The organism is Methylotenera sp., from assembly GCF_036401095.1.
GTDB lineage: Bacteria > Pseudomonadota > Gammaproteobacteria > Burkholderiales > Methylophilaceae > Methylotenera.
The window spans coordinates 57672-115342 of the sequence record NZ_DASWWA010000007.1; the positions used below are offsets into that span (position 1 = coordinate 57672).

General features: G+C 45.0%; 53 protein-coding genes and 1 tRNA gene (2 of these 54 cut by a window edge). 44 read left to right on the plus strand and 10 right to left on the minus strand.

Annotated features, from left to right (window positions below; genetic code table 11):
- The 11 genes from mutS to VGD82_RS06100 form a co-directional block, all read left to right on the plus strand.
- Positions 1-2024, plus strand: the 3' portion of a protein-coding gene (mutS, locus tag VGD82_RS06050; protein WP_331019543.1) for a DNA mismatch repair protein MutS. 604 nt of this gene lie to the left of the window's left edge; only the last 2024 of its 2628 coding nucleotides appear in the window; its start codon lies off the left edge, out of view; it ends in the stop codon at positions 2022-2024.
- 282 nt (positions 2025-2306) lie between these two features.
- The gene (locus VGD82_RS06055; protein WP_331019544.1) at positions 2307-2870 is read left to right on the plus strand and encodes an ANTAR domain-containing response regulator; all 564 of its coding nucleotides are present in this window, start codon (positions 2307-2309) and stop codon (positions 2868-2870) included.
- Between the two features lie 245 nt (positions 2871-3115).
- Positions 3116-4420, plus strand: a complete 1305-nt coding sequence (locus tag VGD82_RS06060) for a CmpA/NrtA family ABC transporter substrate-binding protein (protein WP_331019545.1) — start codon at positions 3116-3118, stop codon at positions 4418-4420.
- A gap of 44 nt (positions 4421-4464) precedes the next feature.
- Entirely contained in the window at positions 4465-5307 is an 843-nt protein-coding gene (gene ntrB / locus VGD82_RS06065; RefSeq protein ID WP_331019546.1) for a nitrate ABC transporter permease, read from the plus strand.
- 30 nt (positions 5308-5337) lie between these two features.
- Positions 5338-6141, plus strand: coding sequence for an ABC transporter ATP-binding protein (locus VGD82_RS06070; protein ID WP_331019547.1), 804 nt, complete (start codon positions 5338-5340; stop codon positions 6139-6141).
- Positions 6142-6195: 54 nt separating this feature from the next.
- Complete coding sequence (locus tag VGD82_RS06075; protein WP_331019548.1) at positions 6196-7653, plus strand: alginate export family protein; 1458 nt, start codon at positions 6196-6198, stop codon at positions 7651-7653.
- Positions 7654-7890: 237 nt separating this feature from the next.
- Positions 7891-10320, plus strand: a complete 2430-nt coding sequence (gene nirB / locus VGD82_RS06080) for a nitrite reductase large subunit NirB (RefSeq protein WP_331019549.1) — start codon at positions 7891-7893, stop codon at positions 10318-10320.
- 30 nt (positions 10321-10350) lie between these two features.
- Positions 10351-11556, plus strand: a complete 1206-nt coding sequence (locus VGD82_RS06085; protein WP_331019550.1) for a nitrate/nitrite transporter — start codon at positions 10351-10353, stop codon at positions 11554-11556.
- A 55-nt stretch (positions 11557-11611) separates the two neighbouring features.
- Positions 11612-13306 (plus strand): bifunctional protein-serine/threonine kinase/phosphatase, encoded by a 1695-nt coding sequence (locus VGD82_RS06090; protein ID WP_331019551.1) that lies wholly within the window; start codon positions 11612-11614, stop codon positions 13304-13306.
- A gap of 28 nt (positions 13307-13334) precedes the next feature.
- Positions 13335-13649 (plus strand): nitrite reductase small subunit NirD, encoded by a 315-nt coding sequence (gene nirD / locus VGD82_RS06095; protein ID WP_015832588.1) that lies wholly within the window; start codon positions 13335-13337, stop codon positions 13647-13649.
- Positions 13650-13654: 5 nt separating this feature from the next.
- Positions 13655-16372, plus strand: a complete 2718-nt coding sequence (locus tag VGD82_RS06100; protein WP_331019552.1) for a molybdopterin-dependent oxidoreductase — start codon at positions 13655-13657, stop codon at positions 16370-16372.
- A gap of 150 nt (positions 16373-16522) precedes the next feature.
- On the opposite strand, the gene VGD82_RS06105 is transcribed toward VGD82_RS06100, so the two are convergent.
- The 6 genes from VGD82_RS06105 to nadB form a co-directional block, all read right to left on the minus strand.
- The gene (locus VGD82_RS06105; protein WP_331019553.1) at positions 16523-17137 is read right to left on the minus strand and encodes a DUF4202 domain-containing protein; all 615 of its coding nucleotides are present in this window, start codon (positions 17135-17137) and stop codon (positions 16523-16525) included.
- 166 nt (positions 17138-17303) lie between these two features.
- Positions 17304-17807 carry a hypothetical protein gene (locus VGD82_RS06110; RefSeq protein WP_331019554.1) on the minus strand — a complete coding sequence of 168 codons (504 nt, stop codon included), beginning with the start codon at positions 17805-17807 and terminating at the stop codon, positions 17304-17306.
- 34 nt (positions 17808-17841) lie between these two features.
- Positions 17842-18321 (minus strand): peptidylprolyl isomerase, encoded by a 480-nt coding sequence (locus VGD82_RS06115; protein WP_331019555.1) that lies wholly within the window; start codon positions 18319-18321, stop codon positions 17842-17844.
- Positions 18322-18412: 91 nt separating this feature from the next.
- Complete coding sequence (locus VGD82_RS06120) at positions 18413-18874, minus strand: YaiI/YqxD family protein (RefSeq protein WP_331019556.1); 462 nt, start codon at positions 18872-18874, stop codon at positions 18413-18415.
- A gap of 16 nt (positions 18875-18890) precedes the next feature.
- Positions 18891-20396, minus strand: coding sequence for a DEAD/DEAH box helicase (locus VGD82_RS06125; protein ID WP_331019557.1), 1506 nt, complete (start codon positions 20394-20396; stop codon positions 18891-18893).
- 268 nt (positions 20397-20664) lie between these two features.
- Positions 20665-22302, minus strand: coding sequence for an L-aspartate oxidase (gene nadB, locus VGD82_RS06130; RefSeq protein WP_331019558.1), 1638 nt, complete (start codon positions 22300-22302; stop codon positions 20665-20667).
- A 302-nt stretch (positions 22303-22604) separates the two neighbouring features.
- Between nadB and rpoE the strand changes: the two genes are divergently transcribed.
- From rpoE to VGD82_RS06225, 19 genes are all read left to right on the plus strand, one after another.
- A complete protein-coding gene (gene rpoE, locus VGD82_RS06135; RefSeq protein ID WP_414684462.1) occupies positions 22605-23222 on the plus strand; it encodes an RNA polymerase sigma factor RpoE in 618 nt (205 codons plus the stop codon).
- Between the two features lie 55 nt (positions 23223-23277).
- Positions 23278-23766 (plus strand): sigma-E factor negative regulatory protein, encoded by a 489-nt coding sequence (locus tag VGD82_RS06140; protein WP_331019560.1) that lies wholly within the window; start codon positions 23278-23280, stop codon positions 23764-23766.
- Positions 23767-23786: 20 nt separating this feature from the next.
- Positions 23787-24758 (plus strand): MucB/RseB C-terminal domain-containing protein, encoded by a 972-nt coding sequence (locus tag VGD82_RS06145; protein WP_331019561.1) that lies wholly within the window; start codon positions 23787-23789, stop codon positions 24756-24758.
- 26 nt (positions 24759-24784) lie between these two features.
- A complete protein-coding gene (locus VGD82_RS06150) occupies positions 24785-25252 on the plus strand; it encodes a SoxR reducing system RseC family protein (protein ID WP_331019562.1) in 468 nt (155 codons plus the stop codon).
- Between the two features lie 69 nt (positions 25253-25321).
- A complete protein-coding gene (locus tag VGD82_RS06155; RefSeq protein WP_331019563.1) occupies positions 25322-26731 on the plus strand; it encodes a DegQ family serine endoprotease in 1410 nt (469 codons plus the stop codon).
- Positions 26732-26918: 187 nt separating this feature from the next.
- Positions 26919-28712, plus strand: coding sequence for a translation elongation factor 4 (lepA, locus tag VGD82_RS06160; RefSeq protein WP_331019564.1), 1794 nt, complete (start codon positions 26919-26921; stop codon positions 28710-28712).
- A gap of 18 nt (positions 28713-28730) precedes the next feature.
- Positions 28731-29510 carry a signal peptidase I gene (gene lepB / locus VGD82_RS06165; protein WP_331019565.1) on the plus strand — a complete coding sequence of 260 codons (780 nt, stop codon included), beginning with the start codon at positions 28731-28733 and terminating at the stop codon, positions 29508-29510.
- Positions 29511-29565: 55 nt separating this feature from the next.
- Complete coding sequence (locus VGD82_RS06170) at positions 29566-29955, plus strand: DUF4845 domain-containing protein (protein ID WP_331019566.1); 390 nt, start codon at positions 29566-29568, stop codon at positions 29953-29955.
- A 45-nt stretch (positions 29956-30000) separates the two neighbouring features.
- Complete coding sequence (gene rnc, locus VGD82_RS06175; RefSeq protein ID WP_331019567.1) at positions 30001-30693, plus strand: ribonuclease III; 693 nt, start codon at positions 30001-30003, stop codon at positions 30691-30693.
- Positions 30690-31619, plus strand: a complete 930-nt coding sequence (gene era, locus VGD82_RS06180; RefSeq protein WP_331019568.1) for a GTPase Era — start codon at positions 30690-30692, stop codon at positions 31617-31619. The genes rnc and era overlap by 4 nt, the downstream gene beginning before the upstream one ends.
- A gap of 117 nt (positions 31620-31736) precedes the next feature.
- Complete coding sequence (recO, locus tag VGD82_RS06185) at positions 31737-32471, plus strand: DNA repair protein RecO (protein ID WP_331019569.1); 735 nt, start codon at positions 31737-31739, stop codon at positions 32469-32471.
- A 75-nt stretch (positions 32472-32546) separates the two neighbouring features.
- Positions 32547-33275, plus strand: a complete 729-nt coding sequence (gene pdxJ / locus VGD82_RS06190) for a pyridoxine 5'-phosphate synthase (protein WP_331019570.1) — start codon at positions 32547-32549, stop codon at positions 33273-33275.
- Positions 33276-33303: 28 nt separating this feature from the next.
- A complete protein-coding gene (gene acpS, locus VGD82_RS06195; RefSeq protein WP_331019571.1) occupies positions 33304-33684 on the plus strand; it encodes a holo-ACP synthase in 381 nt (126 codons plus the stop codon).
- Positions 33681-34487, plus strand: a complete 807-nt coding sequence (locus VGD82_RS06200; RefSeq protein ID WP_331019572.1) for a tRNA threonylcarbamoyladenosine dehydratase — start codon at positions 33681-33683, stop codon at positions 34485-34487. The genes acpS and VGD82_RS06200 overlap by 4 nt, the downstream gene beginning before the upstream one ends.
- Before the next feature lie 115 nt (positions 34488-34602).
- Positions 34603-35385 (plus strand): triose-phosphate isomerase, encoded by a 783-nt coding sequence (tpiA, locus tag VGD82_RS06205; protein WP_331019573.1) that lies wholly within the window; start codon positions 34603-34605, stop codon positions 35383-35385.
- A gap of 194 nt (positions 35386-35579) precedes the next feature.
- A complete protein-coding gene (ppk1, locus tag VGD82_RS06210; protein ID WP_331019574.1) occupies positions 35580-37655 on the plus strand; it encodes a polyphosphate kinase 1 in 2076 nt (691 codons plus the stop codon).
- A 20-nt stretch (positions 37656-37675) separates the two neighbouring features.
- Positions 37676-38149, plus strand: coding sequence for a SixA phosphatase family protein (locus VGD82_RS06215; protein ID WP_331019575.1), 474 nt, complete (start codon positions 37676-37678; stop codon positions 38147-38149).
- Positions 38150-38353: 204 nt separating this feature from the next.
- Positions 38354-38752: a PA2779 family protein gene (locus VGD82_RS06220; RefSeq protein WP_331019576.1), complete on the plus strand. Its 399-nt coding sequence runs from the start codon at positions 38354-38356 to the stop codon at positions 38750-38752.
- A 44-nt stretch (positions 38753-38796) separates the two neighbouring features.
- Positions 38797-39744, plus strand: a complete 948-nt coding sequence (locus tag VGD82_RS06225; RefSeq protein ID WP_331019577.1) for a PA2778 family cysteine peptidase — start codon at positions 38797-38799, stop codon at positions 39742-39744.
- A 116-nt stretch (positions 39745-39860) separates the two neighbouring features.
- Here the strand turns inward: VGD82_RS06225 and VGD82_RS06230 are convergent, their stop codons facing one another.
- Positions 39861-40355, minus strand: coding sequence for a hypothetical protein (locus VGD82_RS06230; RefSeq protein WP_331019578.1), 495 nt, complete (start codon positions 40353-40355; stop codon positions 39861-39863).
- Positions 40356-40432: 77 nt separating this feature from the next.
- Complete coding sequence (locus VGD82_RS06235; protein ID WP_331019579.1) at positions 40433-41956, minus strand: Ppx/GppA phosphatase family protein; 1524 nt, start codon at positions 41954-41956, stop codon at positions 40433-40435.
- A 196-nt stretch (positions 41957-42152) separates the two neighbouring features.
- On the opposite strand from VGD82_RS06235, the gene htpG reads away from it, so the two are divergent.
- The 3 genes from htpG to VGD82_RS06250 all read left to right on the plus strand — a co-directional run bounded on the left by htpG (position 42153) and on the right by VGD82_RS06250 (position 47548).
- Positions 42153-44054 carry a molecular chaperone HtpG gene (gene htpG / locus VGD82_RS06240; RefSeq protein WP_331019580.1) on the plus strand — a complete coding sequence of 634 codons (1902 nt, stop codon included), beginning with the start codon at positions 42153-42155 and terminating at the stop codon, positions 44052-44054.
- Positions 44055-44215: 161 nt separating this feature from the next.
- Positions 44216-46735 carry a glycogen/starch/alpha-glucan phosphorylase gene (locus VGD82_RS06245; RefSeq protein WP_331019581.1) on the plus strand — a complete coding sequence of 840 codons (2520 nt, stop codon included), beginning with the start codon at positions 44216-44218 and terminating at the stop codon, positions 46733-46735.
- A 129-nt stretch (positions 46736-46864) separates the two neighbouring features.
- The gene (locus VGD82_RS06250) at positions 46865-47548 is read left to right on the plus strand and encodes a DUF4197 domain-containing protein (RefSeq protein ID WP_331019582.1); all 684 of its coding nucleotides are present in this window, start codon (positions 46865-46867) and stop codon (positions 47546-47548) included.
- A 158-nt stretch (positions 47549-47706) separates the two neighbouring features.
- Here VGD82_RS06250 and msrA read toward each other — a convergent pair whose 3' ends face one another.
- Positions 47707-48246 (minus strand): peptide-methionine (S)-S-oxide reductase MsrA, encoded by a 540-nt coding sequence (gene msrA / locus VGD82_RS06255; RefSeq protein ID WP_331019583.1) that lies wholly within the window; start codon positions 48244-48246, stop codon positions 47707-47709.
- Between the two features lie 134 nt (positions 48247-48380).
- Here msrA and VGD82_RS06260 point away from each other — a divergent pair, with 134 nt between their 5' ends.
- The 5 genes from VGD82_RS06260 to VGD82_RS06280 all read left to right on the plus strand — a co-directional run bounded on the left by VGD82_RS06260 (position 48381) and on the right by VGD82_RS06280 (position 54145).
- On the plus strand, positions 48381-49610 hold the full coding sequence (locus tag VGD82_RS06260; protein WP_331019584.1) for a DNA polymerase thumb domain-containing protein: 1230 nt from the start codon (positions 48381-48383) through the stop codon (positions 49608-49610).
- 171 nt (positions 49611-49781) lie between these two features.
- Positions 49782-50465 (plus strand): glycine zipper 2TM domain-containing protein, encoded by a 684-nt coding sequence (locus VGD82_RS06265; protein ID WP_331019585.1) that lies wholly within the window; start codon positions 49782-49784, stop codon positions 50463-50465.
- A gap of 86 nt (positions 50466-50551) precedes the next feature.
- Positions 50552-51586: a hypothetical protein gene (locus tag VGD82_RS06270; RefSeq protein ID WP_331019586.1), complete on the plus strand. Its 1035-nt coding sequence runs from the start codon at positions 50552-50554 to the stop codon at positions 51584-51586.
- The gene (gene recJ, locus VGD82_RS06275; RefSeq protein WP_331019587.1) at positions 51583-53283 is read left to right on the plus strand and encodes a single-stranded-DNA-specific exonuclease RecJ; all 1701 of its coding nucleotides are present in this window, start codon (positions 51583-51585) and stop codon (positions 53281-53283) included. The genes VGD82_RS06270 and recJ overlap by 4 nt, the downstream gene beginning before the upstream one ends.
- A 7-nt stretch (positions 53284-53290) precedes the next feature.
- On the plus strand, positions 53291-54145 hold the full coding sequence (locus VGD82_RS06280) for an NAD(P)H-hydrate dehydratase (RefSeq protein ID WP_331019588.1): 855 nt from the start codon (positions 53291-53293) through the stop codon (positions 54143-54145).
- A gap of 83 nt (positions 54146-54228) precedes the next feature.
- On the opposite strand, the gene pagP is transcribed toward VGD82_RS06280, so the two are convergent.
- Positions 54229-54777 (minus strand): lipid IV(A) palmitoyltransferase PagP, encoded by a 549-nt coding sequence (gene pagP, locus VGD82_RS06285; RefSeq protein ID WP_331019589.1) that lies wholly within the window; start codon positions 54775-54777, stop codon positions 54229-54231.
- A 171-nt stretch (positions 54778-54948) separates the two neighbouring features.
- Between pagP and tpiA (VGD82_RS06290) the strand changes: the two genes are divergently transcribed.
- The 6 genes from tpiA (VGD82_RS06290) to VGD82_RS06315 form a co-directional block, all read left to right on the plus strand.
- Positions 54949-55701: a triose-phosphate isomerase gene (gene tpiA, locus VGD82_RS06290; RefSeq protein WP_331019590.1), complete on the plus strand. Its 753-nt coding sequence runs from the start codon at positions 54949-54951 to the stop codon at positions 55699-55701.
- A 72-nt stretch (positions 55702-55773) separates the two neighbouring features.
- Positions 55774-56115: a preprotein translocase subunit SecG gene (gene secG / locus VGD82_RS06295; protein ID WP_331019591.1), complete on the plus strand. Its 342-nt coding sequence runs from the start codon at positions 55774-55776 to the stop codon at positions 56113-56115.
- Positions 56116-56134: 19 nt separating this feature from the next.
- A tRNA-Leu gene (locus VGD82_RS06300) sits at positions 56135-56219 on the plus strand.
- Positions 56220-56346: 127 nt separating this feature from the next.
- The gene (locus tag VGD82_RS06305; RefSeq protein WP_331019592.1) at positions 56347-56703 is read left to right on the plus strand and encodes an NADH-quinone oxidoreductase subunit A; all 357 of its coding nucleotides are present in this window, start codon (positions 56347-56349) and stop codon (positions 56701-56703) included.
- A 7-nt stretch (positions 56704-56710) separates the two neighbouring features.
- Complete coding sequence (locus tag VGD82_RS06310) at positions 56711-57187, plus strand: NuoB/complex I 20 kDa subunit family protein (protein WP_015832544.1); 477 nt, start codon at positions 56711-56713, stop codon at positions 57185-57187.
- Between the two features lie 32 nt (positions 57188-57219).
- On the plus strand, positions 57220-57671 hold the 5' portion of the coding sequence (locus tag VGD82_RS06315; protein WP_331019593.1) for an NADH-quinone oxidoreductase subunit C. The gene runs 145 nt beyond the window's last position; the window shows 452 of its 597 coding nt (coding positions 1-452); it begins with the start codon at positions 57220-57222; the stop codon falls past the right edge of the window.

Genomic DNA, 57671 nt, shown 5'->3' on the forward strand with positions numbered 1-57671 from the left:
AAGTGGCTAAGCGGCGCTTGAGCCCGTGGCAGTTTGATTTTGATAGCGCGTTTGCCACCCTCACCAAGCAGTTTAATACTTATGACCTGCATGGTTTTGGTTGTGCCGATATGCATCCTGCAATTTGTGCGGCGGGTGCACTGCTGGATTACGTGAAGCATACGCAACGCACTACTTTGCCCCATATTAATGCATTAAGTGTAGAAACCACCAGCGCCTATTTGCAGCTTGATGCTGCAACCAGACGTAATCTGGAAATTGACATGACCTTGCGCGGTGAGGCTAGCCCCACCTTGTATTCTTTATTAAATACTACGCAAACGGCAATGGGTGCGCGTCTATTGCGCCATTGGTTACACCATCCTTTGCAAGACCGTAACTTGGTGATAAAGCGACATGAAGCGATTGCTGATCTCACACAAACTAACCAGTTTTTGAGCTTGCGTCAGACCTTAAAGTCAGTTGCTGACATTGAACGTATCACCGCACGCGTTGCACTTAAAACGGCGCGTCCTAGAGATTTATCTGGTTTAGCCGTGAGTTTGCAACAGTTGCCGTTGCTGCAAGCGCAGCTTGAGCCGCAGGTAGCCGGCTTGCTGCAAACCTTAGCGCTTAATTTAATGCCGCCAGCCGAAGTGCTAAGCTTATTAATCACCGCCATTAAAGCGGAGCCTAGTGTGGTGCTACGTGAGGGCGGAGTGATTGCCGATGGTTATGATGCAGAGCTAGATGAACTGCGGGCGATACAAACCAACCATGGCGAGTTCTTGCTAAGTTTTGAAGCTGCAGAAAAAGAGCGTACCGGCATTGCTAACCTGAAGGTGGAATATAACAGTGTGCATGGTTTCTACATTGAGATGAGTCGCACGCAGGCGGAATCCGCGCCTGCGGAATACAGGCGCCGCCAAACGCTCAAAAATGTAGAGCGCTTTATCACGCCTGAACTGAAAGCGTTTGAAGATAAAGTGTTGAGCGCCAATGATCGTGCATTAGCGCGTGAAAAAATGCTGTATGAACAGGTGTTAGCACAACTCGGGCAATATATCTCTGCCTTACAGACCAATGCAGGCGCTGTTGCCGCCTTGGATGTGCTGTGTTGCTTTACCGAGCGTGCCATTAGCTTAAACTATGTAGCGCCTATGTTCACTACTGAGGCGGGGTTGGAGGTGGTGAATGGACGCCATCCTGTCGTTGAGCAGATTTCCTTGCAGGCATCCGGCCAGCCGTTTATCGCCAATGATGTGTCACTTAACCCTTACCGCCAACTACTATTGATTACCGGTCCCAATATGGGCGGTAAATCTACTTTTATGCGGCAGACCGCGTTGATAGTATTACTGGCATATTGCGGTTGCTATGTGCCGGCGACGAGTGTGAAGATAGGCGAGATTGACCGCATCATGACGCGTATTGGTGCATCTGATGACTTGGCGGGCGGACGCTCCACGTTTATGGTAGAGATGACGGAAACCGCCAATATCCTGCATAACGCTACCGATAAAAGCCTAGTGTTGCTGGACGAAATCGGGCGCGGCACTTCCACCTTTGATGGTTTGAGTTTGGCTTGGGCGGTTGCTAAGCAATTGTTAGAGAAAAACCGCGCCTATACTTTATTTGCTACGCATTATTTTGAGCTGACACGTATTGTGGATGAGTTTAAATATGCGGCGAATGTGCATTTAGATGCAGTTGAGCATGGCAACACGATTGTATTCATGCATAAGGTAGAAGAGGGCGCTGCCAACCAAAGCTATGGCCTACAAGTTGCACAGTTAGCAGGCATTCCTAAGCCCGTTATTAGTGCGGCAAAACGTAAGCTCGCCCAGTTAGAGCTCAATCAAGTGGCAAATCAAGATGCATCTGCTGTGCCGCAGGTTGATATGTTTATGGTAAATGAGCAGGCTGCCGATGCACCATTGCACCCGGTATTAGCGGAATTAGAGTCACTGCAAGTTGACGACCTCACGCCTAAGCAAGCGCTAGACGTGCTGTACCGTTTAAAAGAAGCCGCTAACCAAGCTTAAACGTAGGTTTATTTTCCCGCACCTGTTCTCCTGCCGCTTAGCGAGCTAAATGTGCGCATGCCTACGATGGCATTGCTAGTAATCAATAGTGCTTCATCTTGGCACAAGCGCGTGCATACGCACTTTATTTGTGCGAACTCCTAATTTTTAAGTTGTTTCCTTAAGCGCATAAATCAGCAGATTCCATAAGAAACAAGCATTTATGCTGGATTTTAATAGTTGGCACAGCTATTGCTTATACTAGCTCAACTGATAGAGTCTTAAGCCGCTATGTTAAAAGTAATGATAGTTGATAATAATTTGGAGCGCGTTAAGCCACTTAAGCAATCTTTGATTGATAGTGGTTACGATGTAATCGCACATCTAAGAGATACCATCAACTTGAATGACGCATGTAGCAAGCTTCAACCGGATGTGGTGGTGATTGATACGGATTCACCGAGTCGCGACACATTGGAGCATATCTGTGTGATGACGATGAATGATCCTCGCCCTGTGATGATGTTTACCCACGATGGGAATAAAGAGCAGATTAAATTGGCAACGCAGGCAGGTGTGTGTGCTTATGTAGTGGGTACTTTACCCAATGAGCGTTTGCAACCGGTAATAGATGCGGCGGTGGCCAGGTTTGAAGAATTTAAGAATTTACGTGTTGCCTTGCAAGAGGCGAACACCAAGCTAAGCGAACGTAAAGTGATTGAGCGTGCAAAAGGTTTAATCATGAAACAGCGCAACGTGGATGAAAACGAGGCTTATAGCATGTTAAGAAAGATGGCGATGGAAAAGCACACGCGCATCGGGTCTTTAGCAACGCAAATAGTAGAAGCGGCAGAGTTGCTGCTTTAACCGAATAGGAAATTAGAACTAAGCATTAAGCATTAAGTAGTACTCGCGTATAAAAGCCCAATGATGGGCAGTCTACGTAAGTGCTCTAGCAGTAAATACGAGCCAATGGAGGCTCAGATCAAGTAATACAAGACAAAGGCGTCTTGATAAGCAATCAACTCTTTATTGATGAGTTGGTTCAACTTATCAGACGCCTTTTTTTTATAAATTTTTTAGATTGTTTGGATTATTTTAGGAGAGCTAAGATGGGCAATGACAATACAAGCAACAAAGCAGATAAATTAGGTCAGCAAGCAAATGTGGTGGTTGATCCAGCACGCCGTGATTTTTTTAAAATGAGTGCAGTTGGCGCATTAGGGGCAGCAGCAATGATGGGTTTAGTACCAAATGGCATCCGTACACAAGCATACGCAGCAGGTTCTGACGCACCAGAAATCAAAGAAGTAAAAATCGGCTTTATACCTCTTACCGATTGCGCACCGATTATCGTAGCTGCGGAAATGGGCTTTGATAAGAAATACGGTATCAAGATTACCCCTTCAAAAGAGGCATCTTGGGCTGCTGTGCGCGATAAAGTAGCTAACGGCGAGTTGCATGCAGCACACATTCTATACGGCCTGGTGTATGGCGTTCAGCTTGGTATTGGCGGTCAGCAAAAAGACATGACAGTGCTGATGGGCTTAAACCATAACGGTCAAGGTATTACGCTTTCTAACCAGCTTAAAGACAAAGGTGTGAAAGATGGTAAGAGCTTAAAACGTTTGCTAGATAACGAAAACCGTGACTATACCTTTGCACAGACTTTCCCTACCGGTACCCACGCGATGTGGCTTAACTACTGGCTGGCTGCAAATGGCATACATCCGGTAAAAGACGTTAAAAATATCGTAGTGCCACCACCGCAAATGGTTGCCAATATGCGTATTGGTAATATGGATGGTTACTGTGTGGGTGAGCCATGGAACGCTAGGGCGATTTTCGACAAAGTAGGCTTTACCGTTGCAACTACACAAGATATCTGGGTAGATCACCCTGAGAAAGTATTGGGCGCTACAGCAGAGTTTGTAGAGAAAAACCCAAATACAGCACGCGCCATCATGATGGCGATTCTAGAAGCTTGCCGTTATATCGATGCAACAGAGAACCGTGCAAAAGTAGCTAAATTGATTTCAGGTAAGGCATACGTGAATGCACCAGAGCAAGTGATTGCTGGCCGCTTCGTAGGTGACTACGACAATGGCAACGGTAAAGTATGGAAAGACCCTAACTACATGAAGTTCTTTGATGACGGCAAAGTGAACTACCCATTCTTGTCTGACGGTATGTGGTTCTTAACGCAGCATAAACGTTGGGGCTTGCTCAAGTCAGATCCTGACTACTTAGCGGTTGCTACCAAAGTTAACCAAACCAAACTTTATACTGAAGCTGCATCGCAATTGGGTATTAGCGTACCAAAAAGCACAATGCGCAGCAGTAAGTTAATGGATGGCGTAGTGTGGGATGGCTCTAATCCAGCTGCTTATGCTGCATCATTTAAGATTAAAGCGTAAGCCATAAACACAGCATCAATAGAGTTGCGCCTTAAGGAATTGAAATGACAAATACTGTAAATAAATTAATGCCTATTGCTAAATGTTTCACTTTCGGCAGTTCAAGTAGTTTAAATGTTCAGGCATATCGCTTTTTTAGATGGATATTGCCACCTATCTTTGGTTTGTTCTTGTTGGCTGTAATTTGGGCCATGATTGCCGAGCACACTCCAGAGTTGCCTGGGCCAATGAAAACATGGGCTTCTGCCGTCGAGTTGTTTAGTGATCCGTTTTATGACCATGGCATCAATGATAAAGGGGTGGGTTGGAATATCCTGGCATCATTACAACGCGTAGGTCTAGGGTTTGGCTTAGCTGCAATCATCGGCATACCACTGGGTTTTATCATCGGTCGTTTTGAGTTTGTTGCAAGAATGACCGCACCAGTGATCAGTTTGCTGCGTCCAGTTTCACCACTGGCATGGTTGCCGATTGGCTTGCTGGTGTTTAAAGCAGCCAATCCTGCGGCGATATGGGTAATCTTTATTTCTGCAGTATGGCCTATGATTATCAATACGGCGGTTGGCGTAAATAAAGTGCCACAAGACTATATGAACGTTGCCAAAGTGTTGAACTTAAGTGAGTGGAAAATTGTAACCAAAATACTGTTCCCGTTTGTGTTGCCTTACATGATGACTGGTGTGCGCTTATCTATCGGCGTGGCATGGTTGGTTATTGTGGCAGCTGAAATGTTGACGGGCGGTGTTGGTATCGGTTTCTGGGTGTGGGATGAGTGGAACAATTTAAATGTGGAACATATCATCATCGCAATTTTTGTCGTAGGTATTGTTGGTTTGCTGCTTGAGTATGCACTCACACAAATCGCCAAAAGATTTAGTTACGAGTAACGCACTTAAATATATCCTTTAGGAACGATCATGGAAAAAGCAAACACCGATAAATACGTACAGTTAGAGCATGTGAATATGACTTTTAGCACTAAAAAAGGCACATTCAATGCACTTAAGGGTATTAATCTAAACATTAAAGAAGGCGAATTCATTTCAATTATTGGCCACTCTGGCTGTGGTAAATCTACGGTTTTAAATTTAATCGCAGGTCTGCTACAACCGTCAGATGGTTTGATATTCTGCGCTGGTCGTGAAATTGCAGGACCAGGCCCTGAGCGTGCGGTTGTGTTTCAAAATCACTCATTATTGCCTTGGCTCACCTGTTTTGAGAACGTGTACCTTGCAGTAGAGCGTGTATTTGAAAATGAAACTAAAGCACAGCTTGAGGCACGCACTCATGCCGCGATTGAGCTGGTTGGTCTGACGCATTCTAGCGACAAGCGACCTAATGAAATTTCTGGTGGTATGAAGCAGCGCGTTGGTATTGCTCGTGCCTTAGCCATGGAGCCAAAGGTACTGTTGTTGGACGAGCCGTTTGGCGCACTGGATGCATTGACCCGTGCTAACTTACAAGATGAACTGATGAAAATCATGGCGAAATCAGGCTGCACTGCAGTGATGGTAACGCATGACGTAGATGAAGCTGTGCTGTTATCAGACCGCGTGGTGATGATGACTAATGGTCCAAGTGCTACTATTGGTGAAATTTTAGAGGTTAACTTGCCACGTCCGAGAGCGCGTTTGGCATTGGCAGAAGACAAAGAATATAACCATCTGCGTAGCGAAGTATTACGATTTTTGTATGAGCGTCATGCTAAGAAATCAGCATAAAACTAGTATTCAAACACTCAACACTAAATTTTTAATTTAAAAGGGATTACTAACATGAAAACTAAAGTAATATTTAAGAAAAATATGGTCATGGCTTGCACCGCGCTAGCTTTGGCTGGTATGGCGCAAACTGCTTTCGCAGAAGATGAGGTTGCAGAATACACCTTCCTAGACTCAATCAAAGAAGGTAAGCAAATGACTAACTTTCGTTTACGTTACGAAAATGTAAATCAGGAAGCATATCGTGGCACCACACCAACATCTAAAAGACTTAATACAGGCGAAGCGTTTACATTACGCAGTTTGATCGGCTGGCAAACTGCACCATACAAAAACTTCAGTATCGGCGCACAAATCACCGATGTGCACGAGTTTAACGATAGCTTTAACGACCGCAGATACAATACGCCAGAGCATAACAATGGCACGGCGAGCGCAAGTGCAGATAAGGCGCAGTACCCTAATATTGTAGACCCTGGCTTTACCGATATTAATCAGCTTTTTGTTGACTGGACTGGCATTAAAAACACTAAAGTGCGTTTGGGTCGCCAACAATTGAACTTGGATAATGTACGCTTTATCGGTGACATTGGTTTTAGACAAAACATGCAAGTGTTTGACGGTGTTACTGTATTGAACAAAAGCATTCCAGATGTAGAGTTGTTTGCCGCGCACTTTGATAATGTGCGTCAAATTACCACTAAAGACCGTCGCGGCAATATTGAAGTGTTGAATGCGAAATACCGTATCTCACCGTCTGAGTCAGTAGTGGGTTATGGCTACATGGTGGATGTAGAAAACTTGGCACAAAACGGCGGTAATCCAAATGCTGTTGGTACTGCAGCACAAGGCGGTAACGGCTTGGGCGGTAGTGCAGATATCCCTGCGAGCCTCACTAACTTCCAACCATCTAAAACTGATGCAAGCAGCAAGACCTTCGGTTTACGTTTAGATGGTGTGCGCCCAGTGAATCCTGACTGGAAAGTGCTATACACCGCAGAATATGCAAAACAAACCGATTACCGTGGCGGCAGCGACTTGATCGATGCGTACTACCTAAGATTAGGTGGCGGTGCCGCATATGGTGCATGGTCAGTACGCTTTGATCATGAAAAATTGTCTAGCAATGATGGTAAATATGCATTCCAAACACCACTTGGTACCAACCATTTGTTCCAAGGCTGGGCTGACCATTTCTTAACCACACCGCGTCAAGGTATTGAAGATAGTTATGTGACCGTTGCTGGTGCAATTGATAAAGTAAAACTTTATGCTGAGTACCATGTGTTCAAGTCTGATGAGAAGTTCCAATCAGGAGCGGCTAATAGGTTTGGTGACAAGTATGGTACAGAGTTTGATGCGAGTGCGACTTATGCGTTCAATAATAACCTAACCGGTAAGCTTGAATATGCAAACTTTAGAGAGGGTGATCTATATGGCACCACCTTGAAGAATGCTGCCCGTAAAGGTGATAAAGAGATCGTTTGGGTTACTGCAATGTACACATTTTAATATTGCATTAAGTGGTAACGCATAGAATCAGTGCGTAAAATATCGTGCACCATTATGGAATCCCATAATGGTGCATTAGCACTGTTAGAGAGCCTACTTTAAAAAAGTGGTTATTGCCTTAAAAAAATAAGTAATTGTTTTTAATAATAAAAATTATTTTACTGAAATAAGAAACTTGGCATGAATCCTGCCTATATGTGAGCAGAGTGACAATTTAGATTAATTGATGGTGAAAACATGCAAAAGATGAAATTAGTAGTAATTGGTAACGGTATGGCCGGGATGCGTACAGTGGAAGAGTTGCTGAAAATAGCGCCTGATCTTTACGATATCACCGTGTTTGGCGATGAACCTTACCCTAATTACAACCGCATTATGTTGTCTCCGGTGCTTGCAAATGAGCAAACGATTGATGACATCATTTTAAATACCAGAGAATGGTATGCAGAGAACAATATCACCCTGCACACAAGTGCGCGGGTGAATAAGATCGATCGTAAAAACCGTGTGGTTTATACGGAAGATGGCGTGAGCGCTAGCTACGATCGACTATTAATTGCAACAGGCTCTAAGCCATTTATGCCGCCAATCCCAGGTAATGAGTTTGAGGGTGTGCTGGGCTACCGCGACATTAAAGATACCAATGACATGATTGAGGCTGCAAAAGTCTACAAACATGCAGTGGTGATTGGTGGTGGGTTGTTGGGTCTAGAGGCTGCTAATGGCTTGAAGATTCAAGGCATGGAAGTGACTGTTATTCACAAGAATCAGTGGTTGTTAGAGCGTCAGTTAGATAAAACTGCGGGCGCCATGCTGCAAAAAAACCTTGAAGCTAAGGGTTTGAATTTCTTGTTGAACAAAAATACAGAGCAGTTGATTGGTGACGACAAAGGTCGCGTGAAGGCAGTGAGATTCAGCGATGGTCAAGAAATCCCAGCAGACTTGGTAGTTTGGGCTGTAGGTATCCGTCCTAACTATGCATTGGCTGAGTCAGCAGGCATTTACTGTAACAAAGGTATTGTGGTGAATGACACCATGCAAACTTATGACCCGCGCGTGTATTCAGTGGGTGAGTGCGTAGCGCACCGCGGTATTTCATACGGGCTAGTAGCGCCATTATTTGAAATGGCTAAAGTGTGCGCAACGCACTTGGCTAACTTTGGTATTGGCCAATATAAAGGATCAGTAACTTCGACCAAACTTAAAGTAACTGGCATTGATTTATTCAGTGCGGGTGACTTTATGGGCGGTGAAGATACAGAAGAAATTGTTTTGCACGACGCAGTTGGTGGGGTTTACAAAAAGCTCATCATCAAAAATGACAAAATCGTTGGTAGCGTGCTTTATGGGGATACCACGGATGGTTCGTGGTATTTTCAAATGCTTAGAGATGGCAAGGCAATCCATGAGATTCGCGACCACTTGATGTTTGGTCAAGATAGCCTTGGCAACACTGGTCACCAAGGCCAGGATAAAGCAGCAGCCATGACCAACGAGATGGAAGTGTGCGGCTGTAACGGTGTATGTAAAGGTACTATCGTTAAAGCAATTCAGGATAAAGGTTTATTCACTATCGATGATGTGAAAAAACAAACTAAAGCAGGTTCTAGCTGTGGCTCTTGCGTAGGCTTAGTTGAGCAGATTCTAGCTTCTACTCTAGGTGGTGGCTATGCTCCTCCATCAACCAGCAAAGCGGTGTGTGGATGTACTACGAAGAACCACGAAGAAGTGCGTGCAGAAATCCGTACCCATAAATACTTGAGCATCCCGGATGCAATGCAAGGCATGGCTTGGTCTACACCAAACGGCTGTGCAACTTGCCGTCCAGCGCTTAACTACTACTTGCTTTCAACATGGCCACACGAGGCGAAGGATGATCCGCAATCACGTTTCATCAACGAGCGTGTACATGCCAACATCCAAAAAGATGGTACATATTCAGTGATTCCACGTATGTACGGCGGTGTAACTACACCAGACCAACTCAGAAAAATTGCTGATGTTGCAGATAAATACGCAGTGCCTATGGTTAAAGTAACTGGCGGTCAACGTATCGACTTGCTAGGCGTGAAAAAAGACGACTTAGTCGATATGTGGAAAGACCTAGACATGCCATCTGGCTATGCTTACGGTAAATCTATCCGTACCGTTAAGACTTGCGTAGGTTCCGAGTTCTGCCGTTTTGGTACACAAAACTCTACCCAATTAGGCATTGATATTGAAAAAGCATTTGACCATATGTGGGCACCACATAAGGTGAAATTTGCGGTTTCAGGCTGCCCACGTAACTGTGCTGAATCTGGTATTAAAGACGTTGGTATTATCGGTGTGGATTCAGGCTGGGAAATTTACGTAGGCGGTAATGGCGGTATTAAAACAGAGGCTGCGCACTTCTTGTGCAAAGTGAAAACTTCAGAAGAAGTCATGGAATATTCTGGCGCATTTATCCAGATTTACCGTGAAGAAGCGCGCTATTTGGATCGTACCGTGCATTGGATTGAGCGTGTAGGCCTAGAGTACGTGAAACAGCGTGTGCTGGAAGATGCTGAAGGCCGTAAAGCTGCATATGAGCGCTTGATCTACGCACTGCAAGGGGCATCTGACCCTTGGGCTGAGCGCGTAAACAACCGCGAACAACATAAAGAATATGAAACAATTACTGTGTAATATTTTGTTTAAAGATTAGGAAACGACATAATGAAGTCTAGTTTTTGGAAATCAGGTCATACCCCGACCTTGCTATCATCCTTTTTATATTTTGATTTAAGCTTTATGGTGTGGGTAATGTTAGGCCCGTTAGCAGTGCAAATTGCTACAGACCTACAGCTTACTCCGGCAGAAAAAGGCCTGATGGTGGCAACACCAGTGCTGGCAGGTGCTTTGCTGCGTATTGTCATGGGCGTTTTAGTTGATCAAATTAAACCTAAAATGGCTGGTTTGATTGGCCAAGTGATTGTGATTGGAAGCTTGCTGACTGCATGGTTGCATGGCTTGCAAACCTTCCAGCATGCGTTAATGCTAGGCTTAGGTTTAGGCTTTGCTGGTGCAGCGTTTGCCGTGGCCCTACCTTTGGCTAGCCGTTGGTACCCGCCAGAGCATCAAGGTACTGCCTTGGGTATTGCTGGTGCTGGTAACTCAGGTACTGTATTTGCAGCATTATTTGCACCTAGCTTAGCGGTTGCTTACGGTTGGAATAACGTGTTTGGCCTAGTGTTGATTCCATTAGCTATTGCGATGTTCGTTTACATCGTTTTTGCTAAAGATGCACCTGATGCACCGCCTGCAAAATCATTAAGCCAATACCTGATGATTCTTAAAGATAAAGACGCTTGGTGGTTCATGTTCTTCTATAGCGTTACTTTTGGTGGCTTTGTAGGTTTAGCTTCATCATTGACCATTTACTTTAATGACTTATATGCATTAGGCCCAGTAGTGGCTGGTTACTGTACTGCTGCATGTGTGTTTGCAGGTTCATTGGTGCGTCCGTTAGGTGGCTGGTTAGCTGACCGTGTTGGTGGTATCCGTACTTTGTTAACAATGTATATCTTAGCTGCAGTTTTGTTGGTGATCATGAGTTTTGGTCAGCCAACTTATCAATCAGCGCTGATGGTCATTATCCCAACCATGGCAATTTTAGGTATGGGCAATGGTGCAGTATTTCAGTTAGTACCACAGCGTTTCCGTAAAGAAATTGGTGTGATGACTGGCTTGGTAGGCATGGCAGGCGGCGTAGGTGGTTTTTACCTCGCTTCAAGCTTGGGCTTCATTAAGCAAGCAACTGGTAATTATCAAGTAGGCATATTGATTTTTGCTGGGCTAGCTGCTTTAGCGGTATTGGGCTTAACTGGCGTTAAAACCCGCTGGCGTACAACTTGGGGTGCAGCAACAACTGCTAAGGTATAACCCTGCTAAGTAAGCTATAAAACCCCAGGCATCAAGCTAGGTATAGAAGTAAAATATGTCACTTAAATTCACTGTTGGTCAGTCTAGCCTAACCGGGCCTAGAGCACGTAATGAAGATTATGTTGGAGTGGTAACGCCATCAGGTGAGCAATTAAGTGTGAAGGGTGCACTTTTCGCCATCGCCGATGGCGTAAGTGGCAATGCCGGTGGTGGTGAAGCCTCTGAGATGACAGTACGTACTGTCACTACAGATTACTACGCCACACCAGATACCTGGGAGCCGTTTACTGCCTTGGATAAGGTGCTGGTGGCGGCTAATCGCTGGTTAATTGCTCAGGCTAACGCCAACAGCGCCATGGCTGGCATGGCAACCACTTTGTCTTTACTTGTGTTGCGTGGTCAGCGCTATTACGCTGCGCATGTTGGTGATACGCGCATCTATCTATTACGCAATGGCGTATTAAAGCAACTGACTACCGATCACGTGTGGGATAGGCCAGATATGCGCCATGTTTTAAAGCGCGCTGTAGGGCTGGATCGACATCTCGAGGTTGATTTTTCAGAGGGTGCTCTGCAAGAAGGTGATGTATTTGCCCTAATGAGCGATGGCGTGTGGGATAGTGTAGGTGAGCAAACCATCCATAAGGTGCTAGGCTTATACAACAACCCGCAGATGATGTGTGACCACCTAACTAAAGCCGCGATTGAAAAGGGTAGTCAAGATAACTCTACCGCGGTAGCGTTACGGGTAGAAGCGCTGGGCGAAGATACTTTGCTGGAGCTATTAGCTGGTGGTAGACATCTCACCGTACCAGATAAGCTTAATGTGGGTGACCTGATTGATGATTTTGAAGTGCTGGAGGTCATGTACGAGTCGCGTGCCAGCTTGCTTTATAAAGTTAGGCACACTGCGACTAAACAATTTTTTGTGCTGAAAACCTTGCAGCCGGCTTTGGCGACAGATACCGAGAGTTGTAATGGCCTGTTGAATGAAGAGTGGCTAGCTAAGCGTGTTGTTTCTCAGTATGTACCGCAAGTGTTTCCGGTTTCTGTAGAAAAGCGCAGTAAACTTTACTATGTGATGAGCTGGCACGAAGGCTCAACACTGCAGCAGCGTTTGGATAGCGGACATCACTTTACGGTGGCTGGTATCGGTAAAGTTGGCGTTGATATGATGCGTGGTATTGGCGCATTGCATCGTTTAAATATTGTGCACCGCGACATTAAACCTGCTAATGTGCATCAAGGCAGTGATCAGCGGCTACGTATTTTAGATTTAGGGGTGGCTTTAAGCATGCAGACCACTAAGTCAGATGTAGTGCAAAACCCCGGCACACCTAGTTATATGGCGCCAGAATTGTTTCAAGGTGAAGTGGCAACGCCGCAAAGTGATATTTATGCGGCAGGCGTTACGCTGTATCATTTACTGACGCGCAAATATCCGCATGGTGAAATAGAGCCTTTTCAGAATCCAAAATTTGGCAGTCCAACTGCCCCAACCAGATACCGTCCAGATATTCCGTACTGGTTAGAGAACATTGTTTTAAAAGCAATTGCAACGGACCCTAAACAGCGCTTTGAAACTGCTGAAGAGATGTTGCTGGCATTAGAGCATGGTGAGTTAAAGCCCATTTTGCCGCCAACCCGTACACCTTTAATTGCGCGGGCTAGGTTGGTTAAGTGGCAATGGATAGCGATATTTTCGCTTATCCTAAATTTTTTATTGATTTATTTATTAGCTGTTTCATGATTTAACTTGATATAAAGGTAGGACTAAAATGAGTAATTGGGTAAGAGTTGCACCTCTTGAAGAAATCCCTAAATTAGGTGCACGTGTTGTGCGCAGCAAAGACGTTGATATCGGCGTGTTTCGCCTTGAAGATGACCGTATCTACGCTGTAAACAATAGCTGCCCACACAAAGGCGGCCCGCTGTCAGAAGGTATTGTGTATGGTGATAGAATCGCCTGTCCATTGCATAGCTGGAAAATCAGCCTAGTGGATGGCAAAGCGGATGAGCCAGATGTAGGTGAGACGGCATGTTTTAATACTAAGATTGAAGATGGCGTAGTTTATTTAGAATTAAAAGAGTAATTGATTTGATTAAGCAAACTAAAAGTACTTGTTGTTACTGCGGCGTTGGCTGCGGGGTGATTATTCATTCTGAAAACGACAAAATTATCGATGTTAAAGGTGATCCAGAGCATCCGGCAAACTTTGGCCGTTTGTGTACTAAAGGCTCGACGCTACACCTTTCAGCCAAGCTGGATAATCGCTTGCTTTATCCTGAGCTGCGCACCAATCGTGATTTGCCACGTAAGCGTGCGACTTGGGATGAGTCGCTCGACCTCGCAGTTGAGAAGTTTGCGAAAACTATAGAAACACATGGTCCTGATAGTGTTGCTTTTTATCTTTCTGGGCAATTACTCACTGAAGATTATTACGTATTTAACAAGCTGGCCAAGGGCTTGATTGGCACGAACAACGTAGATACTAACTCGCGCTTGTGCATGTCATCTGCCGTTGCTGGTTATAAAGTGACTTTAGGTGCAGATGCGCCGCCAGCCTGCTATGAAGATATTGATCATACCGAATGTTTATTGATTGCAGGCTCAAACACCGCATTTGCGCATCCGATTATTTATCGCCGCATTGAAGTGGCGAAAGAAAAAAACCCTAATTTAAAAATAGTGGTGGTTGACCCACGCCAAACTGATACAGCCAAGGCTGCAGATTTGCATTTAGCAATTTTGCCCGGTACTGATGTTGCGCTATTTAATGGCATGCTGCACGTCATGCTATGGGAAGGTATGTTAGACCATGCCTATATTGATGCCTATACCAATGGTTTTTCTGAGCTAAAAGAAACTGTACGCGAATATACACCTAAAATGGTGGCCGATATTTGCGGCATTAAAGAGGCGGATATCATCACTGCGGCAAAGTGGTTTGGTAAAGGCCCAAGTCTTTCTATGTACTGCATGGGCTTGAACCAGTCTGTCCACGGTACGGAGAAGAATGCTGCGCTCATCAACTTACATTTGGCTACAGGGCAGATTGGTAAGCCTGGCGCTGGGCCGTTCTCACTGACAGGTCAGCCTAATGCTATGGGCGGACGTGAGGTGGGCGGTATGGCCACGCTGTTATCAGGCCATCGTGATTTAGCCAATGCAGAGCATCGCGCAGAAGTCGCTAAATTGTGGGGTGTTGATAGCGTGCCGGAAGCCCCAGGTAAATCCGCCATTGAAATGTTTGATGCAGTGCAAGAGGGTAGTATTAAAGCGCTTTGGATTGCCTGCACTAACCCTGCGCACTCCATGCCAGACCTGAATAGCGTGCTAGAAGCGTTAGACACTGCCGAGTTCGTGGTGGTGCAAGATGCTTTCAATAATACTGAAACTGGTCAATATGCTGATGTACTGCTGCCAGCTAGCACATGGGGTGAGAAAGAGGGCTCAGTGACTAACTCTGAGCGCCGAATCACACGCGTGAACCCAGCAGTTGCCACTCCTGCGGAGGCGCGCCATGATTGGGAAATCGTGGTGGATTTTGCACAACGTTTAGAGCAAAGACTTGCAAAGAATAGTGCGCTATTTCCCTACACGACTACCGAACAAATCTTTAATGAACACCGCGAAACCACACGTGGGCGTGACTTGGACATTACCGGCTTGAGTTATGATTTGCTCAACGAGCAAGGTCCGCAGCAATGGCCATTTAAAGAAGGTGATGTTACAGGCAAAGCACGCTTGTATGCCGATGGCGTGTTTCAAAAGCCTGACGGTAAAGCACAGTTTGTGAATGCCGTTTATAAAGGCACTGCTGATAAAACTGATGCACGCTACCCATTGCACCTACTCACAGGCCGTTTACGCGACCAATGGCATGGCATGAGCCGCACTGGTAATGTTGCCCAGCTATTTAACCATGCAGAAGAACCAGTGATTCAGATGAGTGCCGACGATATGATGCGACGCTCTATCAAAAACGGAGACATTGTCAGAGTCAGCAATAAGCGTGGCAGTTTAGTATTGCCGGCACAGCTATCAGACGAGGTGAAGCCGTCACAGACCTTTATCCCTATGCACTGGGGTAGTCAGTCTATGCATGGTTTAGGTGTTAATGCATTAATGCCGCCAACCTATGACAAAACCTCTAAGCAGCCAGAACTCAAACACACTGCGATTAAGCTGGAGAAGCTTGAGCTACCTTGGCGTATGACGGTAATGCGCACTATCCATAGTCTGGACGTGATGCAACAAATCAGAGGCTTTTTATCTCATTTTGAGTATGCCAGTTGCGGGTTGTTTGGTCGCGAGACTGAAACTCATTGCGGTATGCTTATCTTACGAGCCGCACATACAGAAGCACCTGATGAGCAGGTGATTCAAGATATAGATGCACTACTAGGCATGACTGGCGATGCACCATTACTTAACTACCTGGATGCTAAGCGCGGTATTAGTAAACGTATTCTGGTTGAAACAAACTTAGAAAATAAGGCAGAAGTGACTGGTGTGAGGTTGGTGGGCGAAACCTTAGCTACGGCCTGGCTTAAAGATGTGATGGGGACGGGAGAGTTTAGCCCTGAACTACGCCGCTGGGCATTGGCGCCATTGAGTGCGCCGCCTGCAGGCCAGCGCAGCCGCGGTAAAATCGTATGTAACTGCTTGGATGTTGCGGAAAACGAAATTATCGATAATATTCAATTAGGTGCAGATTTGCTTACACTGCAGAACAAGCTTAAATGCGGCACGCAGTGTGGCTCATGTGTGCCTGAGTTGAAGCAGTTGGTACGCATACACGCTAAACATTAAGGATAAGTAAGTAGTGCTACGTTGCACTAGTGTTAAGGCTTACTCCTTCAATATAGAAACAAAACTATAGAAACAAAAAAGCGCACTGCAAATGTAGTGCGCTTTTTTATTATCACCATGACCATGCGGTTGAAGCATAGTCAGTTGTGGCTAAAAACGGTCCGTCACTAATTGTTTCACAAGTGGAGCGAGTGCGGTCGGTATTGTCGTCATGGCTAAAATAAATTGATGAGCCTCTTTAGAGGTTTTCATCAAAGACTTGACCAAAATATCTACAAATTTTGCTTGTTCATAGTCACTATGCGTTGCGACAAACTGTTCAAGGTAATGCTCGAGAAACACTAATACGATAACGTCTTCAAGGGTTTGTGCCTCAATGTTGGATCTTGGCAGTTCCTTTTTAACTAATGCACACACATGATCAATAATCGTAGCATCATAGGCAAGCTCGTTCAGAATATCGCGTGCAGTATCTGCATGAAATGACTTCAGGGCATTTCGCCATTGGTGGTAGCCTGGCTTGGTCATTGGGTAGTCACTGCGTGGCGTTTTCCAGCGGCCAATATGCTGGCATCTGGCTGCAAGTAATAATGCCTCAGAAGCCTCTGCGCTATAGCGTTTTAGCATCTCTGTCATTCGTTGTGCATAAAGCAACTCCTTCGGCTGACTTTTTCCTGCGGCCTCTTCCAGATTTGGGTCTAGGGCATTAAATGCATCAAAGCGCGCGATGGCTTGGTCAAACTTTGATTGATCTGAAATATTCATGTGTTAATGCGCTTCCTTGTCACGTTAAGGTATCTTTAAAGCTATTTAATTTAGCTGGCTGTCCGGTGTATTAGCATGTGCTAGTGTTAAGGCTTGCGTTAATACTGGTATTTAGTTTGGGCGCAAGTCAGTTACCAAATGCGCGTTTTGAAGTGCGTCGGTTGTTTTAGGGTTTGCTGGTGGCGGGCTGTTCAGGCATGGCGCCAGATGAACCATTACGTTGCTTCAGTTTCTTTGCAGCTAATAACAGTTGCTCGGCAAGTTGATCTTGCTCTTTCTGTTGCATACAAGTTTGCTCTACGCTATTTCTGACTTCTAATATAGTGCCGCGATGGTTATAAACTTCGCTAATCAGTGCATGCGTTTGCGAGTCTTGTGCCGTTTCCAACTGCTCTTCTTTTGTTTTGCCTACCTGACGCTGCCACATGATTTTTTTTGCAGCATCACCACGTTGTTTGCATCCTGCATCCACAACATAGGGTGAGAGGTCTTTCTTTGCTTCAGTGTCATTAGCCTGTTTTGCTGCCGAATTCATGGCTTTACTGTAGCTGTGGTTAACGCATGGCGTATCCTGAAAGCTATTGCCGCAACGATACATGGTCGCAGCAGTAGTAACCTGCGCACAGCATAACAATGCGCAGGTTAGCAGGTTAAGCAAAAACAGCTTCATTAATATGTGCTAGATGAATTCTAGTTGCTAATAATTAATGGTGGTGACCGCCTGCACCGTGTACATGTTGGTGTGCAACTTCTTCTTTGTTCGCAGTACGTACATCTTTAATAGTTGCAGTGAACACAACACGCTCACCAGCCCAAGGGTGGTTGCCATCTACAATTACTTTACCGTCAGCAATTTCAGTTACGGTGTATAGCACCACGTCGCCAGTTTCGTCTTCACCTTCAAATTGCATGCCTACTTTTAATTCTGCAGCAGGGAAAGCACTCGCTGGTTCAATTTGCACCAGCTCTTCATCATACTCACCAAAAGCATCCGCTGGTTGCAAATCTACGGTCACTACATCACCGATGTTTTTTCCGTGCATCGCTTCTTCTACTTTTGGGAAAATATTGTCATAACCACCATGTAGGTATGCTACTGGATCATTGCTAGATTCAAGCACGTTGCCATCAGCATCTTTAAGTTCGTAAGTCATTGTGACAACAGTGTTCATTGCAATTTGCATGGTGAAATCCTCTACCTAGGTTTTTTAAAAAATAATGTTGAAATTTTAATCTAAATTTCTGAAATTGCTTAAATAAAGCCAATATTTATTTTTAGGCTTGTACGTTCTTCAGGTGTTTGGCGATTAGTCTATCTAGTGATGCAGCAAATGCCTGTCTGTCACCCTGGTTGAAGGCTGCTTGCCCACTGATATCTACGCCATTGCTACGCAGCTCTTCCATTAAATTGCGCATGCTTAAGCGTTCTTTGATGTTAGCTTCAGTATAGAGCTCGCCACGTGGATTCAGAGCATAGGCGCCTTTTTCCACGACTTGTGCAGCAAGTGGAATGTCCGCCGTAATCACCAAGTCGCCCGCTGTTAGCGCGAGTACTATGTGATTGTCTGCCACATCAAAACCACTGGGTACTTGTATGGTTTTAATATAGGCAGAAGGCGGTGTGCGTAAAAACTGATTAGCGACGAGTGTCGTCGTAATTTTGGTGCGCTCAGCTGCTCTAAATAGAATTTCTTTAATCACAACTGGGCAGGCATCTGCATCTACCCAAATCTTCATCGTTTATAACTTTGCTTTAGCGAGCTCGGCCACCAGATCTATGTTGGCTAGCTGTATTTGCAGTGCCTCTATTTTGCTGACCACGTGGTGCATGACTGCGGTTGCTATTGCCGCGATTGCCATTGTTGGTTGGTTGCGGAGCAAAGATTGCAGCTTGCGGCATGGCTTGATGTCTAGCCGCTTCAGACATTGGCTTCTGTGAGCGTGGCTGTGCAGGTGCTGTTGATGTACGTTTAGCTTGCTGGCCGTGCGCTGAGCCACCATTTTTTTGTGGTGCAGCTTGTCTCCCGTTTTCTTGTGGTTTGCGACGTTGGCCCTGTTGTGGGCGTGGGGCACGCGGTGCTTCTGGTTCAGGGTTAGCTGCTGGTGTAAACCCTTCTATGCTTATTCTTGGAATTTCACGCTTGATGAGTTTTTCAATGTCTTTTAATAGTTTAATTTCTTCTCTATCAACCAAAGAAACTGCTGCACCGCTACTGCCAGCGCGGCCTGTACGGCCGATACGGTGTACATAATCTTCTGGTACGTTTGGTAATTCAAAGTTCACCACTTGTGGTAATTGGTCGATATCTAAACCGCGTGCGGCAATGTCGGTTGCTACTAATACACGCATCGTGCCGTCTTTAAATTGAGCAAGTGCTTTGGTACGGGCACCTTGGCTTTTATTGCCGTGAATCGCCGCGGCTTGAATATCATCTTTAATTAATTTTTCAGCTAAGCGGTTAGCTCCGTGTTTGGTGCGAGTGAATACTAACACTTGCTTCCAGTCGTGATGTTTAATCAGATGCGTCACCAAGTCACGCTTATGCGCTTGCGGCACCATATGCACCGTTTGCTCTACGAGTTCTGATGCAGTATTGCGGCGCGCTACTTCTACGAAGCCTGGGTTGTGCAGTAGGCCGTCTGCCAAGGCTTTAATTTCTTCAGAGAAGGTGGCCGAGAATAGTAGATTTTGGCGTTGCTTAGGCAACATTGCCAGTATCTTTTTAATGTCACGAATAAAGCCCATGTCTAACATACGGTCTGCTTCATCTAATACCAAGATCTCAATGCCAGATAAATCTACATTTTTTTGATTCGCATGATCCAGTAGGCGGCCCGGTGTTGCCACTAAAATATCGAGTGGTTTTTTCAGGCGCGCAATTTGTGGGTTGGCATTCACACCGCCAAAAATCACGGTAGAAGTTAGTGGCAGGTATTTGCCATACACTTTTACCGATTCTTCAATTTGGGCAGCAAGTTCGCGTGTAGGAGATAGCATTAAACAGCGTGGGCGGCTTTTAGCCACTTCTGTTAGTGGCTTTTGGTTGAGCAAATGCAAGATTGGCAGGGTGAAGCCAGCGGTTTTACCAGTGCCGGTTTGTGCGCCTGCCAATAAGTCACCTCCAGTTAATACTAGTGGAATGGCATTCGCTTGAATCGGGGTAGGTGCTGTGTAACCAGCGTCATTAATGGCACGTAATATAGGTTCAGATAAACCTAGAGAGTCAAATGTAAGTGTGTTTGTTGTTTCAATAGTCAAAGTGATAGCCTCAGCTTGGAAATTTAAGCCGACCTATTACTTTGTGAAGCAACACCAATCGAGGTAGGCATATGTAAAAATCATTAACGTGATTGTGTAAATCAGGAAAGATTTAGTATTTTAAGACCGCTACGCTGATTGGTTTGCGCAGGGAATATTGCGAATTATACGGAGTATTCAGATTAAAGTCAGATTTTGTTTATGTCTACTTATATTGTTATGCTCTGGTGTGATTGTTGGCAGAGTTTTTTCTTTACACATCAACTATTTAATGATCATGTTTGAGCCCGTGCTCTCGATCCAGCAGGCTGTAGTAGTTAGATGGTTCTAGTACGGTTGGTATTGCTTCTTCATCTAAATTGGGGTGGTCTTTGCTGTAGTGCAGGCCACGGCTCTCTTTACGTTCAATCGCGCTTAATACAATCAGCTCTGCTACTTGTAGCAGATTGCGTAGTTCTATCAAATCGTTACTGATTTTAAAGTTGCTGTAAAACTCATGCACTTCATCGCGCAGCATATGAATACGATGCAGCGCTCGGCTGAGGCGTTTATCTGTACGCACAATGCCAACGTAGTTCCACATAAATCGGCGTAGCTCATCCCACGTATGGGTAATTAACACCTCTTCATCAGCATCGGTAACCCGGCTCTCATCCCAATATGGCAAGTGGGTCGCAGTATGCGGTACCTGGTTGAGAATATCTTCAGCCGCCGCTTTACCAAATACCAAACACTCTAACAATGAGTTGCTGGCTAATCGATTAGCCCCATGCAGGCCGGTGCAAGAGGTTTCACCAATTGCATATAAGTGTTTAACATCGGTTTGGCCTTTATCATCGGTCATCACCCCGCCGCAGGTGTAGTGCGCTGCAGGTACAACCGGGATGGGGGATTTACTGATGTCTATGCCAAGCTCTAAGCAGCGTTTATAGATATTAGGGAAATGTTCTCGTATAAAGTCTAGCGGCTTGTGTGAAATGTCTAGATACACACAGTCTAGACCGCGTTTTTTCATTTCAAAGTCAATGGCGCGTGCTACTACGTCTCTGGGCGCCAATTCTGCACGCGCATCGTGGTCCGGCATAAATCTAGTGCCATCTGGCAGCTTGAGCAGGCCACCTTCCCCCCTAACAACTTCAGAGATTAAGAAAGATTTGGCGTGAGGGTGAAATAGGCAGGTAGGGTGGAATTGAATAAACTCCATGTTGGCAACGCGGCAGCCGGCACGCCACGCCATTGCGATGCCATCGCCAGTGCTCACATCTGGGTTGGTGGTGTAAAGGTATACTTTGCCAGCGCCGCCTGTGGCTAAAACCGTATTATGTGCGCCAATGGTCATGACTTTGCCTGTACTGTTGTCTAGTACGTATGCGCCGAGGCATGCATTGTCATTGGCAATTTTTGGATTGAGATTTTTAACTTTATGCGTGGTGATTAAATCAACCGCAATATGGTTTTCAAGTAGGGTGATATTCGGGTGCAGTCTGACTTGCTCCGCCAGCGTGGTTTGTACCGCATTGCCAGTTGCATCTGCTGCGTGGATGATGCGACGGTGGCTGTGTCCACCTTCACGAGTTAAGTGATAGTTGCTGTTATTGTGCTCGCGTGTAAATTTCACGCCTTGTTCTATTAACCACTCTACGGTTTCTTTGCCGTGCTCCACTACTTTTTTGGTCACAGCCTCATCACAAAGGCCAGCGCCTGCGATTAGTGTGTCCTGAATGTGCGCGTCCAATGAATCATCATTGTTGAGAACAGCTGCAATGCCCCCTTGTGCCCAATTACTGGCAGTATCGTTAATGCTACGTTTGCTGACTAGGCAGATTTTTTTATGATCGGCAGTTCTTAGTGCAAGCGAGAGCCCTGCTAGGCCACTGCCAATAATTAAAACATCAAATTGCTGCATAATTTACAAGGGTTTATGTGGAGGGGGATTGAATTGTTAGGAACTTCTGAGAGTGTATCGCGGTCTCTATAAAAGGCAATAGAAATAACATTGTAAATATAAATAAAGTAATCGTTTAATTTTATTTAAATGAAAAATTTTAAGCTGTGGAGGCAAACGCAATGATACAACCCAGTAAAATTCAGGAATTAGCCCAATTTAACTTCATTCAACCTGCAAGCCAAGGTTATACTTATAAAAGTGAGAGAGTTGAAAATAAAATTGGACAGGCTAAAGTGGGGCCGACAGAAGGGTTGCACCTAGTGTCTACTGCGCCGGTTTCTGGTAATCGTGAGATTGATCACGAGCTTGTGTTGCGTGCGCAACGCGGGGATAAGCGTGCGTTTGGATTGCTTGTTGATAAATATCAGCGCAAATTGGCGCGCTTGCTGTCGCGTATGATTCGCGACCAGGCTGAAATTGAAGATGTAGTGCAAGAGTCCTTTATCAAGGCGTATCGTGCATTACCAAACTTCAGAGGTGATAGCGCTTTTTATACATGGTTGTACCGTATCGGTATTAATACGGCAAAAAATTACCTGGTATCTATGGGACGTCGCCCAACAGTGTCTACCGATATTGAAATCGAAGATGCTGAAAACTTTGACAGTGGTGATGAGTTACGTACTACAGAAACCCCTGAATCTAGCATGATGACGAAGCAGATTGCGCAAACGGTTAATGATACCGTTGAAGGCTTACCTGAAGAGTTGAAAACAGCGATTACCTTGCGTGAGATTGAAGGTTTAAGTTATGAAGAAATTGCGACCATCATGGGTTGCCCAATCGGTACCGTGCGCTCAAGAATATTCAGAGCGCGCGAGACAATTGCGCTGAAATTAAGACCTTTGTTGGATACGCCAGAAAATAAGCGCTGGTAGTAAATAAAGCACCAAATGTATCGATGCGTTGTTTGTAGTGTATTAGGAGTTAATAATGAGTGAACAAATTTCTGCTTTAATGGATGATGAAATTGCAGTGGAAGATGCCGAGCATCTGATTGCATCCATCCATACCAGTAGGCAAGCTTCGCAAACATGGCATCAGTACCACTTAATAGGCGATGCAATGCGTGGCGATGTGGCGCTTGGCTCAGGCTTTAAACAAAAACTCATGCAAAAGATTGAACAGGAGCCCACGGTGCTGGCTCCTAGCGCATCAAAGGTGGCAACTGGTGCGAAACCCGAAGTGATTAAAGATAAATTGCCGGCTACTTGGTCAATTGCTGCGTCTTTTGCCGCCATTATGGTGGTGGGCTGGATGGCGCTGCAACAACAAGCTCAGCCTAATCCGCCAGCTACGTTAGAAGTAGCTAAAGTGACTACTCCCAGTGAGTCTATTCCCAATGAGTATCTAATGGCGCATCAGTCATTAGCACCTTCAACGAGTTCATACTATATTCAATCAGTGAATTATTCAGAATGATTTCAAGTGGTCGCGTTTTTTTGGCTAAGCCCCTCGCAGGGATTACGCTGTTCGTTTTATGTGTAACAAGTTTTGCTGGTCATGCGACTACTGATGATGAGTTATGGGTAATGTTGCAAAAAGCAGCCGTTGCAGCGCGCGCTTTAAGTTATGAAGGTGTTTTTGTGTGTCAAACCGGACAGCAAGCAAAGGCTGTACAAATCACCCATTTATTTGATGGCAGAAACGAGTTCTCTCGTAATGTGGTGCTAGATGGCGCGTCACGCGAAGTATTAAGCCAAGGCAGCAATCTGGTTATCTACAATTCAAAAAATGAAAAAATAGTGATTGAGAAAAAACGCGGTCAAAATATGTTCCCAGCCATATTGCCGCTAAATTTTGATTCAATCAAAGACAACTACACCGTGCATTTAAGTACGCATGAGCGTGTGGCAGATCGTCAAGCACAGATTTTGTTCTTAGAGCCTAAAGATCGGTTACGTTATAGCTATAAGTTTTGGATAGATGACGAATACGGGTTATTGCTAAAGTCCGTAAGATTTAATCAGCGCAGCGAGATTATTGAAAGTATCGGTTTTAACCGTTTGTCGCTATTGAATTCAGTCGGGCTTGATTGGTTTACGCCGCGTATTGATAGCAAAAAGAATTATGTGATGGCAGATGAACCTGTCATTCTGCCAGATGGCAAGTTGTCGGTGACGTGGGAAATTAAAGAGCTGCCTGCCGGCTATCGTAAAGTAGACCAAATTGTGCGTATGGTGCCAGGTAAGCCTTACCCGGTCATGCATATGATATTTTCAGATGGTTTGGCTTCCGTTTCATTGTTTATTGAACCTACCAATAAAAGCGGTAAAACTAAAGTGGCTTTAGCCTCTAGCGGCTATACCAGTTTTTATGCTGGGGTAAATAACGGATATCTTGTGACTGCTGTCGGCGAGGTGCCTGAGGCGACTGTGGTGCAAATTGCAAATGCGGTAGTCATTGGTAAGTAATTGTTGGGTCAGTTTTACTCCTCATTATGATAGAAGAACACGCAGTAGTGATTCAGTGCAAGCAAGGCGGCGCAGCCGAGCTGGAAATAGAGCGCAGGACTGCATGTGGCATTTGCGGCCAGCGCCGTGGTTGCGGTAATGCAACTTGGGGCAAAATGCTTGGTCATAAAAGCCACACATTTCTAGCAGAAAATACCATTAATGCGCAGGTTGGCGACAGTGTGGTGGTTGGGATTGATGAACGTGTGGCACTGCGCTCGGTCTTTCTGCTATATGTGTTGCCTCTCCTCAGTCTGATTTTCTTTTCAGTGTTGGCCGAGGTTCTATTTAAGAACCAGTTGTACGTGGTGTTAGCTGCCATATTTGGCCTGTGCATAGGCTTTGTCTGGGTCAAATGGCATTTGGTGGGGCGTGGACCGTCCGCTGGTGGCGGTGCGAGTCAGTATCAGGCAGTCGTATTGCGCTATGCCGATGATGTAGCCAGCGATGCCTGACCTATTTAGCTAATTTAGATTTTTTGCAAATTTAAACGGAATTTTTCAAACATTAAGTGGGGTGAGTAGATGATGAGAAGTTGGCTTACTGCAGTTATATTTATTTTGTGCTCTGCAGTGAATGTAAGTGCTAAGGATTTGCCAGATTTTACTGAATTGGCGGAGAAGCAAGGGCCTGCCGTAGTTAATATCAGTATTACACAGAATATGCGCTCAAGTCCTGCGCAGTTTCCTGGCATGTTGGGCGATGAGCAAATGCAGGAATTCTTTAAGCGTTTCGGTATTCCTAATTTTCCTGGCCAAAACGGCGGGACGCAACCTGAGTACAAATCGCAGTCACTCGGTTCCGGTTTTGTGATCAGCAGTGATGGTTATATCCTAACTAACGCACACGTTGTGTCTGACGCCGATGAGGTGATTGTTAAGTTATCCGATAAGCGTGAGTTTAAAGCCAAAATCATTGGTGCGGATAAACGTACCGATGTTGCGCTAGTTAAAATTGATGCCACGGGCTTGCCTAAAGTAGTGATTGGCGATCCAAACAAGTTGAAAGTCGGTGAATGGGTGGCCGCAATCGGTTCTCCATTTGGTTTGGAAAACACCATGACAGCAGGCATTGTGAGTGCAAAGGGCAGGGCCTTGCCGCAAGAAAACTTTGTTCCCTTTATCCAGACTGACGTGGCGATTAATCCAGGTAACTCTGGCGGGCCATTGTTTAACCTAGCGGGAGAAGTTGTCGGCATTAACTCACAAATTTATAGCCGAAGCGGCGGCTCTATGGGTTTGTCGTTCAGTATTCCAATTGACGTAGCGCTTGAGGTAACCAACCAATTAAAAGCTTCTGGTAAGGTGACTAGGGGTTGGCTGGGTGTTGTGATTCAAGAGTTGAGTAAGGAGCTGGCAGAGTCATTTGGGATGAAGAACACTAATGGAGCGTTGGTGGCTGGTGTTGAAAAAGGCGGCCCTGCTGATAAAGGTGGGGTAGAGGCTGGCGACGTCATCATTAAATTTGATGGTAAACCAATCGCAAGCTCTTCTGATTTGCCACGTGCTGTCGGTGCTGCAAAACCAGGTAAAGCCGTGCCGGTAGAGGTGCTACGTAAGGGCGGTGATAAAGTCCTGAGTGTAGCGATAGGAGAGATGCCTTCAGACGGCACAGAGGCTGCGCAAGTGAATAAGCCGCCAGTCAAGCAGGATGCAGACCGTGTTGGTTTAATCCTGAAAGAACTGACACCACAACAAAAGAAAAAGCTGAATGGAAAAAATGGCCTTTTGGTGATGGATGCATTAGGTGCTGTGGCGCAAGCAGGCATTAGACGCGGTGATGTGATACTCGGTTTGAACAATACAGAAGTGCAAAGTCTTGAGCAATTTAACAAGCAGTTAGCTGGTTTTGGTGCAGGCAAAACGATCGCTTTGCTAGTGTTGCGTGGTGAGAGCACATTGTATGTACCGGTAAAAATTCCAAGTGCTAAGTAAAGCTATTGCAGTGCATAATTAAACAGTAAGCATGAATCTATAGATGTTAATACTTTGAATTTGCTGTAAAATCCGAGCTGTTCGGTTAACAATAAGGGCGCCTAGTGCGCCCTTATTGTTAAGCACGCTTTTATTGTTATCTGAACAGCTCGTTCGCCGTCAATTTAGTCATTATTAAAAATTAAACATGAAAAACATTCGTAACTTTTCCATTATTGCTCACATCGATCACGGTAAATCCACTTTGGCTGATCGGATTATTCACATGTGTGGTGGCTTGGCAGATCGTGAAATGGAAGCGCAAGTGCTTGATTCTATGGATATTGAGCGTGAGCGTGGTATTACGATTAAAGCGCAAACAGCAGCTTTGGAATATAAGGCGGATGATGGCCAGATTTACCACTTGAATTTAATTGATACCCCGGGTCACGTAGACTTTAGCTACGAGGTTTCGCGCTCACTTTCTGCTTGCGAAGGTGCATTGCTGGTGGTGGATGCCAGCCAAGGCGTTGAGGCGCAAAGTGTGGCTAACTGTTACACCGCATTAGATTTGGGTGTGGAAGTGACGGCTGTACTGAATAAAATTGATTTGCCGTCAGCAGATCCTGACCGTGTGATTCAGGAAATTGAAGATGTGATTGGTGTCGATGCATCAGAAGCCGTGCGCTGCTCTGCTAAAACCGGTGTGGGTGTACGCGATGTTTTAGAAGCTGTGATTGCTAAAGTGCCGCCACCTGTCGGCGATGTTACTAAGCCGCTCAAAGCCCTGGTGATTGATGCATGGTTTGATAACTATGTAGGCGTAGTGATGCTGGTGCGTGTGATGGACGGTACACTTAAGCCTAAGGATAAAATCCGCTTGATGGCGACAGGTTCTGAGCATTTGTGCGAGCAAGTGGGTGTGTTTACACCAAAATCACTACAAAAAACATCATTGTCAGCGGGTGAAGTAGGCTTTGTGATTGCCGGTATTAAAGAACTAGCTGCAGCTAAAGTGGGTGATACTGTAACTTTGGCTGGCCGACCTGCCGCAGAGCCGCTGGCTGGTTTTAAAGAAGTTAAGCCGCAAGTTTTTGCAGGTTTGTATCCGGTTGAGTCAAACCAGTTTGAGGCTTTGCGTACCGCGCTGGAGAAGCTGAGTTTGAATGATGCATCCTTGTTGTTTGAGGCGGAGAATTCAACAGCATTAGGTTTTGGTTTTAGATGTGGCTTCTTAGGCTTGTTGCACATGGAAATTGTGCAAGAGCGTTTAGAGCGTGAATATGACATGGACCTGATTACCACCGCACCTACGGTAATTTATGAACTATTGCTCAAAAATGGCGAAGTAGTGCAAATTGAGAACCCATCACGCTTGCCAGAACCATCACGCATTGAAGAGATTCGCGAGCCGATGATTGTGGTGAATTTGCTGATGCCTCAGGATTACGTTGGCCCAGTGATGACGTTGTGTAATGGTAAGCGCGGTATTCAGCGCAATATGCAGTATATGGGCCGTCAGGTGATGCTGAGCTATGAAATGCCGTTGAACGAAGTGGTGCTCGATTTCTTTGATCGATTGAAGTCTGTATCACGTGGCTATGCAAGTATGGATTACGAGTTTTTAGAGTTCCGTGCGGCTGATTTGGTTAAACTGGATATCATGGTGAACGGCGAGCGTGTAGATGCATTAAGCCTGATTGTACACCGCAGTAATAGCGTGTACCGTGGTCGTGAAGTGGCAGCAAAAATGCGCGAATTAATCCCGCGTCAGATGTTTGATGTGGCAATTCAAGCCTCAATCGGCGCTAACATCATTGCGCGTGAAACAGTCAAAGCAATGCGTAAAAACGTGATTGCAAAATGTTATGGTGGTGATATTACCCGTAAGCGTAAGTTGCTAGAGAAGCAAAAAGAGGGTAAAAAGCGCATGAAGCAAGTGGGTAGCGTTGAGATTCCGCAAGAAGCGTTCTTAGCAATTTTAAGAGTAGAAGATAAATAAGAAAAAAGGTAAATCGCCATGATGTTCGCGCTTTTTATGATAGTTGTACTGCTGGTTACTGGGCTGATATGGCTATTTGATATTCTAGTATTAAGTAAAAAACGCCCGCCAGGGGCAGATGAGCCTGTTTTAGTTGAATACGCTAAAAGCTTTTTCCCCGTTATTTTGGTGGTGTTTTTAGTGCGCTCATTTATTGTTGAGCCGTTCAAGATTCCATCAGGCTCGATGATGCCAACCTTGTTGGCGGGCGATTTTATTTTAGTGAATAAATTTACTTATGGCCTGCGTGTACCTATTTTAAACAACACTTTTTTAACTGTGAATAAACCTGCGCGTGGCGATGTGATTGTGTTCCATTATCCGCCTAACCCTTCTATTGACTACATTAAACGTGTAGTGGGTTTGCCTGGTGATAAAGTAGCGTATCAAGATAAACGCCTCACCATTAACGGGCAGCCAGTTGCGGTTGAAAATGCGGGTTATTATGAGTATGTGATGTCTGGGCTTAATGTAGTGCAAGCTAAACAATACCATGAGCAGTTAGGCACTAAGCAGCATGACATTCTGGTGCATGACGTAGTTGGTAATTATGAACCGGACACAATTGGCGCTAAATTTGCAGAGGGTGAAGAAATTACAGTGCCAGATGGACAATATCTGGCGATGGGGGATAATCGGGATAATAGTTCAGATAGCCGAGTATGGGGATTTGTGCCTGAGCAGAACTTAGTCGGCAAGGCGTTTTTTATCTGGATGAATTTTGATCAGGGTTCTAGAATCGGCAATAAAATAGATTAATTATTTGGCTGTACTAAATATAACTGTCCTAACTTGAGTGAGTATGGAGATAAACATGGTAAATAAATTAATGCATATGCAAGCTGTTAAGAAACAACAAGGCGCTACCTTGTTAGGCATGCTAATCGTTGGTGCCTTCGTTGTGTTTGTTGCTTTGATTGTGATGAAAGTAACGCCAGCTTATATAGAGTTTATGTCAGTCAAAAAAGTGCTCAAAGCCATGCAGTCTGAATCTTTAGGCACGATGAGCAATAAAGAAATTAAAGACTCATTTGAAAAACGCGCTTCTGTGGCCTATGTGGATACGGTAAAAGGTTCAGACCTGGTGATAGAAAAGACCCCGGATGGTAATGCGGTAGTGTCTGTTTCATATGAAGTGGTTAAGCCAATTATGGGCAATGTAAGTGTGCTGATAGATTTTTCAGCACGTAGTGATGGTAAGTAGTGTATCTAAAATATTTGAATAAGCAGCTAACTTCTGGTGGTGTTGATGTCTAAACAAGAGTTATTAAGGCGCTTGTCGCATCAATTTGTGAATGAAAGCTTGTTAACGCAAGCGCTTACGCACCGTAGTTATGCGGGCCAAAATAACGAGCGCCTTGAGTTTTTAGGTGATGGCGCCTTAAACTTCATCATTGCACACCAGTTGTATCAGCGTTTCCCTAAATTGGCAGAGGGTGACTTAAGCCGTTTACGTGCGCAAATGGTAAAAGAAGCGACCTTGTCTGAAATTGCGTTATCTCTCAATCTTGGCGATGCACTGCTGCTAGGTGAGGGCGAACTAAAAAGTGCAGGCTGGCGTAGACCATCTATTTTAGCGGATGCGCTGGAGGCTATTATTGGTGCGGTCTATCTAGATGGCGGTTTTGAAGCGGCACAAAGTTTCGTTTTGGGGCTATACGAAGGCAAGCTGGAAACCATCGATCCTAAAGTTATCGATAAAGACCCTAAATCTTTATTGCAAGAATTATTGCAAAGCAGAAAAATCGCCGTCCCCGAATACACGGTCACACACACTAGCGGCGAAGCGCACGAACAGAAGTTTGTAGTGGAGTGCTTAGTGGAAAAACATCAAATTCGCACAGTAGGCGAAGGCAGAAGCCGCCGCATTGCTGAACAGCAGGCAGCAGAACTTGCTTTGCTTGCGTTAAATAAACTCCATATTGGAAAAGCTAAAAAATGACAGATATTAATCAAGAGCTTGAAGTGAAAGCAGTTGCTGCTTTCGATGGCCCCTTTAAGTGCGGTACAGTGGCAATTGTCGGGCGCCCGAACGTGGGTAAATCCACGTTGCTAAACCATATTTTAGGCATGAAGCTCGCTATTACTTCACGTAAAGCGCAAACTACACGCCATCGCCTATTGGGCATACATACGACAGATGATACGCAATATCTATTTGTAGATACGCCAGGTTTTCAGCAAAAACACCTCAATGCATTGAATAAGGGCCTAAATAAAACGGTCACTCAAGTGCTGACAGAAGTCGATGTCGTGCTGTTTGTGATTGAGCCAATGAAGTTGGGTGATGCGGACCGCAAGGTATTGCAATTATTGTCTGATAAAACACCGACTATCTTAGTGGTGAATAAGCTGGACTTGATGGGTGATAAAGGTAATGTATTGCCGCTGATTCAAGACTTTGACTTGGAATTCCCCTTCTCAGAAATCGTGCCAGTTAGTGCTAAAAAGAGCCTTAACTTAGATGAGTTATTGAAATCTATCCGTAACTATTTGCCTGAGCAAGAGGCGATTTACTCTGAAGATGAGTTGACCGACAAGAATGAGCGTTTCCTTGCGGCAGAGTTAGTGCGTGAGAAAATATTTAGACTGCTAGGCGATGAAATTCCTTACTCAGTGGCAGTAGAGGTTGAAAAGTTTGAAGTGCTAGGTAAGTTGCGCCGTATTTTTTGCGCCATCATTGTGGATAAAGAAAGCCAAAAACCAATGTTGATTGGTAAAAATGGCGAGAAGCTCAAGCAAATTTCTACCGAAGCCAGACAAGACATGGAAAAACTGTTTGGCGGCAAAGTTTACCTGGAAACATGGGTGAAAGTTAAAGGCGGCTGGGCAGATGATGCACGCGCGCTAAAATCGCTAGGTTATTAATCTGCTGTTGATTGAGCGGTTTGTCGGTTTTTTTTGATGGAATGGTTACACGCTGATGTGGTTTAAAATGGATGTCATCAACGTGAGTGCTTGTATCGTGGTGGTTGAATAGACCTTATGGCGTCAGTGAGTTCTCATCGTCAAGATAATCAGTCGGTTTACGTACTGCATACTTATCCTTTTAAAGAAACCAGCTTGGTAGTTGAGCTGTTTTCATGTGAGTTTGGGCGGGTCGCCACCACTGCAAAAGGGGCTAGGCGTCCCCGTTCTGCCATGCGTGGCATGCTACAGGCTTTTCAGCCTATGTTGGCAACGTGGTCAGGTAAGTTAGAGCTTAAAACACTGCATGGTTTAGAGTGGAACGGCTGCCTGCTGTTGCTACAGGGTGAGGCGTTGATGTGCGGCTTCTATATGAACGAGTTGTTGCTCAGGCTGTTGCCGCGTGAAGATCCGCATGAAGCCTTGTTTGCTTATTATGCAGAGACACTAAAAGCGCTGGCCAGTGAGCAGCACTTGGCCACGACACTAAGGCGTTTTGAGTTAAAGTTTCTGCAAGAACTTGGCTATGCAATACCGTTGCAGCAAGATGCCAATAATGCACCGATTGTTATGCAACAAAATTATCGCTATGAGGCCGAGCACGGCGCATATCCAATACGCGGTAGCTTGGCACGCTATGAAAATGGTGTGCAGCTCTCGGGCAAGACCTTAATCGATATGTTGAATGACGATTACAGCGACGAACAGACGCAACAGCAAAGTAAGCAGCTGATGCGTTATCTGTTAGCGCATTATTTAGGTGATAAACCATTACATACCCGGCAGTTACTGATTGAATTGCAGGGGTATTAACCAGTTTCTTGAGGCAGCTCAATACTAGAGGCATATGAGCTGCCATAATATTTTGATTTAAAAGGTGATAGACGCATGATTAAGTTGGGTGTCAATATCGACCACGTTGCAACAATCCGTCAGGCACGTGGTACTAAATATCCTAGTGTAGTACAAGCGGCGTTACGCGCAGAACAGTCTGGTGCTGATAGCATTACTTTACATTTGCGTGAAGACCGCCGTCATATGCAAGACGCAGACATATTTGCATTGCGTCCGTTGTTGCAAACTAAAATGAACCTGGAATGTGCAGTGACTGACGAGATGTTGGATATCGCGATTAAAGTCATGCCACAGGATGTGTGCCTGGTGCCTGAGCGTCGCGAAGAGCGCACTACTGAGGGTGGGTTAGATGTCATTACCCACTTTGATAAAGTGCAGCACGCGGTAAAAAAACTAAGTGATGTAGGTATTCGTGTCTCTCTATTTATTGCACCAGATTTAGCGCAAATCGACGCTGCGGTAAAAACAGGTGCGCCCGTGATTGAGTTGCATACCGGTACATTTGCTGATGCAGAGTCAGAGCGCGCACAAATAGCGGAGCTTGATCGTATAGAGCGAGCTCTGCATCACGCTAAGGACGCACGTTTGATTGTTAACGCAGGCCATGGCTTGCATTATCATAACGTACACCATGTTGCACGCATGTATGGGTTTGAGGAGCTAAATATCGGCCACGCGATTGTAGCGCATGCCTTATTTGTGGGTTGGGATAATGCGGTACGTGAAATGAAATCTTTAATGAAAGAGTTTGCACCGAAGTAGCATACTGGCAACAGCTAAAAGGCGATTAATGATTTTTGGAATAGGCACTGATGTTGTGGAAGTTACTCGCATTAAAGACTCTATTGCAGAGTTTGGTGATGCTTTCGCACGCAGAATACTGGCAGAGAGTGAATTAGAAAGCTATCAGCAATCGCAGATTAAAGCGCGTTTTTTGGCTAAGCGGTTTGCAGCTAAGGAGGCATTTTCTAAGGCCTTAGGAACTGGCTTGCGCGCTCCTGCCACTTTGCAAAACATTGTAGTAAGTCATGATGCTTTAGGTAAGCCGATATTGGTGCTGGCACCAGTATTGCAGGCGTTTTTAGATGAAAAAAACATCGTTAAAACGCATATCAGTATTAGTGATGAAAAAAACCTAGCAGCAGCTTTTGTTATTCTGGAAATACAATGACTGCTGTAAGCGCACTCGACTCTTTGCATCAACCTGATATGGCGCGCCGCTTTGGCGGTGTAGCGAGGTTATATGGTGCAGATGGCTTGGCTAAATTGCAATCTGCGCATATGTGTGTGATAGGCATTGGCGGCGTGGGCAGTTGGGCGGCCGAAGCCTTGGCGCGCAATGCGGTGGGTAATATTACGTTAATCGATTTAGATAATGTTGCAGAGTCTAACGTTAACCGCCAGCTCCATGCTTTAGATGGTACTTTTGGTAAAGCTAAGGTAACTGCAATGCGTGAGCGTATTCTTGAGATTAATCCTCTTGCCAATGTGTACGAAATTGAAGATTTTGTAACGATGGAGAATGTGGCGGTGATGCTAGGTCAGCCATATGATTACGTGATTGACTGCGTTGATGATGCTAAGGCAAAGGTGGGGATTGCAGCTTTTTGTCGTACCCATCAGCTGCCGTTAGTGACAGTGGGCGCAGCAGGTGGCAGGTTAGACCCTACGCGCATACAAACGGCAGACCTTGCTCATGTGTCTGGTGATAGACTATTGGCTAAAGTGCGCAATCAGCTACGCCGTGACTATCAATTCCCTAAAGCTACTAACAGCAAAAAATCCTATAAATTTGGCATACAGGCTGTATATTCTGACGAGCCTGTGATTAAGCCTGACGCTGCCTGTGAGGTAGATACTAATACAGGCGTGACCGGTTTAAATTGTGCAGGATACGGCTCTAGCGTGTGTGTCACCGCTCCGTTTGGATTTAGTGCCTCCGCTTTGGCGTTAAAATCATTTTTACTTAAATGAGTGCGCGTGCATCATTATTGCAGATGAAGCACGCACACCATGATTAGTAGTCTCAGCATCAAATTAGCAATTCATTTCTCACCGTATGTAATGCATATGAAAGACGATTGTTGGCATGGCTAAGCGTAGAAAACTCATTGTTGGTAACTGGAAACTACACGGCAGCATTGCGGGTAATCAGCATCTATTACAGCAATTAAGATTAAATCTAAAAGCGTTGGATGCAGTAGATTTTGCACTTTGCTTACCTTATGTCTATTTGTTCCAAGGCCAGCAATTATTAGCTGGCAGTAATATTTTGTGGGGCTCGCAAAATGTGAGTCAGTTTGAAGAGGGCGCTTATACCTCATGCATATCAGCAGCAATGATTGCCGAATTTGGCTGCCGCTTCGTGATTGTTGGGCATTCTGAGCGGCGCCTGTTGCGCTTAGATAGTTATGAGGTCATTGCTACCAAACTGTTACGCGCCTTAGCTTGTGGGTTAACGCCCATTTATTGCGTGGGTGAAACGCAGCAGGAGCGTGACGCTGGTATGGCTGAAGTGGTAATTCGCCAGCAGTTGCTGAATATGTTAAACGCGTTAGATGACGAAGCATTGGCGTGCGCTAAATCTCTCAATATTGTGGTGGCTTATGAGCCGGTGTGGGCGATTGGCACTGGGTTACATGCAAACCCACAGCAGGCACAATCAATGCATGTGCTGATTCGGCAGCTTATCTCTACAAGAGACTTAGCCCTTGCACAGCAAGTGCGTATACTTTATGGCGGTAGCCTAACCGCGGATAACGCCTATGATATGCTCTCCATGCCAGATATAGATGGTGGTTTACTAGGGCGCTCATCACTGGATGCAGAAGCGTTTACGCAGGTTGCATTAATCGCAAACAGCCTAGCATAACAGGAGTGAACCTCTACTCTAGGCTGTAGTCATTACAAAAGTAGCCTAAGTCTTTCATTTGTTTTTCCAATAAAATAGGCGTGTCTGCTTGTTAGGTTTTCACATATTTCACATAGATGACGGTTTTGATGAATTTTCATGACACTGTCATAATTGTCGCTTATGCTGAATGAAATAACTAATTAGAAAATATCATGCGTTCAGTTAATTCACCGCTTAAATTACTTAATCGAGATATCAGTATATTGGCGTTTAATGCACGTGTATTGAGTCTTGCACAAAATGCAGAATATCCTCTGCTAGAGCGTTTGCGTTTTCTTTGTATTGTCTCTTCTAACCTTGATGAGTTTTTTGAAGTACGCGCCGCGCCACATGTAGACGCCATGCGTGACAATGAAAAGAAGACTGATGTTAACGTACAAAGCTATTTGGAAATATCCAAAGCTGCGCATACTTTAGTAGAAAAACAGTACGAGATTTTTAATACAGATTTAATGCCGGCTCTGACGAGTGCGGGCGTGTATCTGGTGTCTAACGCAGAGCGAACGTTAGAGCAAAAGCGTTGGGTTGCACGTTATTTTGAGTCTAGTGTACGCCCTTTACTTGTGCCTGTAGCGCTTGATCCCTCACACCCTTTTCCGCAGGTGGCCAATAAGTCTTTAAATTTTATTGTGTCACTCGGCGGCACTGATGCGTTTGGCCGCAATAATAATATTGCGATTGTAAAAGTGCCAAGAGCGTTACCTCGCTTAATTAAGCTACCTAAACACTTGAGTGGCAAGCAGCAAAAATTTGTGTCTCTATCTAGTGTTATTCGTGCGCATCTAGCAAGCTTATTTACTGGCCGTGAGGTGCTGTGTTTTTCACAGTTTAGGGTAACTCGGCATTCTGATTTGGCTGTGGATGAAGAAGATGTAAAAAATCTGCGTACTGCATTAAGAAAAGGTTTAGTACAACGCCATTTTGGTGAAGCGGTGCGCCTAGAGGTGTCACATGGTTGTGATGAAAAGCTAGCCAAACTCTTGCTGCAGCAGTTCGACTTACCTAAACAGTCGCTTTATCGCGTGAATGGTTTGGTCAACTTAGCACGTCTGATGCAGTTGGCAGATTTAGCTGAAGGTGACCACCTCAAATTCAAGCCATATGAGCCTCAGATAAGTCAGCAGTTAATCCCTAATCAGTCATTTTTCTCACAGCTCAAGCAACGCGATATTCTTATTCATCAGCCTTACGAGAGCTTTGAGTCAGTGATTGATTTCTTGCGAGAGGCGGTGCATGACCCAGATGTACTGTCTATCCAGCAAACCATTTACCGCACTGGTTCTGACCCACGCATGCTGAAATTACTGCAAGAAGCCGTGCGCCGTGGTAAAGAAGTGATGGCGGTTGTTGAACTTAAAGCTAGGTTTGATGAAGAGGCAAACATCAACTGGGCCGAGGATTTGGAATCTGTAGGTGCACAAGTAGTGTATGGCATAGTGGGGCTGAAAACCCATGCCAAAATGTTACTGGTAATGCGTCGTGAAGCTACTGGCCTTCAGTACTATGGGCATGTTTCAACCGGTAACTATAACCCTAGAACAGCACGGCTCTACACTGATGTTAGCATGCTGACTGCAGATACGCAGATTACGCGCGATATGGAGCATTTGTTTAGGCATATTGCGAGTCAGGTCAAATTACCTCGTATGCAAAAGCTGCTGGTAGCACCATTTAATTTGCATAAACAAATGCTGGCTAAGATTCGGGCGGCAGAACTGAGTGCCAAGGCCGGGCAGCCTGCTTCTATTATTTTGAAAATGAATGCATTAACCGACGAGGCTTTGGTGAAGGCATTAGTGAAGGCTGGTCGTGCTGGGGTGGAGGTTGACTTAATATTACGCGGCGCGTGTATTTTGCCGATAGATGCGCCGGGCCTGAACGGACGCATACGTGTACGCTCAGTGATTGGTCGTTTACTGGAACATTCGCGTGTGTTTTATTTCAAAATCGCAGAAGTTGAGCATATGTGGTTATCTAGTGCTGATTGGATGAATCGCAACATGATGCGCCGTGTTGAAATTGCGTGGCCGATTACAGATGCAAAAAATCGTGCGCGTATTTTGCAGGAGTGCTGCCAAATGTATCTAGACGATAATCATGATGCATGGATATTAAATGCGGACGGCAGCTATCAGCCTATTGCTACGCAAGCGCATAAAGCTAAACCCGGTGAGCCTGCACGTGTTAATAGTGCACAACTGCAATTACTGCATAAATATACGGATTAACAAAACTATTTAATTAAACCATGGCAAATTTAATCATTTGGCGGCATGCAGAAGCTGAAATTCAAAGTGAAAGCGGCCATGATCATGATCGTGCACTAACCAAACGTGGCCGTAAAGATGCGGCTAAAATGGCAAAGTGGCTGTATAAACACTTGCCCGAGCATGCCGAACTACTATGCAGCCCAGCACGCCGCTGTTTGCAAACAGCACATGCCTTGCATGATTTAAATCAAGTGGAAATCAAGATTGCCGAGTGCTTAAGCATAGATAGCAATGTGGCTCGCATGATGCAAGAAGTAGAAAATCAGGATGACGCGCAAACCATCGTACTGGTGGGGCATCAGCCAAATCTTGGTTTATTGATTGGTAAGCTGCTGGGCCTGCATCAAAGTGCATGCGTGGTAAAGAAGGGTGCTATTTGGTGGCTAAAGCAGCGTAAGTTGGATGGCTTGTCCCATTACTATATTGAAGCTGTCAAACAACCCGGAGTTTAATCAAGACAAATGTCGCATAGCTCCAAGTTATACGCCATGTATATGTCTATACACAATTATTTAACTGTGCTATTTTAGTTCTGTAGGCATATTTAATACTCGTACGTGGTGGTCTTATACTACAGCCTGTAGTTGTTAGTTTGAGTGGGTTGCAGGTTTAAAACCATCTTTTAGACTTAATTTTAATGATAAGGGGTACTTGCCATGATTTTTGTTAAACGTTTTTTCAGTGCATTTCTTGCAGCGTCAATTTTATTTACAGGTTCTGTGCAAACAGTACAGGCGGCCATGATTAGTTCAGCGCAAGTTGCAGACAGTGTTTTCTCTAGTGCAGCTGACCAAGACCGTGCGCGAATCATCACTGCTCTATCACGTCAGGACGTACAGGCAGCGTTAATTGAGCATGGTATTGACCCTGCACAGGCACGCAGTCGTGTTGCTACACTCACAGATGAGGAAGCAAGTGCAATGGCAACACAAATCGAAAATGCACCTGCGGGTAGCGGTATTATCGGTGCCATTATCTTAGTATTCTTGGTGCTCTTGCTTACTGATATTCTTGGATTTACTAAAGTGTATCCATTTACACGTTCTATTCGCTAATCGTGTATTAGCTTAGTCAGGTTTTGTTACAGCGAGAAGCCAGCATGTTTCGTAAGTTAGTCATGCTGGCTTTTTGTTTACTCCTCAATGCCTGTGCCGCAACAGGTGTCCGTGAGGCAGTACAAAACCCATCACTTCCAAGGCAGCATGAGCTGACCCAGACCCCTTTCTTTCCGCAATCACAATATCACTGTGGGCCAGCAGCATTAGCAACCGCACTCAATGCCGTAGATATCCACGTGACGCCGGATCAATTAGTGCCAGAGGTTTACATTCCGGCTCGACAAGGTAGTTTGCAGATTGAAATGCTGGCTGCTGCACGCAGGCACGGAGCGCTGTCGGTAAAGCTGGCGCCTAAACTTGATGCAGTGTTAGCAGAGGTTGCAGCCGGTAATGTGGTGGTAGTGATGCAGAACCTAGGCTTGTCTTGGGTGCCATCTTGGCATTATGCCGTAGTCGTTGGATACAGCCTTGACCGCGAGCTTGTTTGGCTGCGCTCAGGCACTTATGAACGCTTTGAAATGAGCTTGAGTGCATTTCAGCGCACTTGGGCACGTAGTGGTTATTGGGCGTTTGTGGCACTAAAGCCAGGTAGCTTACCTAAGGCTGATGACCCTGATGCGGTTGCTAAAGCTATCGTGGCTTTTGAGAATAATGCAAATAAGACCGATGTCTACTTGGCATATGATGTGGCCGCAAAGCGCTGGCCTAATCATTTGGTATTGCTTATAGGCTTAGGGAACAGTGCTTATGCGTTAGGCCATTTCTCGCATGCGATCACTGCTTTCCGTAATGCGACGATTGCCTATCCCGACTCCGCGGCAGCATATAACAATTTGGCAAACGTGTTATTGCTTGAGGGGGATGCAGTGGCGGCAAAAGCGGCGGCTGAAAAAGCTTTGCAGTTGGCACAATCAGACCCAGTTCTACGCGCTGAAGTGATTAAAACCGTAGAAGAAGTTAACGCTTATAAAACTAAAAAACCACACTAGCTAGTTGGTGTGGTTTTTGTATGGCAAATATCATTGATCTAGTTGGCGCATCGCGTCATAGCTAGTGGTTTATTCTTACCAGCTATAACGCGAAGATTATTTAAGATAATCTGAGCTTATTTCTTTTTTGGTCTGCCAGTTTTAATGGCCGGCACTTTGCTCATCGCCGCTTTTAATGCGGCATCGGTCATTGCGCTTAACTGCATAATCCCTGCGCGTAGTAGCTCACTCTTTTTAGCTGGTTGACCTAACTTAGTGAGGCGTTCCTTAAGTACCGCAAATTGCGCGTACTCAGTTTTTGGCATGGTGAAGCTATCGCGTTCCATTTTTAGTTTTGGCGTTTTTTCTTTTAAAACTTTGGTTTTTTCAGGGGCTTTTTCAGCCTTTTTGGCGCTGGCTACACTGGTTTTTACAGCAGCTTTAGCTACTGGTTTCGTGACTGTTGTTTTTGCAGTAACAGGTTTACCTGCTACTGTTTTTGCTGGTGCCTGTTTTACAGCAGCTTTGCTGGCTGGTGCTGCTTTGGTAGCAGGTTTTTTTGTTTCTGTGCTGGTTGCGTTTTCAGGTGTAGATTTTAACGCTTCAGCCTGAATTGAATTGATTTTTGACATGGTTGCACTCCAAAATAAACGATATAAACAGTTTATACCGTTTATTTTGGAACGCAAATGAATTTTTTGTGACAGTTTTATATCGTATTTACTAGTTCAAAATGCCAGTTGATTTTCTGCCATGCCAGTGTTTCTTCATCTAGCAGGTAGTGCGATTGTGGATACTTACTTGCCCATGATTTTGGTAGTGAGAGTTTAAAGCTATTGTTATTTAAGGCTAGCTGCATGCCGCGTAAATTGGGCATTTGTCGCGCATGGCATAAGATGACAGCCAACCGCATGCAAATTAACTGCATGACGAATACGCGATCAGAGAAATCAGCCTCTAATCGTTTTAACTTGCCGCGATGCCCTAAAATAATCAAGCTTAAACAGTGCAGTTCACTTTGTGAGAAGCCAACTGGCTCGGTGTGGTCTAGGATGTAAGCGCCGTGCAAGTGCGCATCTACCGGGGAGATGATGCCGCCAATTTCGTGCAGCTGCGCCGCCCAGCGCAATTTACGTGCGTGCTTAAAGTATTCGCCATCTGCAAATGTAGTGCTATCGCTGATTTTTTCAAATAACTTCTCTGCCACTTCTGCAACCGTGTTGGCATGGGTTTCGTCTACGTCAAATTTGCGCGCTAAACGCTGAATCGATGTATTGCGAAGGTCCAACATATCGTTTTCACGCGCCAGCATGTCATACAGCAGGCCATGCCGTAATGCGCCTTTTGCTACGTTTAAGGTGTCGATGTTGAGAAACTCAAAGACTGCAATCAGCACAGAAAGGCCGCCGGCAATCACTGGTTTGCGGTCTTCTTTTAAGCCGTTTAAGCGTAGCTTATCTACGTACCTTGCTTTGAGCAGCTCTTCTTTCAGCCAATACAAACTTTCTTTGCTGACAGCGTCAGCAGGCTTGCCGTATTGCGCTAGTACGTCTGCCACTGCACCTACCGTACCGGAAGCGCCATAAGCAACATCCCAGTGCGTGTCGTTAAAATGATTGCCCAGGGTTTCAAAGATAGATTCTGCCGAAATTTCAGCGCGTGTAAATGCTTTTTCAGTAAACTCGCCGTTGGCAAAATGCTTGAGTGCCCACGCGACAGAGCCCACGTGTAATGATGCAGTTTGGGTAGATTCAAAGCCGCAGCCAAGAATGAATTCGGTAGAGCGCCCACCGATGTCGATGACTAATCTTTTTTCATTGGATTGCGGTAAAAAGCGGCTTACTCCTTGGTAGATCAGACGAGCTTCTTCCACGCCAGAAATCACCTCAACTTCAAAGCCTAGCGCCTTTTTTGCGAGCTTTAGAAAGTGGTCACGGTTGTTAGCTTCGCGTAATGTCTGGGTTGCAACGGCACGTACGTGCGTTGCGTCAAAACCTTGTAAGCGCTCACCAAACCTTGATAAGCAACGAACGCCACGCTCTATCGCTTCGGCAGTTAGGTTGCGCTCCTCGTCTAGGTCGCCGCCTTGTCTCACCGCTTCCTTAATGTACTCTACACGCTCAATATGACCACTATCCAGTCGGCCAATTTCCAGCCTGAAGCTATTGGAGCCAAGGTCAATTGCCGCAAGCAATGCTTTATCTGCAGGGGAGTTACTTGATTGATTATTCATAAATGATGCAGTTTTTTGTGCGAGTGATATGTGAAACAATAATACTGTTTATTTTGTGATTATAGTTTGAAAGTTTCATGACATTGGTTGTTTTGAATAATAATTTAATCAAGTCATTACGCTGGTCGCTTGAAAATCTGCTGCTAATCCCCACATAGCTACTATTGTTTTATTCTTAACATTAGGAGCTTAATTTATGTCCACTGCGACAGCACAACAAGAAATTCATCCAAAAGAATCAATGGCCTTTCAGGCTGAGGTGAAACAACTCTTGCAGTTGATGATTCACTCTCTATACAGCAACAAAGAAATTGTGTTGCGCGAGCTGATTTCAAATGCATCAGATGCGGCAGATAAATTACGTTTTGAAGCGTTGGCAAATGGTGCGCTGTACGAAAATGACAGCGAGTTAAAAATCCGTATCGCTTTTGATAAAGAAGCACGCACCCTTACCATTGCCGATAACGGCATCGGTATGAGTCGTGACGAAGTGATTTCAAACATTGGTACCATTGCTAAATCAGGTACCAAAGAGTTTTTTAACGCTTTAACAGGCGACCAAGCGAAAGATGCAAATTTAATCGGTCAGTTTGGTGTGGGGTTTTACTCGGCATTTATCATTGCAGACAAAGTTACCCTAACTACGCGTCGTGCCGGTGCGGCCGAAGCTGTGCGCTGGGAGTCAGCTGGTGAGGGTGACTTTACGATTGAAACAGCGGATAAAACCAGCCGCGGTACTGAAATTACCTTACATTTGCGTGAAGGCGAAGACGAGTTCTTAAGTGATTGGAAACTTAAAACCATTATCCGCAAATATTCAGACCATATCACCCTGCCGATTGTGATGAAAAAGTCCGAGTGGAAAGATGGCGCGGAAGTGGCGACAGATGAAGATGAGACTGTCAACAAAGCCTCAGCACTATGGGCACGTAGCAAAAACGATATTACAGAAGAAGAGTACCAAGAGTTTTATAAACATGTGTCGCATGATTTTGAGAACCCACTAGCTTACACACATAGCCGTGTAGAGGGTAAGCAAGAGTATATTTCTTTGCTATACGTGCCAAGCAAAGCACCGTTCGACTTGTATGATCGTGACCGTCGCCATGGCATTAAGCTGTACGTTAAGCGTGTGTTTATCATGGAAGACGCAGAAAAATTGATGCCGCAATACCTGCGCTTTGTTCGTGGCGTGATTGATACATCAGATTTACCGTTGAATGTATCTCGTGAAATCTTGCAATCTAGCCGCGATGTGGACGCGATTAAAGCTGGCTCAGTGAAGAAAGTACTTGGCCTGTTAGAAGACATGGCTGAAAACAAGCCTGAAGACTACGCTAAGTTCTATCAAGAGTTCGGCCGTGTACTTAAAGAAGGTCCGGGCGAAGACTTTGCGAATAAAGAGAAGATCGCAGGCTTATTACGCTTTGCGTCAACCAAGGCGGATACTGACGTGCAAGATGTGTCGTTTAAAGACTACATTTCACGCATGCAAGCTGAGCAAGATGTGATTTATTACATTACTGCCGATAGCTTTGCTGCCGCGCAACACAGCCCGCATTTAGAGATTTTCCGCAAAAAAGGCATTGAAGTGTTGCTGATGAGTGACCGCGTGGATGAATGGCTATTGGGCAGTTTGACCGAGTTTGAAGGTAAAAAACTGCAATCAATCGCTAAGGGTGATTTGGATTTAGGCAAGCTTGAATCTGAAACTGAAAAAGAGATTCAAAAGAAAATTGAAGAGGAATCAAAAACCTTAGTTGAAAAAATTAAGCAAACATTGGGTAGCCAGGTAAAAGACGTACGCGTGACCCACCGCTTAACGGATTCTCCTGCATGCTTGGTGAGTGATGTGCAAGATTTGTCCGGCAACTTAGCACGTATTTTAAAGGCGGCAGGTCAAAATGCACCAGAAAGTAAGCCAATTTTAGAAATTAACCCTAGTCACAAATTGGTAAAACGTCTGGAAGCCGAATCTGCAGAGGCGGTATTTGCAGATTTAACACATGTGCTGTTTGATCAAGCACTGTTGGCTGAAGGTGGTACTTTGGAAGATCCTGCTAGTTTTGTGAAACGTATGAATAGTTTAATTAGCTAACTTGTTGTTGTTAAATTGAAAACCGCCCTGCGTGAGCTTGGCGGTTTTTTTATTTCAGTTCGAAACTACTACGCACCATGCAACTTTCAAACAACGGTCATAAAGCTGGCTCAATTTTTGCTAAAATAACAATACCATTCAATAATTTAAGATTATCTAAAATGAAAACTCCAGCCGAAACTAAAGCTAAACCTAAGAAAACAGTCAAAGCTAAGTCGATTGCAATCCCTAAACTCGGGCCAATTCAGCAGGCTTTGAAAAATCATTTGATATTCTCTAGCTTCAAGACCAGTGAGGCTGCAACGCCACGTGACTGGTATGACGCCGCCAGTTACAGCGTGCGTGATCATGTTGTAGAACGCTGGGTGCAGACGGCGGAGTCCTATTATCGCGATGATCCAAAGCGCGTTTACTATTTGTCATTAGAATTTTTGATTGGGCGCATGCTGAGTAATGCCGCACTAAATTTGGGCATTAATGAAGAACTTAAAGACGGGATGGCTGCATTAGGCCGTGATTTGGAGAATGCAGTAGAGTTTGAGACAGATGCCGCGCTAGGTAACGGTGGTTTAGGTCGTTTGGCGGCGTGTTTTCTTGACTCCATGGCGACCATGGATATTCCGGCAGCCGGATATGGCATTCGTTACGAATACGGCATGTTTAGGCAATCCATTGAAAATGGCCAGCAGGTAGAGAACCCAGATAATTGGCTGCGTTATGGCAATATTTGGGAGTTCCAACGTCCTGAAGCTACTTACAACATCAAGTTTCACGGGCATGTGGTTAAGTATCCTAACGATCAGGGTGAAGAGATCCAGCATTGGGTAGATGCTGAGCATGTGATTGCCATGGCTTATGATGTGCCGGTGCCAGGCTATGGTACGAATACCGTCAACAATTTGCGTTTATGGTCAGCTAAAGCTGCGCGTGAGTTTGATTTAAGACACTTTAATGATGGTAATTACGAAAAAGCAGTAGAAGAGCGTAATGCGACCGAGAATATTTCAAAAGTACTTTACCCTAATGACACCTCCGTGCTGGGTAAAGAACTGCGCTTAAAACAGCAATATTTCTTTGTTTCTGCTTCTATTCAAGATATTTTGCGTCGCTTTTTAAGTACGCATGACATAAAAACACAAGATGACTGGAAAATTCTGCCAGAAAAAATAGCGATACAACTCAATGATACACACCCATCTGTAGGTGTAGCGGAAATGATGTATCAACTGGTGGATGTATACCAATTACCGTGGGCTTTTGCTTGGGAGTTGGTGGTTAAAATTTTTGCTTACACCAACCATACTTTAATGCCAGAGGCGCTAGAGACCTGGACTGTGGATTTATTTGGACGCTTGTTACCACGCCATTTGGAAATTATCTATCAAATCAACCATGAGTTCTTGCACATGGTCAACCATCACTTCCCTGGCGATGCTGAGTTGTTAAGACGCGTATCAATTATTGATGAGGATCACGGTCGCCGCGTACGCATGGCACATTTGGCTGTGGTTGGCAGTCATACCGTAAACGGCGTAGCTGCACTGCATAGTGAGTTGTTAAAGAGCACTCTGTTTGCTGATTTTGACCGCATTTTTCCAGGGAAAATGACGAATGTGACGAATGGTATTACCCCACGTCGCTGGTTAAATCAGGCCAATCCAGGGTTAACTGCCTTAATAGAGGCGGCGATTGGCCCTAATTTTAAGAAAGATCTGACCCAAATTAAAAAAATCACGCCACTGGCTGATGATCCGGATTTTAGAAAAGCATTTGCGCAAGTGAAGCTTGCCAACAAGCAAAGGCTAGCTGCAAAAATTGAAGCAAAAACAGGTGTTAAGTTAAATGTGAATAGCTTGTTTGATGTGCAAATCAAGCGTATTCATGAATACAAACGCCAACTGCTGAATGTGTTGCACGTGATTACTTTGTATAACCGTATTCGCCGTGGTGATAAAGATATTACGCCGCGTACCATTATTTTTGGCGGTAAAGCTGCGCCTGGTTACTGGATGGCAAAACATATTATTCGATTGATTAATGATGTTGCCGCCATTGTGAATGAAGATATTGCTGTAGGTGACAAGTTGAAGGTCGTGTTCTACCCAAATTACGAAGTTTCAGCCGCTGAAATTTTATTCCCAGGTAGTGACCTTTCTGAGCAGATTTCCACCGCAGGCACAGAGGCGAGCGGCACTGGCAATATGAAAATGGCCTTGAATGGCGCACTCACTATCGGTACCTTAGATGGTGCTAACGTGGAAATTAAAGAAGAAGTTGGCGATGAAAACATCTTCATCTTTGGTTTAACCACACCACAAGTGGCTGAATTAAAAGCGAGTGGGTACCAACCGCGTGATTATTACAATAGCAATCCAGAGCTTAAACACGTGCTAGACATGATTGCAGATGGCTATTTCTCTATTGATGAGCCGGGCCGTTATAAAGTGATTGTGGATAATTTGCTAAATAACGATCAATACTTGTTATTAGCAGACTATGCTAGCTATATCGAGGCACAGGAGCGCGTTGGTAAGCTATATCAAAAGCCAGATGACTGGGCGCGTATGGCGATCTTAAACGTAGCGAATATGGCTAAGTTTTCAAGTGATCGTGCAATTGGTGATTATGCGAGAGAAATCTGGCATGTTAGCCCGCAACCTAAAGCTAAAGCCAAAAAATAAATTACTGACAGGCTAGCGCATAGCCATCCATTGCGTTGTATTGTTAACATCAATTAATTGTCATACTATGCAGTTAGAATGCTATGGTTAATTTTTAATCCCAATTGCGGATAATGAATGGAGAAGTCTATGCGCTACCTAGTGGCAGTTTTAAGTTTTATATTATTCGCAACGCATGCCAACGCTCTAAGCGTGAGCGACCTTAGCAATGCAGAAGCAAGCGGTGGACTAAAAGAGGCGCTGATTCAGGCTGCGGGTAAAGCTGTAGGCCAACTAAGTGCGACGGATGGCTTCTTTGGTAATAAGGAAGTGAAGATACCACTGCCAGAAACGATGCAAAAAGCTGAAAAAGCCATGCGTATGTTTGGCATGGGTAAGCAGGCTGACGAGTTGGTGCTTAAAATGAATCGCGCAGCAGAAGCAGCTGTACCTGAAGCTAAAGCCTTGTTAGTTGATTCCGTTAAAAAAATGAGTGTTGCGGATGCCAAAGCTATATTGACTGGCGGTGATGATGCCGCAACACAATATTTCAAAAAAACCACCTCAACACCTATGGCCGAGAAGTTTTTACCAATCGTGAAAAAAGCCACAGAGAACGTGCAACTTGCTCAGCAATACAATAAGTTTGCAGAGATGGGTAGCAAGTACGGTGTTGTCAAAAAAGAGCAAGCTAACCTAGAGCAGTATGTCACCCAAAAAACGCTGGATGGTGTTTATTTGATGATGGCGAAAGAAGAAGCTGCTATCCGTAAAGACCCAGTCGGCCAAGCAAGCAGTTTGCTGAAAAAAGTATTCGGCACGATGGTGCAGTAGCTTTAGTGTCAAGGTGAGCTTAAAGTAAGCTGCCCTCGATCACAGCCATACAGTGCTACATTTTAGTTATACCCGCAGGTTAGTGTGGTCCGTCATTAAAGCAAACATAGCGCTTCAAATATTAGCGCTATGTTTGCTTTTTTTACTTCAAATCGTGCTTAATTTTTAATCAGCTGTGCATATTTTGCCCGAATCTTCGCAGCTTTAGGCGCAGCTACTGCCATGCAGTAAGGCTGGTTGGGGTTTTTGTCAAAGTAGTATTGGTGGTAATCTTCAGCGGGGTAAAACACTGCAGCAGCATTTACTTCCGTCACAATCGGGTTGGGCCAAATATGTTGCTGATTTAGTTCGGTAATCATTTTTGTAGTAGCTGTGCGCTGTGTTTCATTTTGGCAAAATACGGCAGAGCGATACTGCGTACCAACATCATTGCCTTGGCGGTTGGGTGTGGTGGGGTCGTGCGATACAAAAAATATTTCCAGCAGCGTTTCAAAACTGATTAAATCTGCATCGTAAGTGATCTGAATCGCCTCTGCGTGGCCGGTATCGCCATTGCAAATCTGCTTGTAGGTTGGGTCGGTAGTGTGTCCGCCTATGTAGCCAGATACAACTTTTTTTACCCCGTTCAACTGACTGAACACCGGCTCGGTGCACCAAAAGCAACCGCCGGCAAATACTGCAATTTGTTCCTGACTCATGATGTAATCCTTATAATAATGCTTTGGGTGTTTAAGCTGTATTTTATGCTTGGCGCTAATTATCTGCTGTATTGTTAGTCATAACATCGGACTAAACATTCATTTTTTCTAAATATTTCTAATCGCCATTATCCATGCAGTTAAACGCTTTATATGTAGATTTTAATTCTTACTTTGCTTCAGTTGAGCAGCAACTGGTGCCTGAGTTGAGAGGTAAGCCTATCGGCGTGCTAGCGGTGATGGCAGAAACCACTTGCTGTATTGCTGCTAGCTATGAAGCAAAAGCGTTTGGTATTAAAACAGGTACGCTGGTCAGTGAGGCACGCAAGCTTTGCCCAGATATCATTTTTGTAGAGGCGAGGCCGCCTGTTTATGTGGAGTATCACCATTTTTTAATTGATATTGTAGAAAGCTGTACGCATGTGGGGAAGGTGCTTTCTATTGATGAAATGGTTTGCAAGCTTACCGGCAGCCAGCAACAGCCAGAAAATGCGCTTAAATTAGCGAGTAAGATTAAATCATCCTTGGTGCAGAGAGCTGGAGATTTTATCCGTTGCTCTATCGGCATCGCCCCTAATACTTTTTTGGCAAAAGTAGCCTCTAATATGCAAAAGCCTGATGGCTGCGTGCTGATCGAGCCGCATGAGTTGCCGCAACGTTTGTTTGGTTTAGAGTTGGGTGACTTAAATGGTATTGGCAAGCAAATGGAGGCACGTTTAAACCGCTACAAAATTAATACCGTAGCCCAGTTGTATGCAGCAAACCGTCAGCAGTTGCAGGTGGCATGGGGTAGCGTAGAAGGTGAGCGCATGTATGATAAGTTGCGCGGGATAGAGCCTTATTACGTTAAAAATGCGCGCAGTAGTTTAGGTCATTCACATGTGATGCCGCCTGAACAGCGCAATGAAGCAGGCGTAAGGGCCGTGTTGCACAGGTTATTGCAAAAAGCTTGTATGCGTATGCGCAGTTACGATTTACTTGCTTCAAGAATCAGCGTTAAGGTGAAGTTTAGAAATAAGCCAAGTTGGCAGCAGGAGAGTGCAATCTCACCAACTGATAACACTTTGCGCCTGATTGAAGCTCTAGAAACTTTTATGCAGCAATACCCCAAAACTAATGCTGAGCCTTATGCGGTTGGTGTGTCTTTCTCAGGGCTGGTCACGGCTGATGAAGTGGCGCGTGATTTGTTTCAGGTTGCTCCGCTGGAGAATGAAAAGAAGTTAAATCAGGCTATTGATAGCCTTAATTCAAAGTTTGGCAAAAACACGATTTACTTTGGCGGCGCGCATGAGGCGCTCAAAGATGCGCCGATGCGTATCGCGTTTAATCATATTCCAGATATGGATGTAGAGAGTGATGACTGATTTCATTCGCTTAAAATCTATCTACAAACCTATCTACGTAAAATCATTAGTTACAAATTATTAACAATTGCTGGTAAGCCAATTTAAATCAATCGCGTTAACTGAGCATGGCCACTACTAATTGGCCTGATTCAGTGGCTTAATAAATTCTAGAAATAGAGGAGAAGTAAAATGCGTAATTTTAAGTTGAACGTTGTTAATAGCACGCGCGTGGCGATGGCTGTGCCTGCATTAATCGCAGCAGTGTTTGCAACGCCAGCGTTGGCCAGTGATCAATATGTTGATACTGCCCGTGTGATTTCAGTCACACCGCAAACTGAGCGTATCAATACCCCACAGCAAGAGTGCCGTACCGAGTATCAGCAACAGAGCTACTCTCAAGGTAATCGCTCTATGACAGGTGCCATCATCGGCGGTATTGCTGGTGGTTTGTTGGGTAATACCGTAGGTAGAGGTAGCGGCCGTATTGCTGCTGCCGCAGTAGGTGCAGGTGTTGGTGCTATTGCGGGTGATCGTGTCGCAAATAATCGCCCTAACGAAGTGGTGACACGTAATGTGCCTGTAGATGTATGTTATCAAGTAGACCGCTGGCAGACTGTGAATACAGGTTATTTTGTTACTTATGAGTACAACGGTAGAACATACAATACAGTGACTGCTGAGCATCCTGGGCGTTATGTGGATGTAAATGTGATGGTGGCACCAAACCGTTATACAACATCACAAGTCAGCTATATTGAGCCGGGTTACCGTGGTAATGACCAATGGCGAGGTCATCGTGGTCATAAAAAGCACGATTGGAAAGATCAGGAGCGTTACGACCGCTATGATGGGGATGACCGTCGTTATTACTAAGCGCCAATGATGCATTGTGTGATCCATGTGATTGAGTTTTGAATCAGCCTAGTAGCAGTTAATGCTACTAGGTTTTTTTACGTCATGTGTCCCATAGCTGGCTAGTTGCAAGTAAAATTGGTACTTACCTATCAATTGAAAATAACTTAGTGAAGCTTACTGTAGACTGTGTATCGACTGGGCAGCTCTTTGCCAAGCCAGCAACTAGTGTGCTGGCGTATTTGCTCTCTAAAGCCACTATCCGTGAAGAGGCTATGCCGCTGGAAGCTTTGGTCTGCGCGCAAAGCGGCCTAGCGCCTATGCCAGACTACTCCATTGCAGCTATTACCGCAGCAGAGGATGGGGTGAGTGTGGGTGCAGACTACTGGTTACGTGCTGACCCTGTGCATTTGGTGTTGCAGCGTGACAGTTTTAGCTTAAGTGAGCCTTGTCCATTATCAGTATCTCGAGCGCATGCGCAAGCGATGATTGCCAGTTTTAATGCGCACTTTGCACAAGAAGATGGTTTAAAGTTTTGTTTGGGTGAGTCTGGAGCATGGTACGTATCTTTAGCGCAGCCGCCACAAATTAAAACTGCACTGCCAGCAATGGCGATGGGTAAAAATATTGCCCACTTTATGCCACAGGGCAGTGCAGCAAGCCAATGGGTGGCGTACTTGAATGAAGTGCAGATGCTATTGCATGCACATGCTGCTAATGCTGAGCGTGAAGGCGCAGGTGGTGTTGCGGTGAATAGTATTTGGCTATCGGGTGGTGGTGTGATGCCTGCGCCGTTAGCTGTTAAGCCTGATAGCGATATTGATTGCATGGTTGGAAACACTGCTTTATATAAAGGCTTGGCTAAACACTCTGGCTTGATGCATCACAACATATCAGCATCATTACAAAGTGTTATTTCGCAGATGGCAGGGCATACGCACGTACGTATGCAGTTAGCGCAGGATTTACTTTTGGCTGAAGACAGTTTTCAGGCATTATTAAACGGGTTAAAAAAGCGTAGCATCACGCAATTAGTAGTAAATTTAGCTTGTTATGAAAAAACCTTGGTAGCGACAATTAAGCCGCTTGATCTCTATAAATTTTGGCGGTCAACTAAACCTATGAGTGCCTATTTGGTATGACCTCTATCGCACAACGTAATGCGCCTGCGGCAATAGTGCAGAGCCTTCAATCATCAGGCATCTCGCCACTGATGTCGCGTTTGCTATCTGCACGCGGAGTGTCTGATATTGCGCAAACCAGTATTCAATTGAGTGCATTGCTACCACCGCAGCAGCTTACGCATAATCAGGCAATGGCAAAGTTGTTGGCAGAGGCTATTAAGGCCAATAAAAAATTGTTAGTGGTTGGCGATTATGATGCAGATGGTGCCACAGCTACCGCTGTTGCGGTAAAAGGCTTGCGTTTATTTGGAGCCAATGTGGATTTTTTGGTGCCAAATCGGTTTGAGTATGGCTACGGCCTCACCCCTGAAATCGTCAAGCTTGCCGCAGCGCAAACGCCAGACGTGATCGTCACGGTAGATAACGGTATCGCCAGCGTAGATGGCGTAGCGGTTGCTAATGCAATGGGCATGCAAGTGCTGATTACAGACCACCATTTGCCTGGCTCACAAACGCCAGAAGCTGCCTGCATCGTTAACCCTAATCAGCATGGATGCACTTTTCCAAGCAAAAATCTTGCGGGTGTCGGGGTCATGTTCTACTGCTTGCTAGGCCTGCGGGCAGAGCTGCGTGAACAGGGTACTTACCAATCTAGTGCTGAACCAAACTTAACTGAACTGCTGGATTTAGTCGCCTTAGGTACCGTTGCAGACTTGGTGAAGCTGGATGAAAATAACCGTATCTTGGTAGAGCAAGGCTTACGCAGAATCCGCGCTGGGGCATGTAGCCATGGAGTTGCCGCTTTACTTAGAATTGCCGGGCGTGAGCCGGCAAAAGCCATGGCGCAAGATTTAGGTTTTTATGTGGGGCCGCGTTTGAATGCAGCGGGTCGATTAGATGATATGACATTGGGCATTCAATGCCTGCTGGCAGACACTGAAAAAGAAGCAGTCATTCTCGCTCAGCAGCTACATGATCTAAACAAACAAAGGCGCAGTATAGAGGCGGATATGCAAGAGAGCGCCAATATCTCGCTCGATGATATCGCGATTGAAGATCAATACTCGATCAGTATTTACGAGCCGGACTGGCATCAAGGCGTGATTGGAATTTTAGCCTCCCGTATTAAAGAGCGGCACCATCGTCCAGTGATTGCGTTTGCTGATGGCGGCTCTGGTTTGCTGAAAGGGTCTGGGCGTTCAATTGCCGGCTTGCATCTACGTGATGCTTTAGATTTGCTAAGCAAGCATCTGCCAGATTTAATATTAAAGTTTGGCGGTCACGCCATGGCAGCCGGCCTGACTATCAAGGCTGAAGATTTCAATCTATTTAAATCTAGCTTTGAAGCGGTAGTCAGAAGTCTGCTTACCGCTGCGGATTTAGAGGCTGTGCTAGAGGTTGACGGTAGCTTAAGCGCGAGCGATATGACTTACGCCATCGCACAAACGCTAGAGAATCAAGTATGGGGGCAGGGTTTTCCGCCACCATTGTTCTATGATGAGTTTGAGGTGGTTAATCAGCGTATCTTGGCAGAGAAGCACTTAAAACTAAGTTTGAAGGCGCTATCCAGCGCATCGGCGGCGGTGATTGATGCAATTTTCTTTAATCAAACCGAGTTTTTAGATACTCAGATTCAAGCTGCCTATCAATTGCAAACTAATAGCTATAACGGTGCGCAAAAAGTACAATTAAATATCAGGCATGTGAACGTTTAATCACGCTATGCAAACAGACCAACACTTACTTACTAAGCAAATGCTGCAATCCATGTTGCCAGTCCGTGCAGTTGATGCGCATAAAGGCACCTCCGGCAGTGTTGCGGTTATTGGCGGTGATAGTGGCATGGTCGGCGCCGCATTGTTGGTGGCAAGGGCTGCGTTGTTGTCTGGTGCTGGCAGGATTTATGCCGCTATGCTTTGTGATACCGCGCCTTCGGTAGATTTTCTGCACCCGGAAATCATGATGCGTAGGCCTGATGCGCTTGCGTCATTGGCGCAATTAGATGTAGTAGCGATTGGCCCAGGTCTAGGTCGGTCAGATGCAGCCATAACAGAGCTGACTTTTTGGCTTACGCAAACATGCCCGCTGGTGTTGGATGCAGATGCGCTGAATTTAATTGCTCAACATCAGCAGCTAGCTGAGCTGTTGAAGAATAGACGTGGCCCAGTAGTGGTAACTCCTCACGTGGGTGAGGCTGCTAGGTTGATGGCTATTAGTTCGGCAGATATTCAAAAGCAACGTATTGAGTCAGCCGTCGCCTTGGCGCAGTCACTACAAGTGACTTGTGTGCTAAAAGGTGCAGGTACTGTGATTGCTGAACAGGGTGGTAGTTATTGTATTAATAGCACCGGTAATTCTGCACTGGCTACAGGTGGCACTGGTGATGTGTTAACTGGCGTAATCGCAAGCTTAATCGCGCAAGGTTTAGAGCCAGTTTCCGCAGCTAAACTTGGTGTTTATGTACATGGTGCAGCAGCGGATTATCTGGTTGCACAAGGAGTAGGACCGCTCGGTTTAACTGCATCAGACCTGCTAACTGCGGTGCGCAGGGTGATTAATCAATCAAGCCAATATTGATTTTAAGGTATTCAAGCCTGTCGTGATTGGTTTGTAAATATTGACTACGTCAGAAGTGAGTGGTGAGAGAAGCGCGTTCTAGATTATTTAAGTTGCCATTTGAGCCAGGTGAATAAAATATTGCCATTCCCTTGCCCGCCCACAATGTAGGTGGACTGCACCGCAAATTGTTTGTACTCAATAGAGGCAACAGGTGCAATCACAGGTATTGGCAGGTAATGATAGTCTTGGCGCAACGTTGCACCTATCGTGTAGCCGGCCCCTAAACGAAAACCATTATTCGCATGCCACATTTTCTGAAAAGCGTATCCTGCTACAGGCTCCAACTCGTTATGGGAGTCTGCAAACACCATTCCGTATATGCCATGCCAATCGCCGTCAGCATCGTATCTATATTTACCAATCCCTAGGCCCCATGGCTGCTCATTGTAGCCATCTATTTTTTCTTTATCATAGAACTGGCGGTTGTGCCATGTGCTGACAGGTGCATACAGTTCATATTCATTACTGTTCCATGTTTCAGATAAAGTATTTTTAACATCGCCCCAAAATCCATCGGATGTTGTGTCGGCAAATGCATGAAAACAAGGTGAAATGATGAGTAGTGTGATAACTGCAATTTTTTTAGTCATGATTAATCATACTATTATTCTTGCTTAAATCCCATCATCTAAAATTAAGTTACAATGTTGCAAACTCGTCGCAAACTAAGAATGGCGATTGTGTAGCCATCAAATTAGTTTGCCTAAAGTACACAAGCCATATACTTTTAGTTTAAAAACTCAAGAAAAATTAGGGGTAGCATGCCTAGAAAAATAGTAGTTGCCAATTGGAAAATGCATGGCAACTTAGCCACGAATCAGCAGCTTCTGCAAGCATATGTTGATCGATTAAATAAACTCAAAAATGTTGAAGTAATTGTCTGTGTCCCATACCCATACCTTGCGCAAGTGCAAAGTCTTTTGCAAAACACCTCTATCGCATGGGGTGCCCAAAACCTAAGTAAAGACGTAGTAGGTGCCTTTACTGGTGAAGTAAGTGCAAGCATGTTGAAAGACTTCGGCGCAACTCATGTCATTATTGGGCATTCAGAGCGTGCAACAGCTTATTGTGAGTCTGATGAGAATATTGCAGCTAAGTTTATGCAGGCTAAAGCGCACGGATTGGTGCCTATACTCTGTGTAGGTGAAACCCTGATCGAGCGTGAGGCTGGTGTGATGGAAATGGTAGTTGCAAAGCAGATTGATACCATTATTAATCTATACGGTGCGGAAGTGTTTGCGAATACAGTTGTTTCTTACGAGCCAATTTGGGCAATTGGTACGGGTTTGGCAGCTACGCCAGATCAAGCGCAGAGTATGCACGAGTTTATTCGGCAAAGGATTGCAAGCCATCACCAAGAGGCGGCAGCTAGCTTGAAAATCCTTTATGGGGGGAGCGTAAATCCGCAAAATGCGGTACAATTATTCAATATGCAGGATATTGATGGTGGCTTAATTGGCAGGTGTTCATTAAGCGCACAAGAATTTGAAGGGATTTGCCAGGCAGCCTCTTAGGTTTTGTATCGGTCAAAGCAGTAAGTTGATTGGGTTGTAGCCAGAGTGTTGCGGTGGTATATAAGGTTAAAAATGGAAAATATAGTATTAGTAATTCATGTGTTGGCGGCTTCTGGTGTAATTGGCTTAGTGTTGTTGCAGCATGGTAAAGGCGCTGACATGGGTGCATCTTTTGGTAGCGGCGCATCAGGTAGTTTGTTTGGTGTGTCTGGTTCGTCTAATTTTATGAGCCGTGCAACAGCGGGTTTCGTATTTGTATTTTTTATTACCAGTTTAACTTTGGCTTACTTATCGAGTCATAAAGCTAGTAGTGGTAGCGTGGTTAAAGCAATATCAGCGCAAGCGGTTGATGCTGCTAAGCCTGCAGCAACTACTACAGCGGAAACAACCAGTACTGAGGCTGTGCCAAAATAATCATTTAGTTTAAGCATATGCCGTCGTGGTGGAATTGGTAGACACGCTATCTTGAGGGGGTAGTGACGAAAGTCGTGAGAGTTCGAGTCTCTCCGTCGGCACCATTTAGTAGTTTTGATTTTTTGGTTGAAAGTAGTGAAATCTAGTCTTAAAGTTGGTTGGCTCTAGCGGTAATAGTGCTTTGCTTTTAATTGTTGCAAATTCTTTAGTAATTTAGTCTGGGGTTTGTTAGTGCTAGAAAATTATTTTCCAATATTGTTGTTCATTCTTGTGGGTTTGGCAGTTGGTGTTGGCCCGCTAATCCTATCTAAAATAGTCTCCCCTAGCAGACCTGACTCTGCAAAAAACTCTCCGTATGAATGTGGCTTTGAAGCCTTCGAAGACGCGCGTATGAAATTTGACGTGCGCTACTATCTTGTTGCTATCCTATTTATTTTATTCGATTTGGAAATTGCATTTCTATTCCCGTGGGCTGTTGTATTGCAGGAAATAGGCTTGTTTGGTTTCCTTGCTATGATGGTTTTTTTAGGCGTGCTTGTGATTGGCTTCATCTACGAGTGGATGAAGGGCGCATTGGAATGGGATTGATTGAATCATGAGTCTTGAAGGTGTTTTAGAAAAAGGATTTGTCACTACTACGCTGGATACGGTGATTAACTATACTCGTACCGGTTCGTTATGGCCTATGACTTTTGGTTTGGCCTGCTGTGCTGTTGAAATGATGCACGCAGGTGCCTCACGTTACGACCTTGACCGTTTTGGTATCGTATTCCGTCCCAGTCCACGACAATCTGATGTAATGATTGTGGCTGGGACTTTAGTCAATAAAATGGCACCAGCTCTACGTAAAGTGTATGACCAGATGGCTGAGCCACGTTGGGTTATTTCCATGGGTTCATGTGCTAACGGTGGTGGTTACTACCATTACTCTTATGCGGTTGTGCGCGGGTGTGATCGTATTGTTCCTGTTGATGTCTATGTGCCAGGCTGTCCGCCTACGGCAGAAGCGTTGTTGTACGGCATTATCCAGTTGCAAAATAAAATTAAACGTACAAACACCATCGCTCGTTAAATTAATGGGTCTGTTAAATTAAGAACAAAATTATGTCAGCTAAATTAGATCAACTATTAGCCAATTTGCAGACTGTCCTTGGTGAAAAAATTACCAAGCAAACTGTAGCTCTGGGCGAAGTTACTATCGAGTGTAGTGCCGAAGATTATCTCGCTGTTTGTCAGTTGTTGCGTGATGATGCTGCTTTGAAGTTTGAGCAGCTAATTGATTTGTGCGGTGTAGATTATCAGGAGTACGGTGAAGGCAGTTATGATGGCTTGCGTTACGCTGTAGTTTGCCATTTCCTCTCTGTTTCATTGAATCACCGTCTACGTCTGCGTGTGTTTGCTAAAGACGAAGATTTCCCAATATTGCCAACCTTGGTTGGTGTATGGTCAGTTGCCAATTGGTTTGAGCGCGAAGCGTTTGACCTGTACGGCATTATGTTTGAGAACCACCCGGACCTGCGTCGTTTATTAACTGACTACGGTTTTGTTGGTCACCC

Coding starts and splice junctions, on each gene's coding strand:
- VGD82_RS06200 (WP_331019572.1), top strand. CDS start 33,681: ATGACTGCTGTAAGCGCACTCGACTCTTTGCATCAACCTGATATGGCG.
- VGD82_RS06070 (WP_331019547.1), top strand. CDS start 5,338: ATGGAAAAAGCAAACACCGATAAATACGTACAGTTAGAGCATGTGAAT.
- VGD82_RS06075 (WP_331019548.1), top strand. CDS start 6,196: ATGAAAACTAAAGTAATATTTAAGAAAAATATGGTCATGGCTTGCACC.
- VGD82_RS06110 (WP_331019554.1), bottom strand. CDS start 17,807: ATGAAGCTGTTTTTGCTTAACCTGCTAACCTGCGCATTGTTATGCTGT.
- VGD82_RS06155 (WP_331019563.1), top strand. CDS start 25,322: ATGATGAGAAGTTGGCTTACTGCAGTTATATTTATTTTGTGCTCTGCA.
- VGD82_RS06225 (WP_331019577.1), top strand. CDS start 38,797: ATGTTTCGTAAGTTAGTCATGCTGGCTTTTTGTTTACTCCTCAATGCC.
- acpS (WP_331019571.1), top strand. CDS start 33,304: ATGATTTTTGGAATAGGCACTGATGTTGTGGAAGTTACTCGCATTAAA.
- VGD82_RS06055 (WP_331019544.1), top strand. CDS start 2,307: ATGATAGTTGATAATAATTTGGAGCGCGTTAAGCCACTTAAGCAATCT.
- VGD82_RS06060 (WP_331019545.1), top strand. CDS start 3,116: ATGGGCAATGACAATACAAGCAACAAAGCAGATAAATTAGGTCAGCAA.
- nirB (WP_331019549.1), top strand. CDS start 7,891: ATGCAAAAGATGAAATTAGTAGTAATTGGTAACGGTATGGCCGGGATG.
- VGD82_RS06265 (WP_331019585.1), top strand. CDS start 49,782: ATGCGTAATTTTAAGTTGAACGTTGTTAATAGCACGCGCGTGGCGATG.
- recJ (WP_331019587.1), top strand. CDS start 51,583: ATGACCTCTATCGCACAACGTAATGCGCCTGCGGCAATAGTGCAGAGC.
- lepA (WP_331019564.1), top strand. CDS start 26,919: ATGAAAAACATTCGTAACTTTTCCATTATTGCTCACATCGATCACGGT.
- VGD82_RS06150 (WP_331019562.1), top strand. CDS start 24,785: ATGATAGAAGAACACGCAGTAGTGATTCAGTGCAAGCAAGGCGGCGCA.
- ppk1 (WP_331019574.1), top strand. CDS start 35,580: ATGCGTTCAGTTAATTCACCGCTTAAATTACTTAATCGAGATATCAGT.
- tpiA (WP_331019590.1), top strand. CDS start 54,949: ATGCCTAGAAAAATAGTAGTTGCCAATTGGAAAATGCATGGCAACTTA.
- lepB (WP_331019565.1), top strand. CDS start 28,731: ATGATGTTCGCGCTTTTTATGATAGTTGTACTGCTGGTTACTGGGCTG.
- VGD82_RS06235 (WP_331019579.1), bottom strand. CDS start 41,956: ATGAATAATCAATCAAGTAACTCCCCTGCAGATAAAGCATTGCTTGCG.
- VGD82_RS06310 (WP_015832544.1), top strand. CDS start 56,711: ATGAGTCTTGAAGGTGTTTTAGAAAAAGGATTTGTCACTACTACGCTG.
- recO (WP_331019569.1), top strand. CDS start 31,737: ATGGCGTCAGTGAGTTCTCATCGTCAAGATAATCAGTCGGTTTACGTA.
- VGD82_RS06260 (WP_331019584.1), top strand. CDS start 48,381: ATGCAGTTAAACGCTTTATATGTAGATTTTAATTCTTACTTTGCTTCA.
- htpG (WP_331019580.1), top strand. CDS start 42,153: ATGTCCACTGCGACAGCACAACAAGAAATTCATCCAAAAGAATCAATG.
- pdxJ (WP_331019570.1), top strand. CDS start 32,547: ATGATTAAGTTGGGTGTCAATATCGACCACGTTGCAACAATCCGTCAG.
- rnc (WP_331019567.1), top strand. CDS start 30,001: ATGTCTAAACAAGAGTTATTAAGGCGCTTGTCGCATCAATTTGTGAAT.
- VGD82_RS06140 (WP_331019560.1), top strand. CDS start 23,278: ATGAGTGAACAAATTTCTGCTTTAATGGATGATGAAATTGCAGTGGAA.
- nirD (WP_015832588.1), top strand. CDS start 13,335: ATGAGTAATTGGGTAAGAGTTGCACCTCTTGAAGAAATCCCTAAATTA.
- nadB (WP_331019558.1), bottom strand. CDS start 22,302: ATGCAGCAATTTGATGTTTTAATTATTGGCAGTGGCCTAGCAGGGCTC.
- msrA (WP_331019583.1), bottom strand. CDS start 48,246: ATGAGTCAGGAACAAATTGCAGTATTTGCCGGCGGTTGCTTTTGGTGC.
- VGD82_RS06280 (WP_331019588.1), top strand. CDS start 53,291: ATGCAAACAGACCAACACTTACTTACTAAGCAAATGCTGCAATCCATG.
- ntrB (WP_331019546.1), top strand. CDS start 4,465: ATGACAAATACTGTAAATAAATTAATGCCTATTGCTAAATGTTTCACT.
- VGD82_RS06170 (WP_331019566.1), top strand. CDS start 29,566: ATGGTAAATAAATTAATGCATATGCAAGCTGTTAAGAAACAACAAGGC.
- VGD82_RS06245 (WP_331019581.1), top strand. CDS start 44,216: ATGAAAACTCCAGCCGAAACTAAAGCTAAACCTAAGAAAACAGTCAAA.
- tpiA (WP_331019573.1), top strand. CDS start 34,603: ATGGCTAAGCGTAGAAAACTCATTGTTGGTAACTGGAAACTACACGGC.
- VGD82_RS06085 (WP_331019550.1), top strand. CDS start 10,351: ATGAAGTCTAGTTTTTGGAAATCAGGTCATACCCCGACCTTGCTATCA.
- era (WP_331019568.1), top strand. CDS start 30,690: ATGACAGATATTAATCAAGAGCTTGAAGTGAAAGCAGTTGCTGCTTTC.
- pagP (WP_331019589.1), bottom strand. CDS start 54,777: ATGACTAAAAAAATTGCAGTTATCACACTACTCATCATTTCACCTTGT.
- VGD82_RS06250 (WP_331019582.1), top strand. CDS start 46,865: ATGCGCTACCTAGTGGCAGTTTTAAGTTTTATATTATTCGCAACGCAT.
- VGD82_RS06215 (WP_331019575.1), top strand. CDS start 37,676: ATGGCAAATTTAATCATTTGGCGGCATGCAGAAGCTGAAATTCAAAGT.
- VGD82_RS06230 (WP_331019578.1), bottom strand. CDS start 40,355: ATGTCAAAAATCAATTCAATTCAGGCTGAAGCGTTAAAATCTACACCT.
- VGD82_RS06115 (WP_331019555.1), bottom strand. CDS start 18,321: ATGCAAATTGCAATGAACACTGTTGTCACAATGACTTACGAACTTAAA.
- VGD82_RS06220 (WP_331019576.1), top strand. CDS start 38,354: ATGATTTTTGTTAAACGTTTTTTCAGTGCATTTCTTGCAGCGTCAATT.
- VGD82_RS06105 (WP_331019553.1), bottom strand. CDS start 17,137: ATGAATATTTCAGATCAATCAAAGTTTGACCAAGCCATCGCGCGCTTT.
- VGD82_RS06120 (WP_331019556.1), bottom strand. CDS start 18,874: ATGAAGATTTGGGTAGATGCAGATGCCTGCCCAGTTGTGATTAAAGAA.
- secG (WP_331019591.1), top strand. CDS start 55,774: ATGGAAAATATAGTATTAGTAATTCATGTGTTGGCGGCTTCTGGTGTA.
- VGD82_RS06090 (WP_331019551.1), top strand. CDS start 11,612: ATGTCACTTAAATTCACTGTTGGTCAGTCTAGCCTAACCGGGCCTAGA.